Origin of the sequence: Sporofaciens musculi (assembly GCF_009830285.1) — a bacterium.
GTDB lineage: Bacteria > Bacillota > Clostridia > Lachnospirales > Lachnospiraceae > Sporofaciens > Sporofaciens musculi.
Map to the genome: position 1 here is coordinate 4515203 of NZ_WUQX01000001.1, position 57671 is coordinate 4572873.

Annotated in this window: 50 protein-coding genes (2 of these 50 running past the window's edge); 8 read left to right on the plus strand and 42 right to left on the minus strand. The window is 42.8% G+C overall.

Annotation, left to right across the window (positions count from 1 at the left end):
* Both GN277_RS22825 and GN277_RS22830 read right to left on the minus strand, forming a co-directional pair.
* On the minus strand, nucleotides 1–327 hold the start of the coding sequence (locus GN277_RS22825) for an MATE family efflux transporter (RefSeq protein WP_159754183.1). The gene continues 1029 nt to the left of window position 1, outside the view; only the first 327 of its 1356 coding nucleotides appear in the window; it begins with the start codon at nucleotides 325–327; its stop codon lies beyond the left edge, outside the window.
* 62 nt (nucleotides 328–389) lie between these two features.
* Nucleotides 390–3479 (minus strand): glycoside hydrolase family 2 TIM barrel-domain containing protein, encoded by a 3090-nt coding sequence (locus GN277_RS22830; protein WP_159754186.1) that lies wholly within the window; start codon nucleotides 3477–3479, stop codon nucleotides 390–392.
* Between the two features lie 441 nt (nucleotides 3480–3920).
* On the opposite strand from GN277_RS22830, the gene hydE reads away from it, so the two are divergent.
* The 4 genes from hydE (at nucleotide 3921) to GN277_RS22850 (ending at nucleotide 10818) form a co-directional block, all read left to right on the plus strand.
* Nucleotides 3921–5018 carry a [FeFe] hydrogenase H-cluster radical SAM maturase HydE gene (hydE, locus tag GN277_RS22835; protein WP_159757086.1) on the plus strand — a complete coding sequence of 366 codons (1098 nt, stop codon included), beginning with the start codon at nucleotides 3921–3923 and terminating at the stop codon, nucleotides 5016–5018.
* Nucleotides 5019–5085: 67 nt separating this feature from the next.
* Nucleotides 5086–6507 (plus strand): [FeFe] hydrogenase H-cluster radical SAM maturase HydG, encoded by a 1422-nt coding sequence (gene hydG, locus GN277_RS22840; RefSeq protein ID WP_159754189.1) that lies wholly within the window; start codon nucleotides 5086–5088, stop codon nucleotides 6505–6507.
* Between the two features lie 37 nt (nucleotides 6508–6544).
* Entirely contained in the window at nucleotides 6545–7741 is a 1197-nt protein-coding gene (hydF, locus tag GN277_RS22845) for a [FeFe] hydrogenase H-cluster maturation GTPase HydF (protein ID WP_159754192.1), read from the plus strand.
* A gap of 83 nt (nucleotides 7742–7824) precedes the next feature.
* Nucleotides 7825–10818, plus strand: coding sequence for an EAL domain-containing protein (locus tag GN277_RS22850; RefSeq protein ID WP_159754195.1), 2994 nt, complete (start codon nucleotides 7825–7827; stop codon nucleotides 10816–10818).
* Nucleotides 10819–10876: 58 nt separating this feature from the next.
* Here GN277_RS22850 and GN277_RS22855 read toward each other — a convergent pair whose 3' ends face one another.
* The 5 genes from GN277_RS22855 to GN277_RS22875 are packed head-to-tail and all read right to left on the minus strand — an operon-like array spanning nucleotide 10877 to nucleotide 16173.
* On the minus strand, nucleotides 10877–11794 hold the full coding sequence (locus GN277_RS22855; protein ID WP_159754198.1) for a radical SAM protein: 918 nt from the start codon (nucleotides 11792–11794) through the stop codon (nucleotides 10877–10879).
* Nucleotides 11795–11809: 15 nt separating this feature from the next.
* Nucleotides 11810–12580 carry a peroxide stress protein YaaA gene (gene yaaA / locus GN277_RS22860; RefSeq protein WP_159754201.1) on the minus strand — a complete coding sequence of 257 codons (771 nt, stop codon included), beginning with the start codon at nucleotides 12578–12580 and terminating at the stop codon, nucleotides 11810–11812.
* A 21-nt stretch (nucleotides 12581–12601) separates the two neighbouring features.
* Nucleotides 12602–12799, minus strand: coding sequence for a helix-turn-helix transcriptional regulator (locus GN277_RS22865; RefSeq protein ID WP_159754204.1), 198 nt, complete (start codon nucleotides 12797–12799; stop codon nucleotides 12602–12604).
* 9 nt (nucleotides 12800–12808) lie between these two features.
* Nucleotides 12809–13576: a 4Fe-4S dicluster domain-containing protein gene (locus GN277_RS22870; protein ID WP_159754207.1), complete on the minus strand. Its 768-nt coding sequence runs from the start codon at nucleotides 13574–13576 to the stop codon at nucleotides 12809–12811.
* 29 nt (nucleotides 13577–13605) lie between these two features.
* A complete protein-coding gene (locus GN277_RS22875; RefSeq protein WP_159754210.1) occupies nucleotides 13606–16173 on the minus strand; it encodes an MBL fold metallo-hydrolase in 2568 nt (855 codons plus the stop codon).
* Between the two features lie 260 nt (nucleotides 16174–16433).
* On the opposite strand from GN277_RS22875, the gene galE reads away from it, so the two are divergent.
* Nucleotides 16434–17450 (plus strand): UDP-glucose 4-epimerase GalE, encoded by a 1017-nt coding sequence (galE, locus tag GN277_RS22880; protein ID WP_159754213.1) that lies wholly within the window; start codon nucleotides 16434–16436, stop codon nucleotides 17448–17450.
* Between the two features lie 64 nt (nucleotides 17451–17514).
* Here the strand turns inward: galE and GN277_RS22885 are convergent, their stop codons facing one another.
* From GN277_RS22885 to GN277_RS23010, 27 genes are all read right to left on the minus strand, one after another.
* Complete coding sequence (locus tag GN277_RS22885) at nucleotides 17515–18807, minus strand: hypothetical protein (protein ID WP_159754216.1); 1293 nt, start codon at nucleotides 18805–18807, stop codon at nucleotides 17515–17517.
* A 24-nt stretch (nucleotides 18808–18831) separates the two neighbouring features.
* Complete coding sequence (locus GN277_RS22890; protein WP_159754219.1) at nucleotides 18832–19233, minus strand: hypothetical protein; 402 nt, start codon at nucleotides 19231–19233, stop codon at nucleotides 18832–18834.
* Between the two features lies 1 nt (nucleotide 19234).
* Nucleotides 19235–19936, minus strand: coding sequence for a WbqC family protein (locus GN277_RS22895; RefSeq protein WP_159754222.1), 702 nt, complete (start codon nucleotides 19934–19936; stop codon nucleotides 19235–19237).
* The gene (locus GN277_RS22900; protein ID WP_159754225.1) at nucleotides 19926–20885 is read right to left on the minus strand and encodes a glycosyltransferase; all 960 of its coding nucleotides are present in this window, start codon (nucleotides 20883–20885) and stop codon (nucleotides 19926–19928) included. The genes GN277_RS22895 and GN277_RS22900 overlap by 11 nt, the downstream gene beginning before the upstream one ends.
* Nucleotides 20886–20913: 28 nt before the next feature.
* Nucleotides 20914–21891 (minus strand): NAD-dependent 4,6-dehydratase LegB, encoded by a 978-nt coding sequence (locus GN277_RS22905; RefSeq protein WP_159754228.1) that lies wholly within the window; start codon nucleotides 21889–21891, stop codon nucleotides 20914–20916.
* A 42-nt stretch (nucleotides 21892–21933) separates the two neighbouring features.
* Nucleotides 21934–22944 carry an N-acetylneuraminate synthase family protein gene (locus tag GN277_RS22910; RefSeq protein ID WP_159754231.1) on the minus strand — a complete coding sequence of 337 codons (1011 nt, stop codon included), beginning with the start codon at nucleotides 22942–22944 and terminating at the stop codon, nucleotides 21934–21936.
* A 10-nt stretch (nucleotides 22945–22954) separates the two neighbouring features.
* A complete protein-coding gene (locus GN277_RS22915) occupies nucleotides 22955–23581 on the minus strand; it encodes a PIG-L deacetylase family protein (protein ID WP_159754234.1) in 627 nt (208 codons plus the stop codon).
* Between the two features lie 17 nt (nucleotides 23582–23598).
* Nucleotides 23599–24294 carry a cytidylyltransferase domain-containing protein gene (locus GN277_RS22920; RefSeq protein WP_159754237.1) on the minus strand — a complete coding sequence of 232 codons (696 nt, stop codon included), beginning with the start codon at nucleotides 24292–24294 and terminating at the stop codon, nucleotides 23599–23601.
* A 2-nt stretch (nucleotides 24295–24296) separates the two neighbouring features.
* Nucleotides 24297–25367 (minus strand): radical SAM/SPASM domain-containing protein, encoded by a 1071-nt coding sequence (locus GN277_RS22925; protein WP_159754240.1) that lies wholly within the window; start codon nucleotides 25365–25367, stop codon nucleotides 24297–24299.
* Nucleotides 25364–26221 carry an NAD-dependent epimerase/dehydratase family protein gene (locus tag GN277_RS22930; RefSeq protein WP_159754243.1) on the minus strand — a complete coding sequence of 286 codons (858 nt, stop codon included), beginning with the start codon at nucleotides 26219–26221 and terminating at the stop codon, nucleotides 25364–25366. The genes GN277_RS22925 and GN277_RS22930 overlap by 4 nt, the downstream gene beginning before the upstream one ends.
* 11 nt (nucleotides 26222–26232) lie before the next feature.
* Nucleotides 26233–26745, minus strand: a complete 513-nt coding sequence (locus tag GN277_RS31010; RefSeq protein ID WP_330587509.1) for a sugar phosphate nucleotidyltransferase — start codon at nucleotides 26743–26745, stop codon at nucleotides 26233–26235.
* Nucleotides 26745–27287, minus strand: a complete 543-nt coding sequence (locus tag GN277_RS31015; protein WP_330587417.1) for a sugar phosphate nucleotidyltransferase — start codon at nucleotides 27285–27287, stop codon at nucleotides 26745–26747. The genes GN277_RS31010 and GN277_RS31015 overlap by 1 nt, the downstream gene beginning before the upstream one ends.
* Nucleotides 27288–27314: 27 nt before the next feature.
* A complete protein-coding gene (locus GN277_RS22940; RefSeq protein ID WP_159754246.1) occupies nucleotides 27315–28628 on the minus strand; it encodes a hypothetical protein in 1314 nt (437 codons plus the stop codon).
* A 37-nt stretch (nucleotides 28629–28665) separates the two neighbouring features.
* On the minus strand, nucleotides 28666–30039 hold the full coding sequence (locus GN277_RS22945; RefSeq protein ID WP_159754249.1) for a 6-hydroxymethylpterin diphosphokinase MptE-like protein: 1374 nt from the start codon (nucleotides 30037–30039) through the stop codon (nucleotides 28666–28668).
* Entirely contained in the window at nucleotides 30036–30662 is a 627-nt protein-coding gene (locus GN277_RS22950) for a hypothetical protein (RefSeq protein WP_159754252.1), read from the minus strand. The genes GN277_RS22945 and GN277_RS22950 overlap by 4 nt, the downstream gene beginning before the upstream one ends.
* Before the next feature lie 726 nt (nucleotides 30663–31388).
* On the minus strand, nucleotides 31389–32300 hold the full coding sequence (locus GN277_RS22955; RefSeq protein WP_159754255.1) for an NAD-dependent epimerase/dehydratase family protein: 912 nt from the start codon (nucleotides 32298–32300) through the stop codon (nucleotides 31389–31391).
* A 16-nt stretch (nucleotides 32301–32316) separates the two neighbouring features.
* Entirely contained in the window at nucleotides 32317–34122 is a 1806-nt protein-coding gene (locus tag GN277_RS22960; RefSeq protein ID WP_159754258.1) for a thiamine pyrophosphate-binding protein, read from the minus strand.
* A gap of 5 nt (nucleotides 34123–34127) precedes the next feature.
* Nucleotides 34128–35726 carry an aldolase catalytic domain-containing protein gene (locus GN277_RS22965; protein WP_159754261.1) on the minus strand — a complete coding sequence of 533 codons (1599 nt, stop codon included), beginning with the start codon at nucleotides 35724–35726 and terminating at the stop codon, nucleotides 34128–34130.
* 9 nt (nucleotides 35727–35735) lie between these two features.
* Nucleotides 35736–37085, minus strand: a complete 1350-nt coding sequence (rfbH, locus tag GN277_RS22970; protein WP_159754264.1) for a lipopolysaccharide biosynthesis protein RfbH — start codon at nucleotides 37083–37085, stop codon at nucleotides 35736–35738.
* A gap of 23 nt (nucleotides 37086–37108) precedes the next feature.
* The gene (gene rfbG / locus GN277_RS22975; RefSeq protein WP_159754267.1) at nucleotides 37109–38191 is read right to left on the minus strand and encodes a CDP-glucose 4,6-dehydratase; all 1083 of its coding nucleotides are present in this window, start codon (nucleotides 38189–38191) and stop codon (nucleotides 37109–37111) included.
* Between the two features lie 33 nt (nucleotides 38192–38224).
* Nucleotides 38225–39004: a glucose-1-phosphate cytidylyltransferase gene (gene rfbF, locus GN277_RS22980; protein ID WP_159754269.1), complete on the minus strand. Its 780-nt coding sequence runs from the start codon at nucleotides 39002–39004 to the stop codon at nucleotides 38225–38227.
* Nucleotides 39005–39014: 10 nt separating this feature from the next.
* Entirely contained in the window at nucleotides 39015–39419 is a 405-nt protein-coding gene (locus tag GN277_RS22985) for an LbetaH domain-containing protein (protein ID WP_159754272.1), read from the minus strand.
* 365 nt (nucleotides 39420–39784) lie between these two features.
* Nucleotides 39785–40267, minus strand: coding sequence for a glycosyltransferase (locus GN277_RS22990; RefSeq protein WP_159754275.1), 483 nt, complete (start codon nucleotides 40265–40267; stop codon nucleotides 39785–39787).
* 31 nt (nucleotides 40268–40298) lie between these two features.
* Nucleotides 40299–40886, minus strand: a complete 588-nt coding sequence (locus GN277_RS22995) for an SIS domain-containing protein (RefSeq protein WP_159754278.1) — start codon at nucleotides 40884–40886, stop codon at nucleotides 40299–40301.
* A complete protein-coding gene (locus GN277_RS23000; protein ID WP_159754281.1) occupies nucleotides 40883–42400 on the minus strand; it encodes a sugar phosphate nucleotidyltransferase in 1518 nt (505 codons plus the stop codon). The genes GN277_RS22995 and GN277_RS23000 overlap by 4 nt, the downstream gene beginning before the upstream one ends.
* Before the next feature lie 162 nt (nucleotides 42401–42562).
* Nucleotides 42563–42850: a hypothetical protein gene (locus tag GN277_RS23005; protein ID WP_159754284.1), complete on the minus strand. Its 288-nt coding sequence runs from the start codon at nucleotides 42848–42850 to the stop codon at nucleotides 42563–42565.
* 205 nt (nucleotides 42851–43055) lie between these two features.
* Nucleotides 43056–44399: a zinc ribbon domain-containing protein gene (locus GN277_RS23010; RefSeq protein ID WP_159754287.1), complete on the minus strand. Its 1344-nt coding sequence runs from the start codon at nucleotides 44397–44399 to the stop codon at nucleotides 43056–43058.
* 459 nt (nucleotides 44400–44858) lie between these two features.
* On the opposite strand from GN277_RS23010, the gene GN277_RS23015 reads away from it, so the two are divergent.
* Both GN277_RS23015 and GN277_RS23020 read left to right on the plus strand, forming a co-directional pair.
* A complete protein-coding gene (locus GN277_RS23015) occupies nucleotides 44859–46091 on the plus strand; it encodes an extracellular solute-binding protein (protein ID WP_159754290.1) in 1233 nt (410 codons plus the stop codon).
* A gap of 33 nt (nucleotides 46092–46124) precedes the next feature.
* Complete coding sequence (locus GN277_RS23020; protein ID WP_159754293.1) at nucleotides 46125–47711, plus strand: methyl-accepting chemotaxis protein; 1587 nt, start codon at nucleotides 46125–46127, stop codon at nucleotides 47709–47711.
* Between the two features lie 165 nt (nucleotides 47712–47876).
* Here the strand turns inward: GN277_RS23020 and GN277_RS23025 are convergent, their stop codons facing one another.
* Nucleotides 47877–48881 carry a 3-isopropylmalate dehydrogenase gene (locus tag GN277_RS23025; protein WP_159754296.1) on the minus strand — a complete coding sequence of 335 codons (1005 nt, stop codon included), beginning with the start codon at nucleotides 48879–48881 and terminating at the stop codon, nucleotides 47877–47879.
* 324 nt (nucleotides 48882–49205) lie between these two features.
* On the opposite strand from GN277_RS23025, the gene GN277_RS23030 reads away from it, so the two are divergent.
* A complete protein-coding gene (locus GN277_RS23030; RefSeq protein WP_244324855.1) occupies nucleotides 49206–49655 on the plus strand; it encodes a DUF3788 domain-containing protein in 450 nt (149 codons plus the stop codon).
* A 36-nt stretch (nucleotides 49656–49691) separates the two neighbouring features.
* Here GN277_RS23030 and GN277_RS23035 read toward each other — a convergent pair whose 3' ends face one another.
* The 7 genes from GN277_RS23035 to GN277_RS23065 form a co-directional block, all read right to left on the minus strand.
* Nucleotides 49692–52202 (minus strand): beta-mannosidase, encoded by a 2511-nt coding sequence (locus tag GN277_RS23035; protein ID WP_159754302.1) that lies wholly within the window; start codon nucleotides 52200–52202, stop codon nucleotides 49692–49694.
* A gap of 35 nt (nucleotides 52203–52237) precedes the next feature.
* Nucleotides 52238–52915 (minus strand): D-lyxose/D-mannose family sugar isomerase, encoded by a 678-nt coding sequence (locus GN277_RS23040; RefSeq protein WP_159754305.1) that lies wholly within the window; start codon nucleotides 52913–52915, stop codon nucleotides 52238–52240.
* Nucleotides 52916–52947: 32 nt separating this feature from the next.
* Nucleotides 52948–53997 carry an aldose 1-epimerase family protein gene (locus GN277_RS23045; RefSeq protein WP_159754308.1) on the minus strand — a complete coding sequence of 350 codons (1050 nt, stop codon included), beginning with the start codon at nucleotides 53995–53997 and terminating at the stop codon, nucleotides 52948–52950.
* A gap of 31 nt (nucleotides 53998–54028) precedes the next feature.
* Nucleotides 54029–54778: a copper homeostasis protein CutC gene (locus GN277_RS23050; protein ID WP_244324860.1), complete on the minus strand. Its 750-nt coding sequence runs from the start codon at nucleotides 54776–54778 to the stop codon at nucleotides 54029–54031.
* 171 nt (nucleotides 54779–54949) lie between these two features.
* Nucleotides 54950–56443 carry an ABC transporter substrate-binding protein gene (locus tag GN277_RS23055; protein ID WP_159754314.1) on the minus strand — a complete coding sequence of 498 codons (1494 nt, stop codon included), beginning with the start codon at nucleotides 56441–56443 and terminating at the stop codon, nucleotides 54950–54952.
* Between the two features lie 23 nt (nucleotides 56444–56466).
* Complete coding sequence (locus tag GN277_RS23060; protein ID WP_159757089.1) at nucleotides 56467–57399, minus strand: carbohydrate ABC transporter permease; 933 nt, start codon at nucleotides 57397–57399, stop codon at nucleotides 56467–56469.
* A gap of 45 nt (nucleotides 57400–57444) precedes the next feature.
* Nucleotides 57445–57671 carry the end of an ABC transporter permease gene (locus GN277_RS23065; RefSeq protein WP_244324994.1) on the minus strand. The gene runs 649 nt beyond the window's last position, so 227 of the gene's 876 nt are visible here — the last part of the coding sequence; the start codon falls outside the window, past its right edge — the gene reads right to left on this strand; the stop codon is at nucleotides 57445–57447.

Genomic DNA, 57671 nt, shown 5'->3' on the forward strand with positions numbered 1-57671 from the left:
GGCAAAGAGCATTCCGAACAACAAAGTAAGCTGAAGGGCCCCGCAGGCATACTCCCTCGCCTCGTCCCTCCTGCCACGGCCAAACGACTGCGCCACGTTGACCTGCGCCCCCATCCTAGTAAGGGACGACAAGCCTTGGGAAAGCCAGACGTACATACCCCCAACGCCCACTCCTGCCACCGCTTTTGAGCCAAGCAGCCCAATCCACGCCATATCCGTAATACTGTAAACCGTATTTAAAAAAGACGATGCCATAATCGGCATCGCCAGTGCAACCAATGACCTTAAAATCGGTCCCTCCGTTAAACATACCTGCCTGTTTTTCATCCACATCACTCTTTCTATTCATTCGTCCTGCCGTCCAGTATAACATATCATACGACATTAATCTACTGAACTTTATCGTGAATCAGGCTGTGAAATTCAAAACTCTTACGCTTGTGTCTGCTTTCCTCAATTATATCTTCATTCCTTACACACCGAAATACAAGCTGCATAGAATAATCATTGAGTTTTGTTTTATTCCCATAGGTCTGCTCCTGTCCGCAGGAATTGCTTCCCACACCAGAGTGCTTGGCATCCAGATGGACCACCGTTTCACCGCAGCGTTTAATTTCACCCACGTGACGGGCTCTCTCCAATGCTTTTATTGTATAATCATGTACGTCTATCCCCATTCCTTTTTCGGAACAGATTATAAGGCTATTCTCATCGTCGCCTGCTGCAAGCCAGCGTACCTCCTCCCGGTGCCCGTTCTCCTGGGGCTTGGCATACTCCACATGCATCTCCTCCACAGTTTTCCTATAAACGCCCATTCGTGCCGCGGACTTCATATCACAGTAATTTTCCTCCGGCCCAAGTCCATACCATACAATATTCCTCATTTCTGCTGGAAGATGGAGCTCAATCCCAATACGCGGAAGAAACTCCGGTATAAAACCACTGTAGTGAAATCCTTTCATATCCAGTGAAAGCGCAAGCTCCCCGTCTCCCCCAATCCGCCAAGTGTAACAAACCTTGAAGCCAAAGGCCATACTAAGAGGCGAGAAATGAGTGCGAATCTGCACAAGCACATCCTCCCCTGCTTTTTCAACCAGAAATTCCTCTAACTGCTCTTGCTGAAGATGAAGAAAATATTTCTCCTTCCAGTCCCCCACCTTGTACATATCATTGTCGATTGGCGCCCGCCACAGATTCATGGAGGGTCCCGCCGTAATCAATCTCTTTCCTCCCACCTCATATTTAAGAAGCCTGCCTGTCACTCTGTCAAAAACAACGCAGAAGCCATCTCCTGTAATCTTGGTCTTGACTGCCGTTTCCTTAACCTTAAGAGCTTTTTTACCCGACAAGCCAGGCATGAATCTCTCCTCTGCCTTTTGTACCTTTACACCGCAGTTTGGCAGAAGAAACTGCTCTGTTCCAATCTCTAAGCCCGCAGGACCATAGCTTGAAGCCTCTCGATACACAAATGACAGATTCAGATAATAGTCGCTTTCCGGCTCCATCTTTTCCAGAGAATAGGAAAGCTTCACCAACTCCTCTTTCCCTGCCTTTGCCTGCAGTTTTTCAATCCGTCCTGAAACGTCAACCGTCTCCTCATGGACAACCTGGTATTCCAGTGCAACACCGCTTAAATCCTTGAAATCAAATAGATTCTTAACCTTGACCTCTCCCTCGGACAATAAAACCGCCTCCGCCTTTACCGGAGCAATCACCTGTTTGTAATGCCAAAGCCCCGTAGAGGCAGCCCCATCCGGCCGAAGCAGTCCATCCATACAGAAGTTTAAGTTGTTTGGCTCGTCCCCAAAATCGCCGCCATACTGCCACGTCCTCCTTTTGCTTACGTCCATCTTCTCAATTCCATGATCGTACCACTCCCAGATAAAGCCTCCCTGGAGCCTATCGTATCTTCGGAATAATGCCTGGTACTCCTCCAAATTCCCAGGTCCGTTTCCCATGGCATGTCCGTACTCACACAGAATATGGGGCTTTCCATGGCCGTCGTTTCCCTCTCCAATCTGCAAAAGCCCCTCAAGCCTGGTATACATCGTGGAATAAACATCGGTAAGATCTGCCCCTGAATCACTCTCATAGTGAATCAGCCGCGAAGTATCTAAACTGCGTATGGCTTCTGCCGACGCGTTAAAATTCTTTCCCACCGAAGATTCATTTCCAAGGGACCACATCAGAATACAGGGATGGTTTTGGTGCTCCTTCACCATGCGCACAGCTCGGTCAATATAGGCGTTCCTCCAGCTTTCCTCATTATTCAGCCACTCGTATCTCTCGATCCATTCAAACCCATGGGTTTCTAAGTCCGCTTCATCAATGACATAAAAACCATATATATCGCACAGCCTGTAAAAATAGGGCATCTTCGGATAGTGTGCGCAGCGGATTGCATTTATATTATATCGCTTCATCATGCGCAAATGCTCCTCCACCGTTTCTTGGCTGACAACCGCGCCGCCCCTTGGACTAAAATCGTGCATATTGACTCCGTTAATCAGAATAGGCACACCGTTTACAAGAAAATTGGAGCCTCTCACCTCCACTCTCCTGAACCCTGTAAGCACCTGGGCCTCATCTAAGATCTCCTTAGAGCCCTCCTTTTTGTATAACGTAAGCCTTACCCTATAAAGGGCCGGAATCTCCGCACTCCAGGGACGAACCCTTCCTACATTTGTCCTGATTTCTCCACATCCACAGCTTAGCTTCTCCATACCTGCGGCAATCTCGACACCCTCTGCATCTTCAAGCCGCCACTTGGCCTCCTTCGCCTCCTTTGCCGCAGTAATCTTCTGAATCAAAATCCCTTCCCTGTAACTGTCGTCAAGCCCTGCCTCCACTACATAATCCTCGATTCCCGTCTTTGGTCTGGCAATCAGCGTCACGTCCCTGTAAATCCCGCCATACCACCACATATCCTGACACTCAAGATAGGTTCCGTCAGACCATTTATATACCCGAACCGTAATCTGATTCTCACCAGGCCAAATGAAATCTGTGACATTGAATTCCGATGAAAGACGGCTCCCCTTGGTATAGCCCACATGATGTCCGTTTACCCATACGTCAAAGGCGCTGCCTGCCCCCTCAAATCTCAGTATCTTACGCTTGTCTCTCCATTCCTCTGAAACCGTCACCCATCTTCTGTAAATCCCTGTCGGATTCTCGGAGGGCACAAAGGGAGGATTCACAGGAAACAGATACCAGACGTCCGTATAATGCATACTGCCGTATCCCTTCATCTCCCAACAGGAGGGCACCTCAATCCGCTCCCATCCGTCATCCTTAAAGTCCACAGCCGAAAAATTCTCAGGCGAATATTCCGGCGCCTTGATAAAAAGAAACTGCCAATTTCCGTTTAGGGAAATGCTGTTTTCATACTTCCATTCTCTCTTAAAATCTGTGTGGGGCGTACATCTTCCTATCTGTAAAAGCTGCTCGTCCTCCCAACGCTTCTTCACTCTTGCCACGTGTATACTCCTCCTGTTTTTCCCTTTGTTTTCTGAAAATATTATATCATAATTCCCCATTTTTGTGAAAACTTAAACTTTCATTGTGCATCATTTTCCTCTGTGATATAATGATTGAAAATGTACTGCTCACAAAGGTATCCTTGCAAATAGGGTATACTGCGTGAAAAGGCGCACAGCTTCCGAATAGATTATAGGGTAGGGATATCTTACCCTTTTTGAACTGTACCTACAGTTTCTCTGAACCTGACGTCTTTATGCGTCAGGTCTTTTTTATATGCGCAGGCTCGTGCAGAGGAAGTAAGCCGCTGAGGCGGCGCACGAGCCGCGCGGCGAGTAGGGAGCAAGTCTTCCCTACTCGATTCATCCAAGAACTGGCGTCCCAGAAACCATTTTCAAAAGGAGTGATTTATGCAGAAATATACAGACGATAACAAGAATATGCCAAAGCCCTCCTCACTGTACCGTCTCATTGACAGACTGAAGGAAAAACGCACGCTAACCAAAGACCAGTGGGTCCAGCTCATTTCCGGCCGCACCCCCGAACTTGCCGAATATCTATTCTCTCTGGCAAGGGAGGAACGACACCTTCATTACGGTCATGATGTCTATATACGAGGACTGATTGAATTCACCAATTACTGCAAAAACGACTGCCTCTACTGCGGGATACGAAAAAGCAACCGGCACGCCGCCCGATACCGGCTCTCAGAAGATGACATTCTCTTCTGCTGCCGCATGGGATATGAACTGGGTTTCCGCACCTTCGTCCTCCAGGGCGGCGAGGATGCTTACTACACGGATGATAAAATGCTCCATCTCATCCGCTCAATAAAGAAGCTGTATCCTGACTGTGCCCTTACCCTGTCAATCGGTGAGAAATCCTACGACAGTTACAAAAAATACTTTGAAGCCGGAGCTGATCGCTATCTTCTGCGTCACGAGACCTTCGACTCTCTGCACTATTCCAGGCTTCACCCGCCTTCCCTCACCGCTTTTGCAAGACAGGAGTGTCTGTGGAGTTTAAAAGAAATAGGCTACCAGGTAGGAACCGGCTTCATGGTTGGCTCTCCATACCAGACAGCCGAGCATCTGGCAGAAGATATGCTGTTTATCCGCAAGCTGAATCCCCAGATGGTGGGAATCGGACCATTTATCGTACACCATGACACACCCTTTGCGAATCAGACCTCCGGTACACTGGAGCTGACCTTGTTTATGTTGGGGCTTTTAAGGCTTATGCTTCCCAAGGTGCTGCTTCCTGCCACAACTGCTCTTGGAACCATCGACCCTAATGGGCGAAAGCTTGGGATTCTCTCCGGAGCAAACGTTGTAATGCCGAACCTGTCGCCCGCCCACGTCCGCAAGGATTACTCCCTGTATGACAATAAACTCTGTACAGGAATGGAGGCGGCCGAAGCCAGGCAATCTCTGGAAAGACTCATGGAGTCCATCGGATACCAAATTGTTACTGCACGAGGCGATTCCTTAAACCTGCCGTCCGGACATCCTGACGACAGTAAATATAGACCTTGTTGAAGCAAACAAACTCTACGTGACAGCTTCATGGGGCTGCCACACCACAAAATAAAAGGAGAAAACCATTATGTATGACGTTAATTCCAAAAAACCTGAAGACTTTATTAATCACGAGGAGATTATAAATACCCTCGCCTACGCTGACGAAAACAAGAACAATTCTAAGCTTATTGAAGCCCTGATTGAAAAAGCTGCCCTTCGCAAAGGTTTATCCCACAGAGAGGCCTCCCTCCTCCTTGCCTGCGAAGATGCGGAAATGAACCAGAAAATTTTCCGACTGGCAGAGCAGATTAAGAAGGACTTCTACGGCAACCGCATCGTACTCTTTGCGCCCCTGTACCTGTCCAACTACTGCATCAACGGCTGTACCTACTGTCCATACCACATGAAGAACAAGCACATTGCCAGAAAAAAACTGACCCAGGAGGAAATCCGACGGGAGGTCATTGCCCTGCAGGATATGGGACACAAACGGCTCGCACTGGAGGCAGGCGAAGATCCGGTTCACAACACCATGGACTATTACCTGGACTGTATCAATACCATTTACAGCATCAAACATAAAAACGGAGCCATCCGCCGTGTCAACATCAACATTGCTGCAACCACGGTTGACAACTACCGTCTGCTTAAGGAGGCCGGAATCGGCACCTATATTCTATTCCAGGAAACCTACCATAAGGAGAGCTATCTTGAGCTTCACCCCACTGGACCAAAGCATGACTATGACTACCATACCACAGCCATGGACCGTGCTATGGAAGGCGGAATCGATGACGTAGGCGTCGGTGTGCTCTTTGGACTGGATAAATACCGTTATGAATTTGCCGGCCTTTTGATGCACGCAGAGCACTTAGAGGCTGCCTTCGGAGTGGGGCCTCATACCATCAGTGTCCCAAGACTTCGCAACGCAGACGATATCGACGCAGACTCATTCACAAATGGCATTGATGACGATACATTTGCCAAGATTGTCGCCTGTATCAGAATTGCAGTTCCTTACACCGGCATGATTATTTCCACCCGTGAGAGTCAAAAGACCCGCGAACGCGTCCTTCATCTGGGCATTTCCCAGATTAGCGGCGGCTCAAAGACCAGCGTGGGCGGCTATTGTGAGCCTGAGCCTGAGGATGCCAAGTCTGAGCAGTTTGACGTAATCGACAATCGTACCCTGGATGAAGTTGTACGATGGCTGATGGAGATGGACTATCTTCCAAGCTTCTGCACCGCATGTTATCGGGAGGGAAGAACCGGAGACCGTTTCATGTCTCTGTGTAAGAGCGGGCAGATTCAGAACTGCTGCCATCCCAACGCACTGATGACTTTGGAGGAATATCTGATGGACTACGCTTCCGAAGCCACCAAGGCTATTGGAGACAAATTGATTGATAAAGAGGTCTTAAACGTACCGAATGAAAAAGCGCGGGCAGTTGTACTTGAGAATCTGAAGCTGATTCGTGAGAATAACCGAAGAGATTTCCGTTTTTAAGGTTCTAAATATAATAAAGTAAAGGAGAATTTGCATCATGAGTTTAAACAATACACCCTCCAGCGAACGTATACACATCGGCATTTTCGGAAAACGAAACGCCGGAAAATCAAGTCTCATTAACGCACTGACTGGACAGAACCTTGCCATTGTCTCCAACGTGAAAGGAACTACCACCGACCCTGTACCCAAGGCCATGGAGCTTCTGCCCCTTGGTCCTGTGGTCATGATTGATACTCCTGGCCTTGACGATGACGGAAAACTTGGCCCTCTTAGAATCCAAAAAGCGTACCAGATACTAAATAAGACGGACATCGCAGTTCTGGTGGTGGACGGTACGGTTGGCATGACGAAAGAGGATGAAGCAATCCTTGAAAAAATAAAGGATAAATCCATCTCCTGCGTCATTGTTATGAACAAAGCTGACCTAAAGGAGCACGTATCCACTGTCTCTCCCTCTGTCGATGCCGCCATTCCCGTGATTTGGGTCAGCGCAGCAGACTATACAAACATATCAGAACTAAAGGATTTGCTTGCCTCTCTTGCACCCGCCGAAGACGCAAAACACCGGCTTGTAGGCGACCTGCTTCATCCCTTGGACCTGGTCGTCCTTGTCATTCCCATTGACAAGGCGGCGCCTAAGGGACGCCTGATTCTGCCGCAGCAGCAGACCATTCGGGATATCCTGGAATCTGGGGCTGTTTCCGTTGTAACAGGAAATAATAAGCTTAAGGAAACCCTTGCCTCCCTTGGCAGGAAGCCCTCCCTTGTCATTACAGACAGCCAGGCCTTTGAACAGGTGGCCGCCGATGTGCCAGAAGATATTCCTCTGACTTCATTTTCCATACTTTTCGCAAGATATAAGGGGAATCTTGAGACGGTTGTAAACGGCGCAAAAGCTCTTTATTCCTTAAATGACGGGGATCGTGTGCTAATCTCTGAAGGCTGTACTCACCACAGACAATGCGGCGATATCGGAACGCAGAAGCTTCCGGCATGGATACAGAAGCACACAGGAAAAGAGCTGCATTTTGAATTCACCAGCGGAACGGAATTTCCGGCTGACTTAGGGAAATATCAGTTAATTATACACTGCGGCGGCTGCACGCTGAATGAACGTGAGATGAAGTACCGTCTGAAATGTGCCGGCGACGCCAGCGTGCCGATAACAAATTACGGGACAGTCATTGCCTATATGAAGAATATTCTTGAAAGAAGCGTCGCCATCTTTTGAATCTGATACTTGACTTGATTTTATTACCGGAACGTAGTACAATATTTCCATTAAATAATCCATTATCTGGGAGGTAACATTGCGTGGAAAAAGGTATCACGACTGGAACAGGAAATGCTGTCGGACAGGCAGCTTTCGATTTAAACCCTTTAACGGGGCTGCATTATATGCGAAGCTTTATGCAGGCAGCGAGGATTTATTTAGAAAATGTCCAGCCAGGCGCGTATGCCATGGCAGCAATCGATATTGAGCATTTTCGGATGATCAATACGTTTTGCGGCAGAGATAAGGGGGACGAGCTCCTTATTTTTATCTCAAATTGTCTGAAACGGAATATCAAGCAGTACGGCGGCGTCGCCGGACATTTTAACGGAGATGATTTCTGTATCATCATGCCTTTTCAGTTGGAGATTTTTCGGGCGCTATGGGATGAGATTGCGGTCAACATGGGACAGTTGAATGGTATTGCTCACTCTCTGCCTGCAATTGGTATCTATACATTGGACGACCTTATGCTTGAGCCGGAGATTATGTATGACAGAGCAACCATGGCCCTTTCTTATGCACTGGGAAGCCATATGAATCGAATTCGCATCTATGACCCCAATATGGAGAATTCACTGGAAAGAGAATGGCAGGTACTTTCAGACGTAAAGGCGGCTCTTGAAAATGATGAATTTACTTTCTACGCACAGCCTCAGTATGACATTACCACCAGAAAGATTGTAGGTGCGGAAGCCCTTGTGCGCTGGATTCATTACGGCAAACTCATATCCCCTGGGGTATTCATTCCCGTACTGGAAAAAAACGGCTCCATCACCCCTCTCGACCAGGTGGTGTGGACAAAGGTGGTGGAATGGCTAAAAAGTTGGATTACAAAAGGCTACCATCCCGTTCCGATTTCTATCAATATATCAAGACTGGATATTTTGACTATTGATGTGCCGAACTTTCTAATTAATCTGACCGATACCTACCAGGTACCAAGGAAATATCTCAAATGTGAGATCACAGAAAGCGCTTACGCAGAGGACGGCCAAAGGGTTATTGATACCGTAAAACGGCTGCAGGCAGCCGGATTTCAGCTTATGATGGATGATTTTGGAAGCGGTTATTCTTCTTTGAATACCCTTAAGAGTATGGATGTGGACGTTCTTAAGATTGATATGTGTTTTCTTGAAATGAGCGCCGAGGAGGAACAGAAAGGAATCGGAATTCTGGAGTCTGTGGTGAACATGGCAAGGCTTCTTGGCATACCCATTGTTTTAGAGGGCGTGGAGAACCAACACCATGAAAATTTTATGCGGAACATGGGCTGCCGCTACGCCCAGGGCTATTACTATTTCAAGCCTCTGCCCATCAATCAACTGGAAAACCTGCTGGCAGATGAGCGGAACCTGGATTTTGGCGGCATGTGCGTCAAACAGGTAGAAGCTCTCCATACAAGAGAATTCATAGACGGCAATCTGTTCACAGATACCATGGTCAACAATATTCTGGGAGCCGCGGCATTTTATGATATATATGAGAACCAAATCCAGATTACTCGTGTCAACGAGCAATATTTCCAGCTTGTAGGCGTGGGAACCAACGACCCTGAGAACTATAACAAAAAACTCTGGGATCACGTTAGAGACGACGACAGACCTAAGTTGTTCTCCCTTTTCGAGCAGGCATACGACAAACGGCCCGGCTGTGCCGACGGGTATATCCATCTACTGCGGCTGGACGGCAAAGTGCTGTGGGTGTACATGAAGATATTTTTCCTTCGGGAAAAGAACGGACACAAGATGTTCTACTGCTCTCTTGTGGATGTTACCTCTTTTCGGGAAAAGGAAGAAATAAAATGGGATATCGGCCACACAGCAGGAGAATTCACAGAACAGGAGCAGGACAAGCTGGAGCGCTATTATGGCAACATTCCCTGCGGATATGGCCTTGCCAAGATTATTCTTGACCCTTCCGGCGCCCCGAATGATTATGAGATTATCTATATTAACCATGAGATGGCTAAGACCTGCGGCGGTGATATCAAATTGCTGCGTCATCTGATTATGAAAGCCTTTAAAGACGACCAGAAGGATTTGTTTACCAAAGCGTATCAGGCTGCATATAGGGGAGAAACTCTAACCCATTACGCATACAGCTCTATTTCCAGTCACTATCTCCAGCTCACGCTCTATCAGCATGAGTATGGATATGTGGCCTGCCTGATGCGGGATGTCACCCATATGCAGATTCATGAGGGCGCGTTAAACAGTATGGTTCTTGCCTACCGGGAAGTCTATTTCCTCCATCTTCGAGACAACTACTGCCGAATGATTTATCCCGATGCCAACGGCCTGATGGAACGCGGGAATTATGCGGCAGTTGTAAACCGTCACTTTGGAACAGGAAAGATTCTAAAATATGATGAAGATAATGTCCGCAAATTTCTGTCTCTGGACAATTTAAGAACTGTACTTAAAACCCAGGATTCCACAGAGTACCGCTATCGCAGAAGCGCAAAGGACTATGGCATTGAGGACGAATGGTGCCTCACCAGCGTCACCATCAGTGAGCGTGAACGGGGCATTCCCAAAACTGCTGTCATCACCATCCGAAGTATTGACAATATTATCAAAGACGAGGAGGAAAAGCGCCATTTGCGTATGGCACAGTCTCTCGCCAATATGTCGGACGGTTTCTTTATCTATCGTGCCATAGACGATGAGCGAATCCTGTATGCAAATCCGGCTATTATGACGATATTTGGCTGTAATACCATGGATGAATTCATGACGCTGGTAAATGGCTCGTTTAAAGGATTGGTTCATCCTGATGACCTTAACCGAGTGGAATGGGAGATTCAAAACCAGATTCATCACTCTGAAGGAAATATGGATTATGTCCAATACCGGATTATCAGAAAAGACGGAGAGGTTCGCTGGCTGGATGACTGCGGCCATCTTGAAAATTCTGAATGGGGAGAAGAACACAGGCTGTTCTATGTATTTGTCAAGGATATTACAGACCAGATTACAGATATCCAGAAGGAAAAACTTTTGAACTCTAATCAGTTTTATCAGAAATCTTAATGATAAAGGGGGGGCGGTTCACTTCATATAACTATGCCCCCCCCCCCCCCCTAAGGAATCAATCACACTTCCAAACCTTTCCTCCGTCACACTTTTCCAAGGCAGGACACTCCCCCTGTACATAAGAATACACTTCTGTCTCTGACGTACGACTAATTGCCTCATCAAGCCGTAAAAGCATCTTCTCCTTATCCTTGGGAAGCTTCCCCCTCACCCGAAATCTGATAAAATCATGGAAGCCGTCGTACAAAATCTCTGTATCCAGAAGCTCAAGCAGGCAGCGTTCCTCTTCAAGATTCTCAAGCTCTGAGGACGGAATGAAGCTGCCCTCCAGAATATTCTGGTACAGCGGCACCTCTTTATGCAGAAACATGGAAAAATTCACCACATGGGCAGGCTGGGTCTGATTTAGGAATTCTGCCAATGCCCTGGCATTCTCCTTCCCTCTGCCTTTCCCCGCCACACCCGTCATAATATGAGCGTCAAAAATCATACCAGCTTTTTTAAGACGCTTAATTGCCTCGTAGGCCTGCGCCTGATTGTGATCCTTCTCCATGAATATGAGCACGTCGTCAAGCCCGCTCTCAATCCCCAGATAGAGATGCCGCACTCCCAAGCGACTAAAAGTATGAAGCTCATCATCCGACCTTCTCAAAATACTGGTCACGGTTGCATCCATATTGATTTCTTCACATTCTGGAAAATATTGCTGAACCATCTCAAGAATCTGCAAAAGCCGTTCGTTTTTCTGGGCAAATGCATTCCCGTCTCCCAGAAAAACCCGCTTCGGACTTCCTCCTACCCTCTTGACACGCGCCAGTTCCTCCTCAACCTGGGTAAGAGGCAGCTCTCGGTATTTTAAGTGCCGAAACAGATTGCAGAATTTACAACGATTGTAGGAACAACCTACCATGATTGGCAGCATAAATGAAGCTCGTTCCATAGGAGCCCGACAGATTTGTCCTTCGTATTCCATAATTCTCACCTTTCTTTAAAAGGACGGTTTCCCCGCCCACAACTCACTTTTGAGAAATACATATTCTTTCTCTGAGGACATTTCCTCCTCAAACTGATATCCCAGACGGTCAAAGCCGCGAACCTCTCCTACATCCACAATCCCCTCTTCCGCCATAAACCTTACCATCTCTCCCCTGGCCATCTTCGCCTGCGTCCCCTTTTGTATCACCTTCCCCTTTTTCCATTCCCCAAATATGCAAGTAATGTAAATATCCTCCGGTTTAAGATACTTTTCGATACATCTGGAATATTCTTTTGACGCAAGGTTTAAGATGATTCTGTCTCCTTCGCTCACCTCCTGATACAGCCTGTGTCCCCAGAATTCATACAGATTCTTAAATCCATTTACATGTGCTTTGGCCTGCATCTCCAACCGATACGCAATGACTCCGTCCAGAGGCTTCAGAACTCCATAGAAGCCTGAGAGGATTCGCAGATGCTCCTGCACATAATCCCATTCTTTTTTGGTAAATACTTTTGGCGCCATGTATTGATACTGGATTCCCTCATAGGACAGAAGCGCAGGAGTCAGTCTCCTGTTAAGGTTCATTTCCTGAAGCCGGCGGTAATTCAATTCTGCAATCTTATCATTACACTTCCACAGGTTCCTGGCTTCTTCCAAAGACAAGGTGCGAAGCCAGTCCTTAAGTACCTCCGCTTCCTTAAGGAAGACTGGAGGGACTGGCTGCGGGAACGTATCTGTGTCAGTATTCATTTTCTTTGCCGGAGAAATGATGATTCTCATAGTCCACTCCCTCTTTTGCCCTTAATCTTCCTCATAAATAAAAATTTCCTCAATGCTCATTCCAAAATACCTGGCAATCTTAAATGCCAGCCCGATTGACGGATTATACCTGCCATTCTCCAGCGAGCCTATGGTCTGGCGTGACACCTCAAGCGCCAGGGCCAGCTCCTCCTGCCGGATTCCCCGCTGCCTGCGCAGCTCCTCCAAACGATTCTTCATATATTATTCTCATCCCAAAAATAACTGATTCTTCTTTCTCTCTCTACACGTTTTCTTCAGCTTCTGCGCTCCTGCAGCGACCAGTACCTTGCTGATACTGCGGTTCTTCTGGGGACAGACAGCGATACAGCGCATACACGTGATACATTTATCATGCTCCGTACTCATAGGCATATCCGTTGGGATCGCACCCATGGGACATGCCTCGGCGCATACTCCGCACTTTGTACAGGATTTGCCTGACCTTGGCTTCATAGGTACACCGCTAAAGGAGCGATATGGCCTGTTTCCCGGAACCGCAGGCGTATCTCTAAGACTTCCATTTTGGATTCCTCTCTTAATCTTGTCCGTAAAATCTACTAACTCCCTTCTGTCCTCCTCGTCCGGACGGCCTGCGGCAAACTGATGCATAATCGAATGCTCCGCCACAGCCGCTATCGCCGCAACCGGACAAAAGCCGGCTTCTATGAGAACGTCATTGAGCTCTAGCATCGTATCATCATATGCCCGGTTTCCATACACTGTAACCGGAACTGCCTTCGCCTTATTTCCTTTCATCTCCTTCAATCTCTCTGCCACTATATCGGGAATCCTTCCCCCATAGGAGGGCACCGCCACAATACAGACATCCTCCTCTCCAAATGTAAATGCCTTGAAATCCAGAAACCTGTCTGTCAAGTCTATCAATGAACTTTCCCAACGAAATCTGTCCGCAATAATATCCGCAACCTTCTTCGTTCCCCCTGTAGGGCTGAATACGATTTCATATAATTTCATAATATTATCCTCCCCAATATCTATTCCCACTAAACTGTGAGCATTTCACACCCACATCCCGTCTGCTTTTGAAACTCCTTTGCAACCAAATCCAAGATCTCCGGCTCTAAAGACCTGCGCACCTTCACCTGTACCGTCTTTCTCTCAGGAAGATAGGACGGATTCTTCACAGGCGTAATCCCGCGCTTCATACACAACACCTGGATATTTTTAAATAATGTATTCTGGTTTACCTTGTCTGCAATACGAATCCGCCACCCAGTCTGATTCGCAAGGGTCTGTATGACCTTCTGATACCGTCTCCCTATCATGGGGGAAATGAAACTAAGCTCCAAATATTTTCCCTTAGAATCCTGCTTTAAACTCTTCTTATCTGGTCTGTGAGATAAGCTTGCGAACGCCAAGTCAATCTGTAAAAAAGCCTGATTCTGCTCAACCACTTTCACTGAAACATCCTCAGGTACAAACAGATATGTTTCTCTTATATTCTCATCATCCAAATATACCCCCACACCTGCATTTCCATGAACCAGCGGATTCCATCCCGTCTCTGCACGTCCGTTAATCAGAAGCCTCCATCCCGTCTCTGCCTCAAAACGCCTTGACGCCTCCCTGTCAGCTTTCTTGTTATCCTTCCCTGAGAGTGTGATGGAATAACATTTTCTATCCTGAAAATAAGAAGTCTTCAAAAGCCTCTCTCCAAAAAGCAGTGAAAGCAAAATTCCCGCCGCACTGTGGTTCGTGGCTGGATTGATTCGTATATTCCAACCGGTTTCCGAAGCGAAAATTCTGGCCTTTTCCTGAAAATTCTCCATATCCTGGCTGTCCGGATAGTCAAATTGCAGCAATGCCTCTTTCCGGTCAAAATGATAGCCGATCTTCCTATAAGGATACTCCTGAAATATATTCAGAATCTTAAGCTCTAATTCCTGCATTGTCAGTTCCTTCGGCGCAAGAGCCTCTGCTACCGCTTCCCGTGTATTGGCTTCAAATAAGAACAGTCTGCGTACATTGGCAGAAAAATAGTTACTGTGCCGGAAAATATCCTGCATTCTCGCAAGGGCGGCTTCATCAGAATCACACGCCCTGCCATACCAAATCCAGGCAATCTGGGATATGGACAATGCTTTTCCCAAATAGTGCTCCTGCCAGTAATCCCACAACAATTTTTCATCCTCCGGCATAAATTCCCGTTCCATCTGCATGGTATAAACCGGATAAAACGCCGTCTGTTTGCGTTTCCTGCGAAGCTCAATCCTATACTCCTGACCGCACTCCGGCAAATAGACCTGCCGGCGGTAATCCTCGGCCGCCAGTTCATTTCCCAGTTCTTCAATTGCCTCCCTGTTCCCATGAACTAAGAAGATCCGCCGTGAAGACAGTCTTTCCAGAAGCGACATAATCTCCGACTTATCCCCATGGGCAGACAGCCCCACCTGCTCGATACGGCATTTCACGGGAACAGTCCTGCCGCCTATCGTCAGGCTTCCCCCCTCCGGTGATTCCAACAGCTTCAAAAGCTGCCGTCCTGGAGACTCCTCGTCCTGATATCCTGTAATAATGATGCTTGCATCTTTCGAGGACGCCAAAAGCTTTGCATACTGGGCGCTGGGTCCCCCCGTCAGCATACCGGAGCTGGATATTATAACCACAGGCTCTGTTTTGGCCAGCAGTTCCTCCCGCTCCTGGGTATTGGCCACCGGCCGGATTTCCTTTGTATAGAAGGGCTCGTTTCCATTAAAAATACGTTTTCCTAATGCATTTTTCAAATAAATGGGGTTCCTGACATACATCTGATTAATGTCCCGAACCATGCCGTCCACAAACACATGCACAGCCGGAAGCTCTTGATTCAGAAATGCCATACGCAGAATCAAGAGGACCTCCTGCGCCCTCCCCAGGGCAAATGTGGGAATCAGAATCTTTTTCTTCTGCAAAATACATTCCCTGACCAACTCCACCAGACGCTTTTCCTCCACCATCCGGTTGGCATGGAGACGGTTCCCATAGGTCGTCTCCACAATGGCAACATCCGGACGAAGCTTGGGAATCCGAATGCCTTCAATGGTACGCTGTGAAAATGCAGAGAAATCACCAGAGTAGAACAGGCTTCCGTCCTCCGTAACCAGATATATGCATGCCGCCCCCGCAATATGTCCCGCGGGATAGAATGTTAGGGTAAACCTGTCAAATATGGGAAAGGGCGTCTGATAACCTATGGGATGAATCCGCCCCAACATGGCCAGCACATCTTGCTCTGAATAGTGAGGAATCTCGTCCTCCCGATACTTCATAATCTTTAAGCTGTCATATAACAATACCCTGGTAAGGTCCTCTGTCATGGCAGTCATGTAAATACGGGCAGAAGGATACGCCTTACTGATAATTGGAAGTGTTCCGATATGGTCCATATGGGCGTGGCTCACGATAATTGCATCCACGCCGCCCCTTTCCTGTATTGTCCGAAAATCTGGAATCGGGTCCTTAAATACAGACTGGCGGATGCCGGAATCCAAAAGGATTCCCCTGCCTGCAATTCTGATGTAGATACAACTGCCGCCAATCTCCATGGCGCCGCCGAGAAAATGTAGATTCATGTAATTTCATTCCTTATCTTAATAAAAGTTCTATATTCAGTTTAACCAGCACCTCCCCGAAAATCAATCCCTTTTTTGGATAAATAACAGATTGCTAAATGTCATTGTTTACATTCAGAACCTCATATATTATTGCAGTTCGCAATATTTTTATAATTTTATCCCATATGCTTATTGCTTTTCCCGCTTTTATGCAATATGATAATAATTAGTAAATAAAGTTCTAAAATATTTACAACAGAACAGGAGGAATAATAATTATGGCGAATATCTTAATTACCGGAGGCGCCGGTTATATTGGCAGCCACACAGCTTTAGAGTTACTGAATAAGGGGTATGAGGTAACTGTATATGACAATCTTTCCAACTCTTCCAAGGAATCATTAAAAAGAGTTGAGGAGCTAACCGGAAAGAAGGTCACCTTCTACGAAGGCGATGTGTGTGATGCAGACAATCTTAGGACATTGTTTGGAAAAGAGTCCATCGATGCAGTTATTCACTGTGCTGCATTGAAGGCTGTTGGTGAATCTGTCCAGAAGCCCCTTGAATATTACCGCAATAACATTACTGGCACATTGACACTGATGGATGTGATGAGAGAAGCTGGCGTAAAGCGGATTGTATTCAGTTCTTCCGCTACTGTTTACGGAAATCCTGAGCTAATACCAATCACAGAGGACTGCCCCAAGGGTCAGTGCACCAATCCTTATGGATGGACAAAGTCTATGATGGAGCAGATTATGACCGATTTGCAGAAATCAGATCCAGAATGGAACGTTATCCTGCTTCGCTACTTTAACCCAGTGGGCGCCCACAAGAGCGGACGTATCGGAGAGGACCCAAAGGGCATCCCCAACAATCTCATGCCATATATTTCCCAGGTTGCCGTTGGCAAGCTTGATAAACTCGGTGTATTCGGTGACGACTACGATACTCCGGACGGCACAGGCGTACGCGACTATATTCATGTTGTGGACCTTGCTGTTGGACACGTGAAGGCCATTGACTATATCATGACCAATCCTGGACTGGATGTGATTAACTTAGGAACAGGGACAGGCTATTCTGTTCTGGATATGGTAAAGGCATTCGGGAAGGCTTGCGGCAAGGAGATTCCTTATGAGATTAAGCCGAGAAGAGAAGGAGATATTGCTATGTGCTATGCCGAGCCAGCTAAGGCTTTGAAGGTGCTTGGATGGAAGGCAGAACGAGGACTGGATGAGATGTGCGAAGATACGTGGAGATGGCAGTCTCAGAATCCCAATGGATATCGGTAGGAACGATTTATAGCGTTAAAGAGGGAGGCGCTGTCGGGCAATGGAGTATTTACCGACAGCGTCTCTATAACCCTTTCTCCCACTGAAGCACATCCCTTACAACTATATTTTCCCATCCCTCTAAAGGATACATGTCAATAGCCTTCCATCTGGTATCGCTGTAATGATAGTCTGGATACAATGCTATTTTCTTACATTCTGAATATTTCAGCACATCACACAAACCACTCCTGATGCCTATAAACGTACCTGCATACTCTGCAGCAGACTGTAACTGGCAGATGGCTGGACTGATTCTTAAAGTTCCCTCCAATGCCTGTTCCGTTCCGACTACATTTGTAAAGCACTGATATCCCTTGTCTTTGTAATGTCTTACAATCTGTCCCCACAAGCTCTTTGGCAATGTTGGAACCGATTTTGCATAAGGTGAGAGAATCACGGCTTTCCCTTTAGAAATGTCCTGTAAGCCAGAATATGGCTTTAACCTCTCTGCTCTTGGCCGCACAGGTTCTATGTTGGCTGGAAGCCCAAATACGCCGCAGCAGTAAATCTGCTCCAGAGAAATACATTTCATATATAATGCTTTATGCAAATTAACCACATAAGGTCTGTCCTGATGGGCAATAAACGAATTTCTATCCTTGGTATAAATACAGGCTTGTACCAATTCGTCCATATTCTTCTGAGAAAAAGCCTCTATATAAACCTGCTTCTGATTAGACAAACTTTCTTTGTGCAGTCCTGAAATATCTGGCTGAAATAATTCTGCCACCTGTGCGCATACATTTCCAACAACTCCAATCACACATCTGCACACATTTCTTTTTTCTAAAAAATACGGCAAATAGGACATAGCTAAAAAAATGTCCCCCAATGCTGCAAACGGACATAACACCTTAAAACAGTCCGGATATTTCCCTTCCAGATGCTGTTTAAGCAAAATACCTTCTTTCACTCGTTCCTGCCTGCGCATGATTGTATCCTCTGACAGCGAATACTCTGCATAGCTATTGTAATCTACCAGTTTATATACTTCGCCTTGATACCCAATTTTTCTTAACTGTTCCTTCATTGCCTCAAAAGCCCTCGCCGCTATACATACGACCGTATGTTCCTGGGGCTCGTAAAGAATCATCTTTGGCGGCGCAATAGGGATTCCATAGCATGTGCTTCCCTGCTTTTCTGCATTATTATCCAATACCGCCCTGACCATATAGCCTTTCTTCAAAATCAGGCTAGCCAACTCCTCTGAAGCGTTGCAATGTCCGAACAAGTATATTATTTTGTTTTGAATTGCATGGGTGCTTGTCAGCCTATCCAGATTTGATACCATCTCCTCATAATGAGCTCTATCCATATAATATCCCCGCCCTTTTCTTTATCACAATAGAAGCGCCCCAAAAGCTTCTTCCTCTGTCAACAGACCGCCTGATATATAATTACTCAAACTGCCGTACTGGATATGATCAGCCAGCAAATGTATACGGTCAGAGAATTCATACGTATAATACAGCTTTTCTATATTACAGTATTCTTCATATGAAATTTCCTGAATCTCTACATTGTACTTTTGCAGTATATCTGCTCTCGGTTTGGTAACAAGAAACAGAGAACTTTTCACATTTTGACGCGATGCAGTCTGGAAAAATTTTTCTCCTGTCCAAATCCCCTCCTTAAGTACGAACACACTGTCATATTCTCTTATATAGCATCTGAGCTTTTCTATCGTTTCTCTCTTATTATCCATATCTATTTCTTTCGCAAAATAAAGCAGAATTTTCATTCTAATTTTTTCCCCTCAGTATCTTCCTCGATTTTTCTATTCCGCAGTTAAACAGCAAGTCTATACTGCTCAGATATGGGATAAATTCCCCAAATTGCTGTGGATAGACCGGATGCTTGAACTCCTGCCAGATCACTTCGATTCCAGCCCTTTCATATGGATCGGATATAAAATAATCTTTTGCCCCTATACCGGATAAATAACGGCTGCATCCCAGCTCCTTCATAATACTTACAATTAATTCGTTACTCTTTCCTTCTGCCTTGAGGCTGCTTGCCATAACCATTTCAATCTGAATATCAAAAAGTTTCATTAACATCCTGATTGAACTCATATTAAAATCCACCATTTTCTCACAGGGTATAGAATATAAATCCATGATATATGGCAGAATTTCCTGATAGTATTCTGTCTTTCTATAATTTTCCTGTATAAGATTCAAATGATGAGTTCTCCACTCAGAATCCTGCCGCAGCATCACCTCGTTAATTGCCGCTCCATATACAGCCTTTTTTATACCGACGGAAATCCATTTTTCACCTTTTGACGTTTTAATCTTATCTCTTGACGTCCAAGCCCTGCTTCCCCTCACATACTGCACATTATCAAACACCACATACAACTCTGCCTTTAAAAGCCGGTCAAAGAAACCTAAATACGGCATAAAATCCGGCTGATGAATCACTACAATCTTATCCTGCATAATGCTTTCTATACCCTTCTATCACATGATAAATATTCTTCATTCCATTTAGTGAAAATGCCGCCAATGCCGCCATACTCATTCTCTTTATATTTATATTCCTGATATCTATGCTGTCTTGGCAAATATCCTTATAATATCCTGCGAACTTTGCCCCGCCATAGCCTGCTATGTATCTCGCATTTTCTATTTCATGTACCTCATTCGCTATAATAATACATGGAAGTCCCGATGCATTTGCCTCAAAACAAGTGACTCCCCCGCCTGTAATTGCCAAATCATATTCAAAAAATTTTTCTATCAGAGATGGTACTGCAGTATATACTTTAAATTCTGTACCTGCTTCCCTCTTCAATTCATCGCTATGTTGGAAATCTGGCCCTGTAACAATATCCGCTTTCAATCCCTTTTCTTTTAGTATTTTTACCACCTTGACCGTCACTCCGTATGTATCGCTTCCTCCCAGAGTGACCAGAATTTTATTCAGTGCAGTCCGACGCCTTCTATACCTTGCAATTTCCGGATTTAAAATCATATATTCTTTTCCTGAATAGATATGCCTTCCCCGCAGATTATGAAAAAGCATGGCACAGAAATGCAGATCCACATAATCAGCTCCCTCTCCACAGTCATCTATTGCAGCCAGAAGCACTCCCTCATTTTTCACATGCCGTGCTAATTCTACCCCTGTGGAAAACTTATCCGACAGCCAGACATCTGCCCCATGCTTGCGGATAATCGTCTTTTCCCAATTAGTTGTAATATCTGAATAATCAACGATTTCATAAATGACTGAAATACTTTCCAGTATTTGAACAGCCCTTTTATCATCATTTAGGACAATGACTGCGCCTTCACCTGCTGCGCCCAAATACTGCCTTATATTAAGGGCCCTGTAAAAATGTCCCATTCCTCTTTTGTGAGAGCACTCTATGCTAATTACGATCATCCGGAATCCGTCTTCCTTCCTCTTTGTACTACAGATTATAAATATCCGTCTTATATTTGTCTAAGTTTTGCCGTAAAAATTCGATTGTATGACTTAGTCCCGCTTCCAGAGAATACCGCACCTTCCAATCTGTCAGCCGCAAAATCTTCTCATTGCATCCAAGCAGCCTGTTCACCTCACTGTTTTCAGGACGAAGCCTCTCGGTATCACAGACAACTCTTGCTTTCGGATTGATCTGTCTAATTAGTTCTTCTGCAAGCTGTCCTATTGAAACCTCTCTCTGTGAAGCGATATTAATCTCCTCTCCAATTGTTTGACTGGATTCGTAGATGGATATAAAACCATTTACAGTATCCTTCACAAAATTAAAATCTCTTGTGGGAGTTAATGCTCCTAGCTTTATCTGCGTTTTTCCTGCAAGAAGCTGCGTAATAATCGTAGGAATGACCGCTCTCGCCGATTGTCTTGGCCCATAAGTGTTAAATGGCCTTACAATTGTCACCGGAAGCTTGAATGAACGGTAAAAACTTTCTGCAAGACGATCAGAGCCTATCTTCGTCGCGGAGTATGGCGACTGCCCCTGAAAGGGATGTTTTTCATCTATCGGTACATATTGTGCCGTACCATACACCTCTGACGTAGATGTAACAAGCACACGCTTTGTCTCCAGTTTTCTTGCTGACTGCAGTATATTTAATGTCCCCTTTATATTGGTGTCTACATATGTATCCGGAGAGTGATAGCTAAAAGGGATTCCTATCAAGGCTGCCAAATGAAAGACCGCGCTTATGCCTTTCATGGCCTCCTGCACTCCATTGGGATCGCGGATATCACCTTGAAAAATATCTACATTTCTCATAATATCTTTTGGAAGCGTATCAAGCCATCCCCAGTTGTTGAAGGAGTTATAAAATACAAACGCCTTAACCTGATACCCCTTTTTTACCAATTCCTCTGTCAAATGACTTCCGATAAACCCATCGGAGCCTGTTACCAGCACTTTCATCGCAGGCCACCCCCCTACTCTTTCCATCCATCATGTTTCTGTCTATTTAACATCTGACCAGCAGATTATAGAATCTTCCTCAATATCTCTGGCAGCCCTCCTTCCAATGACTGCCTCCCTATATTTAGGCGGTATTCCAAATCCCGGACGCTTGATATCTATATCATTCTCTGTTATAATACCACCCTCTTTTATACCTTTTGTACATACAATACTTTTTCTGTTATTCTTACGGTTCTTCACCTCATCACCCATTGGACGCTTAATTCCATCGCCCCGCATCTGTTCATAAAGCCTTATTTTATTTACCAGCGTTGTCATCTCATCCTTTGTGGCAGACAGTCTATGATCCGGTCCATCTGCATTTTTATCATATGTAAAATGCTTCTCTATCACCTTTGCCCCCATGACAGCCGCAAAAATACAAGAATCAACACCAAGCGTATGGTCTGAATAGCCTATTGTAAACTGCGGAAATTCTCTCTGCAATGTTCTGACTGACTCCAGATTTACATAAGATGGCTCTGTTGGATACAGACTTACAACATGCATAATAACTATATTTTTATTTCCTTCTTCTGTAATTGCATTGACCGCCTCTTTGATTTCCTCCAAAGTACACATTCCTGTGGATAACATAATTGGTTTCTGTAATCTGGCAACCGTTTTCAAAAACGGAATATTTACGGCATCATCTGCTCCAATCTTGTATAAATCCATATCAAGCTTTTCCAAAAGTTCTACATCTGTAATATGAGACGGGGTTGAAAAAATATCCAGTCCTTTTTCCTTCGCATACTGAAATAATTTTTGATGCATTTTCTCACTTAACTCATATTTTTTAAACAGTTCTGTCTGCGATATTATTCCGGTATTTTCCATATCAAATACCGCCTGTCTGCTGGTAATCGTATCGGCACGATAAGTCTGCAGTTTTACAGCATCCACACCACATTCCTTAGCCTGATCGATTAGTACAGCTCCCTTATCAAAATCAATAAAATTTCCGCCTATTTCAGCTACTATATATGTCCTATCACTATTATGAAACATAACATCCTCCTTATATGAACCATCTTACATTCTGAAATGCCTCGGCATACTTTACCCCTATTTTCAAACCATTATTTACAGCCTCATTTTTAAAATAAGAACACCATAACTCCCCTGTTCTCGCCATCTCTGACTCATATGCCTTAATTGCTCTCTCCTTAATATCCCACGTATCCGATATATCCACATAAAAGTTCTCATGAAAGTTTTGATCTGAAATATACCAATTACTTTTGTACATCAAAAGCCGGTTGACATGCCTTGCCACATGCAGCGTACATAACGCAAGATTTCTATGGTCGTGATGCACATCATGAGACCAATGGGTATAAATAAGCTCTATACAGTTTTCTTCGATAATTTTTAACAGCATGGCGTGCATATCTTCCCCATATTCCAAATAAAATGTAGGGATCTTCCCCTGCAAAAGCTGATATCCGATAATTCTGCTGGCATTTTGAGCCTCTTTTAATGCATCCTTGTCTCTCCTTAAAACATCTCCGTCAACGCTATTAAACCCTGAACTAGTGGCGATAAAACCTATTACCTTGTCGCCGTTTTTTACATGCTTCGCCAGCGCTCCCCCACATCCTAATTCTATGTCATCAAAATGTGCTCCGATTGCCAAAACATTCATTCTAAACATCTCCTATGCTAAATACGTGATTGTCTGTCTCGTTCATAATCATCACTCAATTCAATGGCTCGCTGGGTAGTTACATATGCTGCACATGCATGCTGCAGAATATAACAAGCCTTTTCATAATCCTCACCAGTGTCAACAGTCAAGCTTACATCCGGCCTGTTCTTTTCAGACGCAACCGATGATATTCCATGTTTATACTGCGTTAAATGGTCAAGTATATACTCGTCCGGATGTTCAAAATGTTTGGGCAGCCATGCGTTTTCAAAACTTTGCTGTAATACAGGATATGACATAATTTCCATCCCAACCCCAATGGGAAGTACTGAAAAATTTTCTGAAAAATCTAATTTTTCTTCCAGATGGAATGAAATCATCCTGTCAAGCTCATCTATATCAGGAAATGGATTATCCCCTGTCATCCTCACGATTGTATCAAACTGATATTTTGACGCACAATCGAAATACCGTTTCAATACATTCCTCTCATCTCCCCGAAAACAACATATGTTTTGTTCTCTGCAGAAGCTCTCCACCACATCATCCTGTTTTAAATTACTGGTGGCAATCACAATTTTCACCGGATGGTCAAGTCTGTCAAGTCTGTCTAATATATGATTCAGTAATGTTTTTCCCTCAAAATCCATTAATATTTTCCCCGGCAGTCTATGTGACCCCATTCTTGCCTGTATGATAATTCCTACCATTTTTATTTCCCTATCGTCTGATTTCTATTGATGTAATTCTTTATAATAATCTCCCTGCCATTTACAAAAGCACGTTCATCGTCTTGCGTTGCGCGGGGAAGATAACATTTCCTACACACTTCCATTTCTTTGAAGCTTCCCATTGCATGCAGTTTGCGAGCCCTATTCATCCTCTCCCCATGCCAGATATCATAGATGCTTTCATTATTTGCATCACCTAGAATATAATTACCCTCCTCATCATTAGAGCAAAGCAAAGCTTTTCCGTCAGACCCAATTACCAGGCGCTGGTATAACTGGGGACAAATAAAATCTTCATCATACACAATATCTTCATCTTTATCCAAATAATCAATCAAAGGATTAAATGCAACCAAATCCACATATGGTGCAAATGTATTATAATATTCTGATGGATTATCACGGATTGCAGGCCAGATTCCCTGCACCTTGATTACCGGCTTATTCCATTTATTTTTCTTTTTAATACTGTAAATATCTTTTATTTTTTTCAAGGTGTCTTCAAATTTTAAGGGTTTTCGGATATCCTCGTACTGCTTTCCAACGCCGTCTATAGATATAGTAATCCAATCCGCTCCAGCTTCTGCTGCCTGTATAAAATATTCTCTGTTAAGCTTTGCAGAATTCGTAAGAAAAGAGACCTCCCTGATTCCCTTATCTTTACAATAACGAATACACGATATAAAATCAGGGTGAAGCGTTGCCTCGCCTCTCAGGCTCAAACGGACAGCGGATACTTTCCCTGCCATCTCGTCTGCCAATTTCTGAAACAATTTTGTATCCATCAACTGTGTACAAACTTTCTTCTTGAATTCTTCTGTGATGGTATAACACATGGGACATTTCAGATTACAGAGTGAAGACAGCTCAATATCCACCAATATTGGATAATCTGACACATACTGCTGCCTTGGATATTTACTCCAATTTTCCCTATACTTTCTGTAATCTTCTTCCCAACCTTCTGCCCTATTAAATTCAAACTGCTCTATTCTCTCATCTGTATCCATGTCATAGTTGCCTTTATTGATTGGAATATATCCTCCGTTCATCTTGCATCCTCCACACACCGGAGCAGTCCTGCTTCTATTGTAATTTGCGGCTCCCACCCCCATGTCTCCTGAATTGAGCTTATATCTGCAATAACGTCATTTAATTCATTCCTTCTTACTTTATTTACAGAACTGACACTCTTTTTTGTCCCTGCTGCTTTTTGCACCTTCTCTATAATTTCACGAACTGAATAGGAGCCTCCTGAACCTATATTAAACAGATGATATCCCTTTGTTTTTTGTACAGACAATTCGATTGCCCTGCACACGTCGTCAATATATACATAATCTCTCTTTGGTTCCAAGTCTTGTACTGTAATCCTGTCTCTTTCTCCCAGAGCCTGACTTACAATAAGGGGAATTAAAAAACGTTCACTCTGTCGTGCTCCATAAACATTGAACAGACGCAGTACTGTAATATCCATGCCAAAATATTTACCGAAAAACTCACATATCTCCTCTGCCATATATTTTGACTTCGCATATGGATTATTGGGATGAACTGCCGCTGTTTCAGGTACTGGATTATATGTAGGCTGTCCATAAATATAAGCGCTGATATAGGTCATTCCAATCTTTTGGTTTTTACAAAAACTAACTGCATTCAGAGTCCCTATTCCATTCGTTTCAAAAAACTGTTCCGGGTTTTCCCAACTGTCTGGAATGAATGTTTTCCCTGCAAGATGAAGAACATGGCACACATTCTTTCCTTTCCATTTTCCCCAATTATCTTGCTTCGTTACATTCAGCTCGCCAGACGACGGAGCTATTACATCATAACCACATTCCTTCAAATATCTTGTGATATGGCTTCCAATAAAACCTTTTCCGCCCGTTATCAATATTTTTTTCATTTTCTCTCCTGCTACATATCCTGAATCGTATCTATCATCCTTCGCATTGCGCTAAGTTCTCCCATGTCCTGCCAACTTTTCGACATAACAGGATAAGCGCCGACCTTTCTTTTTTCTGCCAGCAATTTGTTCATCAAATCTGTCATATGAAACATCTGATTTTGCGGAATACTGTTTATTACAGACGGCTCCATAACGTAAATACCAGTACTCATATTGTAGTTTAAAGACGGCTTCTCTGATAATTTCAAGATTTTCCCGCCCTCCTCCAGTTCAATAACGCCATATGGTATCTGTACATGCTTTAACGATGTTACAACCGTAATTTCATTTTGATTTATCTGATGAAAACGCAGCAGCTCAAAATAATCAATGTCCAGCAGCACATCGCAATTACTGACAAAAAAAGTATGCTTTAGCTGCTCCTTCATTAACCGGATTCCCCCACATGTTCCGCAAAACTTATCTTCTTCCACATATTGAACCTGATACGGCTTTTCTTTTTCATCTAAATATGCCTTTATTAGATTTTTTTATAATTTAAAATAAGCCAAAAGTCTTTACATCCGTTTTTTCTGAAAGAATCTATAATTCTTTCTAAAATTGTGACAGGCCCTATTGGCATTAGTGGTTTTGGCAGAATATTCGTATATGGATACAGTCTTGTCCCTTTTCCTCCCGCCATTATGATAACCGGCACATTAATCTGTTCATACCTCCTCTGCTCAGGGGCAATCATATCTCTTAAAAATATAATATCTATTGGTATATTGTTATCATCTACAATGGGAATTGCTTCTAAATGAAGCTTTAGCATCATCTGTTTTGCTTTTTCGGCTTCCCCTTTCCTGACTATACGCGGATTCGTATTCATTAACTTATTGACGTCTTCTTCAAAAGAGCCGTTCCTCAATACCCATCTCCTTACATCGCCGTCCGTTATAATACCTGTCAGCCTTTGATTTCTGGTAACTAACAATATTTTTTCTCCGGCTTCATCCAATTTTTTGATACTCTCAGATATTGTAATGCCTTCTTCAACACAAATCTTTTGGAGATTATTCATTTTCTTATCACACCCTTAAAATGCTCATCAGTCAAGCAGCTTTTGTTTCACAAGATGATAGATCCGACAGTCGCCATTTCCAACTGCTATATTCCTGTTTCCAGCACAGCGCTCATATGTTTTTAAACTTACAAGCGCATTTATAAATCTGGTCAGCGGAACATGTTCTTCACTAAACCAGCAACGGCTTCTTCGTATTAAATCCGCCAAAAACTGTTCAGCAATGATATTCTCAATATCCTTTGGTGGTTTTAATCGGATACGCTGCAAATCTTCGTCTTTTCCATATACAACAAGGTCCTTACTCCGATTCCCCAAAAGATATAGCTTATTATCAGAAACCCTGCTTAAGTTCAAATAAACAGTCCCCTTATAGGGAATTGAACACTCACCGGATAATGCATCCACCGAAAGAGCCTCTAAAGTGATTGTATCTACTTTTACCGCAACATTGGCATTTGCTGGTATTAAATATAGCCATTCTCCCAAAACAGCCATATTCAAAAAAGAGTACTCTAAACCGCAAGGCTGAAGCTCTGGAACCTGAGCGGCAATATGACATTCTAAGTATTTCCCGGATTCCATTTCCCATTTTACTAACGTGTCGGTGCTTGCTTCATATAAATATACTTGACTTCCATCACACTCAACCAATGAAAAAGTACTCTTTTTGCTGCCAATCGCCTGCTCTTTAAAGCCTCCTGTTTCAAGATTGTAAATAATCAAAATATTCCGATTACAATGCAGATGGAATACAATCTGTGATTCACTCAATCGTTTTGCAAACCAGCAAAGATAAAACTGCGCATCCGGTGAAGTGGTATAATGACGGTACTTTTCATAAAAATATTCAAATAAATCTGTTTTAAACGTCACCTCTCCCGTGACAATGTCATAGATAATGATACAATCATAGCAGCATGGGATTAAAATAAGAGAGTTATTATATATAAAGCCTGACACAAACTTTTTTGCATATTTTATTTTGAGAAGGTCGTTATCATCTCTTGATATCCCTATGCTTCCTTTTTCAAAGCATTCATTTTTCATATCATATATGCCGATTTCGTGGGCGGTACAAGGAGTAAAATATAACTTACCGTTACATTCATTAACAGACGTATAGAGCCTGCCCCCATATGCCTCCTCATCCGGAAAGCTTCCTACGTAATCAACGTCAAATGTGCGTTTACTCATTTTGAACAGGGCGTTATATTCTAAAGATGTGAACCATAAATTTTCCCCATCATCAAACATATCAAAAATCCCAATATGCTCCCATCTGCTTTCATGAGCCAGATTCTTTATATCTTTACTCTGATTTACTGCTTCCTCATTCATTAATTCCTATTTCTGTACTCCTTTCCAACCAGCTTAATTAGTCTTCAAAAAGGCTGTCAAAAGCTACTCTTTCAAAAACCTCTAGCTTACCGCCCCGTGTGGCATTATAGATTCTAAATCCGTGTTTTCTTGAATATAGTTCCGCTGCTTCATAGGCTTTCAGCGCTTTATCTGCTTCAAATGGTATAACTCTTTCTTTATTTCTTTCCTCATATCGTTTCTTTTCTTCCTGAGAATAATAATTTTTAATAAAATGGTTTTCTTCCGCTGTTGAATTATTCAAATAACTATGATCTACTCCTAATAAATATATTTCTTTTGCCCCAAGATAGGCTGCTAATTGTAAGCCGTTATATGTAATTGTTCCACCGCGATAAAGCCCTTTGGAAAGATCATTGGAAAATTTGGGATAATTAGGCAAAAAGTGAGTAAATAAGTCGTGATAGTATTGAATTCCCTTTATAGGGCGGTTCGGTCTTTCCACATGATATCCGTCTCCTATCAATAAATTTCCTGGAATATTGCTTAAGTCTTCCTGAGAATCGTCGATTCCATCCTGATCACACATGATATAAAAATCAGCTCGAAAATCAGTTTGGTCATATGCTCTATACATCATATTACTAACGATACAGATCTCCCGATGCCGATGTAAGGTGCTCAAATCCTTAATTGTTAAGCTTGGACCGTTTCCAATAACAAAAATCCTCTTTCCTTTATACAAATCTTTGTACTTTTGTAATTCAGGATGGTAAAAAGAAGGCTCCACAAAATCCGCATCATAAATATCAATAATATCAAAATCTCCCTCTGCATTTTCATATATCTCTAAATTATCTATTAGCTGCCGCTTTTCATTAACAATCAGACAGTCAAAATCCTTGTCTGCTTCTTTCCATGTCACCACGGGGATTCCCATACATTGTCTGACATCTGTATCTGTATGCGAAATAACCTCCACAATATTTTTATAATTGTTCTGTATGGCTATCTCCGAAAGTAAATATGGGATGTAATGATTGATTCCCAAAACTGCAATTTTATGATATTTTGATACATTTCCGCAGCTTAAAATTCTGTTATAAGACACTCTTTCTATACGCTTATTAAGTGCATATATGGGCAATACCTCTATATCTATACGCAGGTCATAATCATGAAATATGAAATATTTTGTCATATGATTGGCAATGAGCTGAGCTTCCATCTCCTTAGAATAATTCCCGCTGGCCACGACAATAATAAGCTCATCCAAGCTCAGCTCCTTTAATTCGCCAAAACTAATTATCTTTTTTCCACGCAGTTCTTTCCCATATGCATAATTATCCGCAAAACACAGCACCCTTAAATATCCCAGGAAATCCAACGCCAGTTCGCCATAACTGCCAGCTCCAAAAATCACATATTTCACACTTTCTTCCTCCTAGTATCCCTTCGGTTTAATTCGCTGTCCATAATTCCGAATAATTCTTCATCAAAGTATAGATTGTCTGATAACCCGTATGTATTTAAAGTGTCAATTACTTCTTCTGCATAGTCACCCCGCATACAGATTAAGATTCCATTTGAATGTAATTCTTCTTTTACCTGCGCCAGTTCTTTCACTGGATGCCCCATGTATTCTTTTTTCCTATCGTCCAAGTGAGTCACGCAAAAATATTCATACCTTATTTTTCGCATGTCGCAATAAGAAGCCACAATATGAGCCATATGTCCTGCTCCATATATAACGAATCCAGAATGACCTTTTATAAAGGCAATACATTTTGATATCTTTTCTTTTCTTTTTTTCTTTTCTCTATTTTGATATACATTAATAGGCGTAAGCGATATAAGAAGAAGTCTGTTCACAGGGACGCTGCATATCTTTTTCCACTCCCTAATATACCTTAAGAACACTGTGAAGCCAAAAATCCTCTCTATTTTCAAATTTTCAAACGCTGCCTCATCTTTAAAAAAGGTATATATCCCGTGTTTTAATATAGCCTCCTTCTTGTCTGTATAAGCTTCAGGAAGCCTTTCTATGGTATTCACCCAGCTCTCACAAAAAATAAAAAATGTATCATTATGCCATCCAGGATATTTCTTATACATTGAGCTTTTGAATTCTTTACTTTCAACAGGAATGTGCAGCGCCTTGAAGCGCTCCATCTCCGCTATACGGTTGAAATATAGACTTACATGAGAAAAATTAATCATCTCTTTTTTTAAAAATTTTTTCTCATATACACTCCACTCAACTCCATTCAACATTGTATGGACATTTACAAGGGCCGCTCCATACAAAGTCAGCTTCCATGCACAATCTCTTAAATATAAATTAGGAGTATCATATGACCTTAAACCCAAATGCTCCACATCATCAGGGTCCATCTCGATTATGTCATAAGAATTATCGATATATGAGTATAATATATCCAGCGCATGTTCGGAAAACCGTATGGCATCATTGCATATCCATATAAAATCATAATCTTTTTCCAATCCATACTGTTGAAAAATCCTATATACTTTTGCATTTGAATGTATCTCTGCCGGCATCCGTACATAATATATATCCGGTACATTTTTACAAAATTTGCTAATAACAGAATATGTCTTATCATCAGGACTTGAATCATAATAATAAATATCCATGCCATGCTTTTGATAATATTCTGAATACTCGTACAAGAATTCATATACACATTCATGTCTTTGATATGTTGGTATACACAACGCTATACGGACCATTTTCTACCTCCACTGCCAAGCAGGATATTACATTTGTAAACTCTTTATAATCGTCCTGATTCCGTCGTTAAAATCTGTCTCTGGATGCCAGCCTGTGTCTCTTTTTAATTCTGATGTATCCGCACACAGATACATGGTCTGATTCTTTCCATATGGTATTGTCCCAAAACTTAGATTTCTTCCAGGCGCAGCAATATCTCTTATTTTTTGGATATAATCCTTCAACGGCCTTGTCGTTCCGCTGCCCAAAACATATATTTTTCGGTCAATACCCATTTTGCCCAGAAGATACAAAGCCTTTGCAGCATCATCACTATAAAGATAATCCCACATCTGCTCTCCCTTTGTCAGTTTGGGCTCCATCCCCTGACGCAGCTTGTCAATTGTGTACATGATCATACTCCCTGCGCTGTCATTTGGACCATATACACTCAATATCCGAACCCATATATGCTTTAACTCTAGCTGAGCTGCATATTCTCTTGTCATCTGGCCTGCACATAATTTCGCATATCCATACCCCATATTGGGAAATACAGGAGTATCACATTGTAATGGAACTTCACAATTCCCATACTCTGCCTGTGAACCTGCGCCTATAAAAGTCTGACACCCAAATTTTTTTGCCGCTCTGACCGCATCCAAGGCATATTTTACATTTTGATTCTGTATGTACATATCATTTCTTTCCGGGCCGGATGCTCCCCTCCACGCCAAATGATAAAAGATATCATAAACTTTTCCAGTATCATTCTCTACGTCGGCTAACTGCTCTAAAGAACAAAACTTTATGTGTACAAGAGGATGGCATGGAATATTTTGATTTCTCTGTGAATCCACTCTTAAAAACACAAGAACTTCAATTTTTTTATCAATCAGTTTTCTCACTAATGCAGTACCAATCGCTCCCGTTGCTCCTGTTATAATAACGCGTTTCATATTACCTCGTCGTTCCTCATCTCGTATAACTCATTTTTACTTCCATATATTCATCTTTCCCTAAAAAAGGCGCCATGTCGTCAATTGAGGGGGAAACAATCCTTCCGTCAGGAAGCACTTTGGATGATGCTTTTGGTGCAAAGCTTTGTCCTTCATCTACAAAAACTTCGCATATTACAACCCCTTCCTCTTTTAAGACTTTCCGAATTGCTTCCTCTGCATGCTTCTGTTTCATAATCTGATAATACGGTATCCCAAATGCCTCTGCTAACTTCTTATAATTAGGAATTGCAACGCCGCTTTCACAATTTACCCCTACAAGCGGCTCACCAAAATTATTTTTTTGAGTCTGCCGTATCGAATGATAGCCATTATTATTATAAATAAATATCTTTACGTTCAAATCATAGTATTTCACAGTCGGCAATTCCTGAATATTCATCATAATGCTGCCGTCGCCTTCCAAGCAGATTACTCTCTTTCCTTCCAAAGCAACAGCCGCTCCAAGAGCCGCCGGCAAGCCATATCCCATTGCTGCACACCCTGAATTACAGAAAAGCCTTTGCCCCTGTTTAATCTCACTTACCTGAATCGGTATCACACAAGAGCTCCCGTTACTACAGACAATCGTATCCTCGCAATTTAATTCACTATACAAATAATGAGTAAATACATAGGGATTAATATTTTTCTCATTTCCAAAATATGTATTTAAAACAACTGGATATTTTACCCTAATCTCCTGGCACCATTTCAGCCATTTATCATGAACCTTGGGCCTTTCATACGCACATTTAAGCAATTTATGAAGCACATCACAAACGTCTGCACATATTGCCAAATCCGGCTGATAAGTGGGCTTATGAAGCTCAGCCTCATCAATATCTACCATTATCTTATATGCCTTTCGGGCAAAATCTCCTCTGGTATATCCAACCATTCTCACATTCATACGGCATCCAAGTGAAATTAGACAATCACTCTGCTGAACAGCAAAATTTCCCGCTCTGCATCCCAAAGTACCTGGCACGCCTACAAAGTATTCACTGGAATATGGCAATATATCATTTGCTGCCCATGCCGTCACAACAGGAATTTTTAGTCTTTCAAGTAACTGCAAAAACTGCTTTTCTGATTTGCTGTATCTGATACCATTTCCGGCCAAAATAAGGGGCGCCTTTGCCTGTGTTATTTTTTGCAATATAAATTCAGCCTGTGTGAGTGAAAACCTATCCCTATCTTCATGTATTTCCTGCTCAGGACAAAAATGGACTAAATCTTTCGTTTCAATCTTGTCTCCTTGAATATCCAACGGAATATCAATCCAGCACGGTCCTCCTTTTCCCTGTTTACACAAATACAATGCTTTTTCCAAATGATATGCTATTTCATTTTTATCTGTAACCATGACACTATATTTCGTAAAATTTTTAACCACACTGATTATGTCAAATTCCTGATCGCCCAACTGTCGCAGATTGAGCTCTCGGCAACTGGACACTGTCATTTCTCTCTTGACTTGTCCGGATAAAATAAGCATCGGAATTGAATCCAGCCAGCCTCCTACAACGCCTGTAATCGCATTTGTTCCTCCTGGTCCGCTTGTCACGCATACGCTCGCAATCTTTCCTGTTAATCTTGCATAGGCCTCTGCAGCTATTGCACTTGCCTGCTCATGATGATTATAAATACACACAAGCCCCTCTTTATGCCCGAACGCGTCATTTAAGTGCATCGCCCCGCCGCCTGTGACTGTGAAATTGTGTTTTATATCATTATTAACCAGAAAATCAGCAATATATTTTGCTACCTTCAACTCCATGCCTTCTACCTTTCCCTGTCATATTTTGATGATGTAAGAAAATTTACCGTTAATATCTCAGCAATACTTTGCAAAAATGTACTTGTATAACTATTCAAATATTCTGCTTTTTGTTTTACAAAATCGTATTCCATATTTTGATTATAATAATTCGATTCTTCGCTTGAATAACCATCAAACCCTGCTAATGTCACTTCTTTACAGCCCACATGAATAAGGACTTTCAGAAACATTACAAGAGAGTTATCAATAATCTCTGCCTCTTCATCCATTAATCCGCTAAAATTTAATACCATTTCAAACACTTCATCTCTGGTACCTGTCACATTCGACGTTGCAATAATTGAATAATTCTCCTGGCTTAATTTTGTTGCTAATTGTGTATACCTCTTAGAGTTGCTCAAAAAAATGTAATCCAGCCTAAAACCGTCGGGAATGTAGTTAATTGCAATCACAAACGGGTGCTTCTCTTGTATGTATCGAACGATAATTTTTCTCTCTGTATTTACTGTAACACCAGGTCCAATCAGAAGAAGCTTTTTCCCGCTAAGCTTATCTTCTAATTTTTTCCAGGAAATCTCGTCATTAATTTCATTTTTTTGATATTCTGCATACAATTTTTCTATATACTTTTTATCATATAAAAGCTTCTTTTCACCTTGCAGTTTTGACAGGACCTCGTTTACTGACTTAACAGATAATGTTTTCTTGTTAAGTAAATATGTTACATAATTGGGATGACAATTATTAGAGGCTGCCAGGTAATAAAACATATTGTACCCCCATCTTACAGGAGGATGAAACTGTGTGATATTCACATCAATTGCCTCAAGGAGCTGACTGATGTGATATTTTTTACCAAACCCATGATTCATATGCATCGCAATAAGTTCAATGGGAACATTGCCCGCTCCCTTTCCCATACCATAAAGGCTTCCGTCTACCATCAGAGCCCTTTCAGTTTTGTTAGAAAGCATGGCAATACAATTCGCATATCCCATTTGAAAATTATTGTGACCATGATATCCAAGCATAATCTCAGGATTTAAATGTTCATTCAAAAGCCTGAAATAGTGAAGCAGATGGTCTTGGTGCATCAGCCCATAGGTATCCACCATTGATACAGCCCAAGGCTCTACCTGATTTGCCAGGCTTATCAATGACATCATTTCTTCATCGCTGTAGCTTGTCACTGACACAAGCTGTACAAAAACTTTATATCCTTTCTCTTTCAAGCTTTTACAGAATCGTAACGCTGGCTCACGCAAATGCTTTTTAAAAATCACGCGAATTCCGTCAAGATAGCTTTTGTCGCATGGACGAATATTTTCGAGCCCACAGGTTCCAAAATCAATCATGCCAACTACCATCGTCTGCTTTCTCTCCAGCTTGCCGTATATTTTCCCGACGCAGTCCGTATTTGGCATGATACTTCTATTCAAATCAAATTCACGGCGTTCGTCTAAAAATCCTATTTCAACCATTTCTATGCCTGCGCCGACAATTCTTTCAAAAATACTAACCAAATTGTCATGGCCAAAATTCCAGTCGTTTATATATCCGCCGTCACGCAATGTACAATCCAATAGATGTATGCTTCCCATGTCCCCTCCCTATTGACCGACTGCCTCCACAATCACTTTTGCCATGTAATCAATCTTCTCATCTGTCATTCCTGGATAAACACCCACCCAAAAAGAGTTGTACATAACAAAATCTGTTATTTTCAGTTCTCCTGCCACACGATATGCGTCTGTTCCTCTTATTTGGTCAAAGCATGGATGCTTAATCAAATTCCCGCTAAACAGTAACCTTGTCTGAATATTATGTGCTTCAAGATACCTGATAATCTCATCCCGTTTCAGTCCGACACCTTCTCTAACGCTAAGTAAAAATCCAAACCAAGATGGCTCGCTGTTTTCTGCTGCTTCAGGAAGAATAACCTTGTCTGAAATCGTCTCTAATTTTTTGCGCAGCCGTTTCCAGTTCCTCTTTCTGGCTTCCATAAATGTTGGAAATTTTTTTAACTGCTCCACGCCTATTGCTGCCTGCATATCCGTGACCTTCAGATTATATCCGAAATGGCTGTACACGTATTTGTGATCATACCCCTTCGGCAATTCTCCAAACTGTCTGTCAAAGCGCTGTCCGCAAACATTATCCATCCCTGACGGACATACACAGTCACGTCCCCAGTCACGAAAACTTTTTATTAGCTTATTCAGCACTGGATTATTCGTATAGGCGCAGCCGCCTTCTCCCATCGTCATATGATGCGGAGGATAAAAACTGCTTGTACCAATATCCCCCCACGTTCCGGTAAACCTGGTCTCTCCATCAATCGTATACCGGGTTCCAAGTGCATCACAGTTGTCCTCCACAAGCCACAGATTATACTTGTCACAAAATACCTTAACCTCCTTCAAATCAAAAGGATTTCCCAAAGTATGCGCAATCATAACCGCCTTTGTCTTAGAGGTATAAGCTTCCTCAAGCCTTGTCACATCAATATTATATTGGGGTACCGTAACATCCACAAATACCGGAACCGCACCGTATTGAAGTATTGGCGCAACTGTCGTTGGGAATCCACAGGCAACAGTAATTACCTCATCCCCTTGTCTAACCTGCCTGTCTCCAAGCTCTGGCGCCGTTAACGCCATAAATGCAACCAGATTTGCCGATGAGCCGCTATTAACCAGATTCGCATAGCGCACCCCAATCCACTGTGCAAAATATTTTTCAAATTCCTCTGAGAAACGTCCTGTAGTCAGCCAAAAATCCAATGCTGCATCTACCAGACTGCACATTTCCTTTTCATCATAAATACGGGATGCATAAGAAATTCTCTCCCCCGGCGTAAACTCTTTTTCCAGTTCTGGTTTTTTAAATTCTCTATAATAATCTGTTACTAATTCTTTAATCTGATTTCTAGCTTCGATTTCATTCTTCCAAGTTGTCATGTTTTTCACCTTTTTACTGTAATCTACTCTGCCCTCTCCTGTTGTGAACACAGGAACTCCTCAATCTGAATATCCATACATGCCCGCACATCCCCTCCTGAAGCCCAACATTTCGTCCACTCAACCGTTTTTTCAACCGCCTTCTCTATGTTCCATCGGGGAGCCCATCCTAAATTTGCCTTTAATTTTGAACAGTCCAATTTCAAACACCCTGCTTCATGCGGACCGCCGCTATACTCATTCACCCGTTTTAAGCCGCCTCCCCAATGTTTTATAAACAAATCCGCCAACGTCTTTGTACAAACACAATCCTGCATTTCCGGCCCGACATTATAACAGCCTGAAAATTTTTTATCTGTATACTGCATTGCAGCGATTAAAAGATACGCATATACCGGTTCCAATACATGCTGATAAGGTCTCGTAGAATATGGGTTTCTTATGAAAATATTTCTTCCTTCTACAGCGGCACGTACACAATCTGGAATAATTCGGTCTTTGGCAAAATCTCCGCCGCCGATTACATTCCCTGCCCGTGCGGTAGATATTGAAACACTTTCATTATCCCCAGAAAAAAATGAATTTCTATAACAGTGTGTGACTAACTCTGAACAGGACTTTGAATTGGAATATGGATCATATCCATTCAATTCCTCATTCTCCCGATATCCCCATTCCCATTCTTTATTCAGATAAACCTTATCTGTTGTTACATTCAAAAAGGATTTTACACAGGTTTTGCTTCGGACACATTCCAAAATATTTACCGTTCCCATCACGTTTGTTTCGTATGTATAGACCGGATTCTTATAACTCTCCCGAACAATGGGCTGGGCTGCCAGATGTATCACAATATCCGGCTGGGCTTCTTTAAAAACAGTCTTTAACTGCTCCAACTTCCGTATATCTCCAATATTTGAATTGATGTCTTTTTCTAACCCGCTCATCTCAAAGAGTGCCGGCTGCGTCGGCGGCTGCAAAGCATACCCTGTAACCTCTGCACCAAGATAAGACAGAGTCTTGCACAGCCACGAGCCCTTAAAACCGGTATGTCCGGTTATGAATACTCTTTTATCCTTATAAAAATCTAATATTTTATCCTGCATTTTGCCTTTTCCCTTTTATTTTTCGCCTATGTGTCAGTCAGCCCAGGTCTTCCATGGCGCATTTTTGCCGTCCCACAACCTTTCCAACAAATCCCTCTCTCTTTTCGTATCCATGCATTGCCAAAATCCCTTGTGGTAAAATCCTTTTAATTCACCTTTTTGAGCCAGCTTTTTCATGGGTTCCTGTTCTAAAACAGTACCATCATCATGCAAATAATCGAATATCTCAGGATTGCAGACCATGAAGCCTCCATTTACAACCGCCCCGTCGCTCTCCTCTTTTTCACGGAATGATACGATCGTACTGTCCTTATTTATATCAAGAACCCCTTTTTGCTGCGCAATATTTACAGTTGTGAGGGTCACCGTCTTTCCATGACCTTTATGGAATTCCAATAGCCGGTTAATGTCTACATCAGCAACTGCATCACCGTACGTCAAGAAAAACGGCTCATTATTTACATAATTCTGTATCCGTTTTATTCTTCCGCCAGTCATTGTATTCAAACCAGTATCTGCAATCGTAACCCTCCAGGGCTCTGATTCACTCTTGTGAACAATTAGTTTATTATTCTCCCTAAAATCAAAGGTTACGTCACTCGTATGTAAATAATAGTTTGAAAACCATTCTTTTATTACATCCTGTCTATATCCTGCACAAATAACAAATTCCTGAAAACCATAAGCAGAATAGTGCTTCATGATATGCCACAAAATAGGCATTGCTCCTATTTCCACCATAGGTTTAGGTTTAAACATGGATTCTTCTGCAATCCTTGTTCCATACCCTCCTGCTAAAATCACTGTTTTCATTCTTATACCCTTATTCAAAAACCACACAATCCAACATATTGTTTTTGCTTTTTATTTTCTCAATATATTTCTCAACTTCTTTGACTCCGCTGGTCAAAACTGCAATAATAACCAGAGTGTTCTCGCTTTCTAAAAACGCTTGTGCCTCCTGCACCGGATATCCTAACAAGGAATCTGGGTTTCCCTGCTTTCTCGTCACTACAAAACCATCAAAATCCATCTCTATATCCTTCAATAGCTCTGCACACTCCACTGCATGCCGTCCAGCTCCGTAAATCATTATTTTCCATCCCAAATAACGCGCCTTATTAATTCTTCTCACGATCCTGTGGCAGCATATATATTTTGATACCCCAAAGGGCAACAGCGCAATCATTGTATCTGTCCAATACGCCTCCGGGCATATGACTTTCATCCATTTTCTATACCTTAAAAAGCTCCTGATCCCGTATTGACCGCTCTTTTTATACATAAGCAGTTTATATTTTGTCAGAAACCATCTATCCTGGGTTCTTAGCGCCTGATATTTCGTATGATACATATCAGGCAGCATTAAAATATTGCTCCCCCAACATTCTGTACAAATACGAATTGTATCCTTATCCCAACTTGTTTTTTGGTACCTTAAAAAGTCCAGAAAGCATTCCCTCAAAAGCTCTAATTTACAAATTTTTATATTTTCAATCTGTGCTGCACGTTCAAAATAAAAACCAACATGAGCATAATTTAAAGTCTTCTCTTGTAAATATTTATCCGAAATAACTTTCCAATCTGTTCCTTTTAAAAAGTTTTTACTTTTACTATTGATGCTCCAAAGCTATTAAGCGGCCAGGCGCCCAGCACCAGAAATTCATCCAGATTTTGTATCTGTGTTATCCGATATGAATTACTTTGCATATTAAGCAAATAGAAGTCATATTCTTTTTCTAATGCATACAAAATGTAAGACAGCGCGGCCGTCTCCATACATACCGTATGATCGTGAAGCAGCCATATATAATCATATTCTGTAAGCTCTGCATCCCTAAAAATCTGATAAGCCTTTCTGTTTGGATGAACAGCATAATCTATTTGTTCATAAAATAGATTTTCGTACCCCTTATTTTGGTACTCTAATACAAGGGATTTTGTGTCATCTTCATTACTTGAATCATAGATTCGGATATCTATATTCAGTTTTTTCAGCATCTCTATCTCCGTGCTTAATACCCTTGCTATACACTTACTGCGGTTACATGTAGGCATACAAATACAAAGCTTCATATCCATTTTTTTCTCACTATTAAAATAACTATTAAAATTGTACTCTCAGTTTTTTACCAATTTGACCGCCAGGATGATTGCGCTTAAACTGTCCAATATCTAATTTCATCTTATTTGCTATCATCATAGCCAATCCCTGCAGCATAATCAGATTGATTGTAGTTGAATTATTCGGCATTACATTCCACAAATCTCCCTCATGCCGCAGGTCCATCACAATAACATTATCTATCTCTTTTGTGAGCGTACTTTCTTTCTCAAAGGTAAGCAACCATATATTCACTCTCCGCTGTTTTAACAGCCTTACAAGATTTACAGATTCTTCCGTTTCGCCGCTTTTCGTCAGTAAGATTACCATATCTCCATCTTTTACGACCCCCATATCTCCATGAACAGCAGAATTTGTATGAAGAAAACATGCTTCATATCCCATAGAAATCATGGACCCTACAAATTTCTCACAGATTGGAACATTTTTGCCAAGCCCTGATGCAATAATCTTATGTCCTTTTTCTAAAGCTTCCGTCGCATCTTCCACCCATCTCTCAAATATATTCTCATCCAGAGAATGTATGGAATAGTTAAGTTCCTCCATCTGCTTCTCAAAATAACGAATCATAATACTTCCTCCAGATAATACAAACCATTATAAAATGCCCCGCAAATTGAATCGTAATCATGCCACGCATATGTGGTCAAGGAAAGCCATATCACTGCATGAAGAAGCTTAATTTCTTCCGGTTTTGTCCCTGTCATTTCAAAAAAATCTGACTCCATATCTTCCCATTGATTTGACTGAACAGTAAGACAGACTTCATTCTCTCCTATCTCCAGCTCAAATTCCCTTCTGTTAAAACGGTCATAATTCCCTACAATGGAATAATAAAGCTTTGCCCAGTCATAACGGGGATCACCGTATAGCTCGGTATATCCAAAATATCCTCTTGGATCAATCAGAACCGGACTTTTATCTCTGCGCAGCATCATGTTGGAAAACGTACAGTCTCCATGAATAAAACAAAAAACTTCACAGGTAAGCTGCTCCAGCCTTTGTTCTAATTCTCTCTTGTAATAAAATACATTTCTGCACTTTCGTCCATTTACCGTAATATACCGTTGATTTGCAAAAGGCACCAAATCTCTGATATTCCCTATACGTCCAAAAGTTTTATTGAAATAAATCTCCTTACAACTAAAGCTGTCTGCTTGAATCTGCTCTGCTTTATGAAGCGTCTGCAAAGATATTATCAGCTTTCTTAATATTTCTTTTTTCTCTGTATAAGAAAACGAGTCTTCATAAATATTCTTACCTTCTATTCGTTCTATTTCCAGTGGATTAAACCCATAAATCTCAGGAAGATTCTTTATTCCTATTTTTTTCGCCTTATCATACCATGCACATTCTCTTTCAACTAATTTTTTTCCATGTGCATCCCTGCCTTCTTTGACCACTTTATCTTCTTTTATGATGATCTTATTAAACGGGCGGCATTTTTCCATTTCCATTTGGCTATATTCTTCAAATACACCAAATTCTTTTGTTCCTGCCAATCCGATTTCTCTGTACGTCATTTTGTTTTCCTGCATCCAGCGCACCAGCTCGCCTCTTGGGGCCACTGTCTTTATCTTTTCTTTTTCTGTAAAAAGAAAAAAACCCGCCACGCCATGTTCACAGGAGCTTTCCTCCAAAAATTTGCCCTCCTTATAGGACCACCTACATGAAAAAGTCTCAGAAATGCCTATATAGTCCTCTTTGGGATATACTTCCTTCGGAAAGTCTCTGTACCCTGTCGGCATCTCAAAATCGTCAGGTAAAATCAAATCTGACCATATTAATAAAAATGGCTCTTTCTCCGGTATCAGGCTGATTGCCTGCTTTACTCCTGCACAGGTTCCGTCTCCGTCCGCGTCAACAAGCTGATATTTCACATCTGCAAATACTTCCAAATATTCACGCATAACTTCTTTTTTATAATCTGCTATAATGATAAATCGCTTGTCGGGATACTTCCTGAAAAGATGAAAAAGCATCGGCAAATTTCCTACCGGTACGAGGGCTTTCGGTTTATTTCTGGTAAGATGTTTTAACCGTGTTCCCTTACCGCCTGCCTGCACAATGATATATTTCATCATAACTTTTCTCCTGTTTTAGATTATCCTTCTTCATATTGTCCTTTCTCTCTGATACAAATTTTCCACTGTTTATATCTTCATCAATCTGACATAATACATAGTGTTAGGCTGAAACGCATAACGCGCCCCAACCTAACACATCAGATTTATATAAATATTTATCTAATTTATATTTAAATAAGGCACATTGGTCATCATTATAGATGATGCAGATTCTTCTGCTTCGCTCCCTGCTACATCATGATTTGTCATCAACCGCAGGTTGATGACCTGCGTGCGCATTCGCGCACTTCCTTTTATATTTGTCACCAACCGCAGGTTGATGACCTGCGTGCGCATTCGCGCACTTCCTTTTATATTTGTCACCAACCGCAGGTTGATGACCTGCGTGCGCATTCGCGCACTTCCTCTTATATTTGTCACCAACCGCAGGTTGATGACCTTTTTCATGTTCGCAAGGTCTTGGCATACCCAATACTCAGATAATTTCCTTTGCATATATTATGGCACATACATGAAGGTGTATCTGACTTCTAATGCCGTCCATATTTTATATATCATGAACACTATTCTTAGTCCTTTCGGTAAAATTCTGATTCCTCATCAGCATTTATCTAAAACAGTTGTTCTTATGATCCATCTTCTGCTGCAACACTTAAAATCTGCATTGCTGAAAATATCCTTTAGGATTCAGTACTCCATCCCCCTGCCCCCTTTTCTTCACATTTCGGGCAGTATTCACTTTTTCTTCCTCCTGATATCCACATTTAAGACAGACAAATTTTCCTCTTTCCTTCTTTCCAATATGTCCGCACTCACTACATTCATTACTAATATCCTTACCGAATACTTCCACAAGCTCTACAGCCTGTTCTTGACACTTCTGCAAAATACGCTTCCGTATATATCCTCTCTGCCACTGTGCCACAGAATGATTAATCTTCTTATTCACACCTCCTGCACAGGGCTTCGGCAACTTCACAATATAGATAACCTGAGGCTTTTCTTCCCTAAGGAAACAGTTTAATTCCTGATTGATATAGCTGTGCAGCTTTTCTTCAAGACGCCTTTTCTTGGCATAATACTTTTTTCTGCCCGGATTCTCATTTCGATTCCGGTTATATCTTGCCGTTTGTTCACGAATCCAGTCTGCATACTCAATCTGGTATCTCCCCAGTTCTTCTCCGTAATGCTTCCCTGCATCCGTCGTCAGCATAGTATATACCCCCAGTGCCACTCCTACATGATTTTGATAATCCCTGTGGTCGTGAACCGTTACTTTAATCGGAACTTTAATCTCAATGTTATGTTTCTCTGGAAATAATTTAACATATAACTGACTCTTATACTGGTTATTATCTGTCAACGGAACAAAGACACGTTTTCGTTTTTCTTTTATGGAAATATATATACCGTGGTCTGCATATCGGTACGCCCTCTCTGCTATGGCAAAGCCGTCAGTACTCTCTGTATGGAGTTTCATATGATATTTCCGAACCTGTCTGCACAGATAACGGTTCAACCGGTCTGTATTCACCTGCGCAGAAACGTTTTCATACTGCTTCTGCAACGTTTTGGGAAGCTTTACAGTCTTTTGGTTCAATACTGCCTCGAATGCATTGTTCACCTTAAGCAAAAATCTAAGATAGTGTTTATCGTCCTCTGAAAACCCTTCTTTCTGATTCAGGAGCTTTAGAATCTTTGTCTTTGTACGTGTCCACTGGCATTTGATATCACCTAAAGCATCAAAGATTGCCAGATAAAAGTATACGGAAGGCATCCCAAAAGTTTCTCGAAGCCCGCTGCTTGTCATCTCGTTTTGAACCGTATAGCCAGGATAGAGTTTAGATAGGCTGGCTATGCCTCCGAAACGTGTATATACGTAGTTTTTCACTTTCTTATAATCCCTGGCAATCTCCAAAAGCTTCTGCATATCAGCCGCACTGACTGGTTCTCTATTGTACTGATGAATAGTTTTACATACCTTTTCTGACGGCATCTTTACTTCCCCCAGATTGGAAAACTTTGTGATTAACGAACAAGCATTTTTCTGGGCATACCGTAATGCATACCCTTCGGGTGGGTGGACTTTGTCCAACAATGTATACTTTTTCGTAATGGTTTTTTTGGAAAAATTTTTAGACAGATATTACAAAAAATGTGTGTTAAGTTTATTGACGAATTGTCGATAATATATTAGAATAGTTAAAAAATCAATGGAAATTACCATTACGAAAAAGTATACTTTTCCGTAATGTTTTAAGCTACTTTTACCGTAGGTTTCAACATTGGCCTTTCGGTAAAAGCTGTTTTTTTCTAATTCATCATATTTAAAATTGTCTTTTTTCATTCATATAAAATCATATAAAACTTCATATGTCCCATATTGCAAGGGACCCCCTTTCAATGGTATAATTTATCCACGAAAAAATTTAGGAGCATAAAGGACGGAACACAAATGAAGAAAAAAATATGCAGATTGTTTTTAGGCATTCTATTCATTATATCGCTTGCAGGATGCCGCACAGACAAAAAAACAGCCTCTGCAGATACAGAACCCCAAAAAGTTGAACTGGTAGTCTGGGGCGCGGAGGAAGACACGGAGCTGATGAACCAGATCATCCAGAAATTCAAGGTAAAGTATGGGAATCAGGCAGATTTCCAGATTACTTTCGAGGTTCAAGGAGAATCCAATTGTAAGGACGTATTGATTGGCGGGCTGGAAGAAGGCGCAGACGTATTTACATTTGCAGACGACCAGCTTCATGCCCTGGCAGCGGCAGGAGCCTTAGACCCCATTGAGAACGAAGATAAAATCAAAGCAGACAATCTTCCAAGCGCTGTGGAGGCAGCCTCAGTAAATGGCTCTCTGTATGCTTACCCACTCACGGCAGACAACGGATACTTCCTATATTACAACAAGCAGTATATTTCGGATGAACAGGCTAAGACAATGGATGGAATATTACAAGCGGCAGCGGCAAACGGCAAACTATTCTCAATGGACTGGTCTTCCGCATGGTATGTATATTCTTTCTTTGGAAATACAGGCTTGAAAGTCGGACTAAATGACGATGGAATCACTAATTACTGCACATGGAACCAGACGGATGGCTCCGTTCGGGGCATCGACGTAGCCCAGGCAATGCTGCGGATTGCAGGCAGTTCGGGATTCACCAACCGGACAGATGAAGGTTTTCTCGACGGAGTAAAAAACGGCTCCGTCGCTGCAGGCGTCAGTGGTGTCTGGAATGCGGTGGAAATTACAAAGGCATGGGGTGAGAATGTAGGGGCCTCCAAACTGCCCACCTATACCTGCAATGGCAGTCAGATACAGATGGCTTCTTTCTCCGGCTGTAAACTAATCGGCGTGAACGCTTACTCCGCCCACCCCAAATGGGCTGTTCTTCTTGCCGAATGGATTACCAATGAGGAAAACCAGCGGCTGCGTTTTGAAATGCGCGGACAAGGCCCCTCCAACATCAAGGTTGCAGCTTCTCAGGAGATTCAGCAATCTCCTGCAATTGCCGCACTCTTAGAGCAGTCAGAATTTTCACAGTTACAGTGGATTGGCGGAAAATTCTGGGATCCCGTTTCAAAATTTGCCGGAAGCATGGCGTTAGGGAACCCTTCCGGCCAGGATTTACAAGAACAGTTAGACGAGATGGCAGAAGGTGTTTCTGCAAGATAGATATAATATGTCGAAAGGATTTGTTAAAACATTATGAAGAAGAAACTCCGTATACAACAACGTCTGATACTTCCCATCATCCTTCTGGGAGTTGTGGCATTTATCTCAAACATCCTGTCTGTTTTCAGCATTAATAATGTGAATTCTAATGCTTCAAAAATTGTAGACAACTATATGGTGGGCTCTGAGACATTGCAGAATATTCGCCACTCTATTACGAAAATCCATGAGATTGCTCTGTCCCATATTGTGGCGGCAGACTACAATACGATGATCACCATTGTAAGCGAGATTAAGGAAGAAGAAAAAATACTGGAGGCTTTTTTAAAGGAGTACAAAAACTATATCACAGAAGATGAAAAGGAAATCTACACGCAGCTTCTGGAAAACTACGACTCTTTTAAGCATTCCCTGGTCTTTCTTGTATGTGCAAGCGCAGACAGCAAGACCAAGGACGCCTATGCATATGCTAATGGTGATGTAGCAAGCTTTGGGAAAGCTATGGAGAACAACGCTGAGGAGCTGTATAATGCTGTCAGCGCCCGTACTGCTGCGGCGCGAAAGCATCTTCTTGCCGTCTATATCATTTCTCTCATCATTACAGCGGCGTCCATCATAACCTGCCTGTTATTGGTGCTTGCCGCCGTACGAATCATACGGCAATATGTTATCACGCCTATTAAGGGTACGGTGGATACTCTGCAGGAAAGTTCAAAAACCCTTGATGAAGTAACAGGGGAAGTATTGAAGCATACCCGCACATCGAACAAAAGCGCAAAAGGGCTGTCCTCTCTTGCCGATTCTCTGTCCATGGCAATTCAGAAGGTGGCAAATAATGCAGCAAACATCAACCACAGTGCATCTGACATAAAAACAGATGTTCATGACATGGCAGAGGAATGCAGTGCAATTACAGAATACTCAACTGCAATGAAGATACGCGCAAACGACATGGAGGCTACGGCACAGACCAACACCGACGCCATTCAAAAGAAGGCGACAGACATTCTGGCAGTGCTTGGAGAAGCAATCGAAAACAGCAAAAGTGTAGACCAGATAAATAGTCTGACCAAGGATATTATGTCCATTTCGTCAACCACCAATCTAATTGCCCTTAACGCTTCGGTAGAGGCAATGCGAGCGGGTGAAGCCGGAAAAGGATTTGCGATTGTCGCAAACGAAATCAAAAGTCTGGCATCTTCCTGCGGCGAAACTGCCGAACGCATCCAAGAGGTTAATAAGGTCGTGACAGAAGCTGTACATAACTTATCGGGACATTCTAAGGATATGGCAGATTACCTAAGCGAAACCATCTTGACAGAGTTTCAGGAATTTGTTCGTTCCGGCAGACAGTATAAAGAAGATGCCGATTATGTAAAAGAAATGATTGACGCATTTAACAGCAGAGCTGACAGGCTTCGACATTCCATGACAGAGATTGCCGATTCCATTGGAAGCATTACCAAAGCCATTGATGAGGGCGCCGCAGGAATTACCGGTGTTGCCGGAAGCACCAAAAGCCTGGTGGAAGATATGGCAGATATTACAGGGCGTATGGATACCAACAGGGAGATTGTGGAAGACCTGAAAAAACAGATGGAAGTTTTTGCAAATTTATAATTATTTAAAGCAAAAAATATAGGAGGATGTAGCCTGCGTAAACTATACCCTCCTATATTTTTGTGCTTTTTTCCAGAAAACTGGCTTTCTAAACGCCTATCCTTTCCTCATTGGCATTATACCTTCCATGACTTATAAGAAAAATATATATCTGTTCATGTGTTATTACAGACCATACCTTTGATACATCTGTTCACGGTATGTCTTATCCATACTAATTTTTTTCAAATCGTCCAGAAGATTATTGTTAATAAGGAGTTGAATCAAAGTCTCCATACGGTTTTCCAGTCTTTTTAATTGTATCTCTTTCTTTTGCATCTGAGACTCCTTCTCATTTATCTGAGATTCCTTCTCATTTATCTGAGATTCCTTCTCATTTATCTGAGATTCCTTCTCATTTATCTGAGATTCTTTCTCCTGAAGCCTTAATTCCTTCTCTTGAAACTGAACTTCCTTCTCCTGAAACTTGAGCTCCTGCTTCTTCCACTCATCTGCAAAAATCTCTTTTATCGCATCACATACCATATTCCCCGCCTCCTCCATTGTCTTCTGATTCGCCCGCATAATCAAATCCATGGCCGCCTGGTATAGATTGGATTCCCTGTGCCCTTTGTACTCTCTCAATAACCGCTTTGTATTTATATCCATTGCCAGATCTCTTTTTAAGCTGCAAAGCCACACGTTTTCTTTGGGCGAGAGCTGTGTGTTCACTATGATCTGCATAGAAATCGGGTCATTTGTCAGTTGGTAAATTCCTTTTCCCTTTCGCACTACCCCAATACCCCTCTCTTTTTTCAACAATTTCAGCATTTTTCTTGGAAAGTGGCTGCATACAAAGGTTATTGTGATATCCTCCATAGAAATCCCATGTACTTTCTCCGTGTTTGATTGATACAGACAGGCATACCCATAGACCTTATAGAAATCATCAATACTCAGATAATCATCCGGACTCTTGTACTCTATTAAGTTGTGTTTACGGAAAATCTTTCCAATATTCTTTTGTATCGGCTTAGCATCTGACTCCTTAATCACCACAGTATCGATTCGCAGCGATTTCTTATATAGCTCATATTCCGAACAAAATCTCAGATGTGCAGATTCTCCCTGAAGCTCAATCTGGAGTGCCGCGTGAAAGCCATCATGCCATTGTAAAATCTCATCTGCCATTCACTACCTCCATTATAATCAATTTTAGATTCGTATGCAAGATTTATAAGTTAGTTAAATATATTAAACCATGGAGATCACCCACACTTTCTTCTCAGATATAAACTTCATAAACCGGATAAATTTCTGATGATTATCAGATATGAAAATAAGATTATATTGATAATAGGATTATATTTTACCATTTACTTGTAAATATCTCAACCATATTTATTCTTCTTTTTTCGACATTTCTAAAATTTCTCCAAAATATTCGTAAAAATCCACCTCTTATGGTATACTCGTACTGATATGCAGACACAAGAAACACCCCTGGCAATACACTTGACTGATGTAACCCTCTGTCAAAACATAAAATATATTCAAAGGGCACGCCATAATTACTGCCCTACATTAGATGAGCTTGGAGTATACACCCATAATCCTGTTTTTCAAAAATTTTGCTCGGAAATCAAGGAAACCTACAAATGCACGGAGAAGCTTGAGTATAGCTGCTGCAGTATGGAGCCAGGATGGAACGTAAAGTTTAAAAAATCAGGAAAATCTCTTTGTACCATATATCCCAGGGAAGCTTACTTTACCGTCATGGTCGTTGTTGGCAGAAAAGAAAAAGAAGCTGTTGACGCAATCCTGCCTGAATGTACTGCCCGACTCAGAGAGATTTACGAGGAGACAAAAGAAGGAAATGGGCAGAAATGGCTGATGATTGACTTAGAAGACCATGATTCCTTGTACCATGACGTACTCCGTCTCATCGAAATCCGCAAAGGCTAAAAGGGGCCTTAAAAGCCCCTTCTTCAACTCTCTGCTCTACCGGATATCGAACACGCTTCTTAACCGTATTCCTTTTGCCTCTCCAGAGATAATCTTTACCCGCTTTTCATCTCCGTTTAAGTCAAAATAATTATCCGACAGAATCAAGTCCTCCTCCTCATTGCGAATCTCCACACTCTTGGCATATGCCCTGGACGATACCACAAGCTCATCCCCCTCTACACGGCAGGAAAGCATAGGGTCCTCGTACCTGAAATATTTAGGATAAGAGAAAATAACCGTCCCGTCCGAGATAACCCTCCCATCCTTTTTCAGCTCATAGCTTACGTACTCTGAAAATACGTCGATTTTCGGCAAAAGCACCTTGTCAAGCCATACACTGGACAGGGCCGGCGCCTTCACCTCCTGCATACCGCCCTCCCTCAGAATCTCTGCCTTCCCATTGCGAACCGCCCATGAAACCTGTACGTACTGATCCTCCATTGTCTCATTAGCCACATTTAAGCGAATCGACTTCTCAAACTCAAAATGCTCTCGATTCATATCCGCCTCCTGGGTCATCATGCCTTCCTCCTGACAGGAGAGCAGAAGGGGTGCAAAGAATCTTTTCTCCGCATAATGCAAAGCCTTCCATCTTCCGCAATAATCCACGGACGACCATGAGATAACCGGCCAGCAGTCATTGAGCTGCCACACGATTGCCCCCATACAGCGTCCTCTGTTCCTCCGGAAATGCTCAACCCCATATCGAATCGCATCCGCCTGTAAAAGCTGAGACGCATAGATTAACGTATCAAAATCCGTGGGATACAGATAAGTCTGCTGCAAATAATTCATAATCTTCCCATTTGCGCCGTAGTTCCGCTGATGCTTTTCCATGACATAGGAAAAAATATTCATATCCTTCGGGTCGTCTGTGAATGTCTCAATCGTCCTTCTGCTGGGAAATGACTGAAATCCGAACTCAGAGGCATAGCGGAAGAAATATTTGCGATACTCAGAAAATGGCTTATTCCCATGCCACACCTCCCAGTAGTGCACATCCCCTCGATTGGGACTGTTGGGCTCATCAAAGGCGCCGCCGGACGATGGGCTTGCAGGCCAGTAGAAGGTCTGAGGGTCGTACTTTGCCAGCACCTCAGGAATCAACTGCTCATACATGATGACATAGTCCCGAACCTCCGTCTTTTTTGTAACCCAGTGATGCCCCTCCTCCACGAACATCTCCATCTCATTATTGCCGCACCATAATCCCAAGGACGCATGATGGCGGAGACGCTTTACATTGTCAATGAATTCCTGGCGGATATTCGCCTTGAATTCCGGCGTTAATTCATACACGGCACAGGCAAACATAAAGTCCTGCCAGACAATTAAGCCTAGCTCGTCGCAGATATCATAAAACCAGTCCTCTGGATAATAGCCGCCGCCCCACACACGGATAGCGTTATAATTCGCCGCCACACATTGTTCAAGAAGCCTTCGGGTAGTTTTTGGCGTAATTCTTCCAAGCAGATGGTCTTCTGGAATATAATCTGCACCCATGGCAAAAATAGCAACGCCATTTACCTCATGGGCAAAGCTCTCTCCCCACTGGTCCCTTTTACGCTGCATGGTCATTGTCCGAAGCCCAATGCGCCTCTCCCAGACATCTACAGGCTCGCCATCCCCATAGAGAGTAACCTTTACGTTATAAAGGGGCTGGCTGCCGTAGCCGTTAGGCCACCAAAGCTTAGGATGCTCAATCAGGATTTCCTTTGGGGAAGCCTGATACCTTCGGATTGTCCGATCTGGTTCTTCTATTTCTACCACATAGAAAGTATCTGCCACATTCGGGATATTTTCCGTACTGCAGACTGCTTCCATATCACACACTTCTCCCTTATCAGAGCAGCTTATCATATTAGGAAAACGTTCCTCTGTGACCTCCAAATGCAGCACAACATTTCCGTCTGCATGCTCCTGCCTGATGTAAACACTGTCAAGCCTTGCCATCTTCACTCCCAGCAGAACGACAGAACGGAAGATCCCTGCATCCGGCAGATGCGCTCCCCAGTCCCATCCGAACATACAGTGAGCTTTTCGCATATGGACGAAGCCATCCATCGCATCCTCTGACCCCAGAGTCCGGCATTTAGCGAATTCTTCTCTTATGAACCGCAATGGCGAGTGCAGCACAATCCGAAGCACATTTTCCTTTTTCCTGAGAAGCTCTGTCACATCAAACTCCCAGACACGGTGCATATTATTTGCCCTTCCAATCCATTCCTGATTCACATAGACATCAGCAATCGTATCCAATCCGTCAAAATGCAGCAGAATCCTATCCTGCGCCATCAATTCCTCGCTTATGTCAAAGCACACCTCATACTCATAGTCATTTTCCATTAAGGGAAGGGCACGAAGCTCATTGTCCTTCCAGAACGGGTCCTCCATCCTGCCGTTTCGCAGTAAATCTGTATAAACCGTCCCCGGAACAACGGCAGGCTGCTCAGGCTCACCCTGACAGCGTAATTTCCAGTTTTTGTCTAAAAATTGTTTTATCATATTCCCTCCCAACCTTTATACCCTGCGGCTATTCATCAATACCGCGGATACTCATTGCACAGCAAACGGTAGGGTTCTTCATCCTCCTCAATCTCTGGGAAACGCCCGATTGGCTCATAAAACCGGTTATCATGTTCATCGTCATTGCACATGGACACTTCCCCAAGAAGTACGTCGCCGCTTCCCTCCTCCACATGAAAATCATGGTACATATACGGATAAATGGTAATACTCTCCCCTGGCGTCAGCCTCACCTTCGTTCCTGCCGGCACAGTAAATTCCCGCCCGTCACAGTTCACAGTAACATCTGTATCGTCAAATTCTCCGTCCTTAGTGGAATTATAAACCGTAATCAGCACATTTCCGCCGCCCCTGTTAATAATATCCTCCATCTTCTTCCAGTGAAAATGCATGGGCGCCATCTGCCCCTCTTTCACAAGGAGAAGCTTCTCTGCATAAGTCTTTGTGTATTTATCTATTTTTAGATTTCCATTACGAATGGTAATCAGGGAGAAGCCTACCTCATCAAATCTTCCAAGTCCATAATCTGTAATATCCCATCCAAGCATATTGTCTCGAATTTCATCATATTCCGCCCCCTTTGTCTTCCACTCGTTTGCAGACCATTTGCAAAAGGGTGGAATCTCAAATCCGTGGGCCTTTATCATCTCCTCCATATGTCTAATCTCTGCATTTATTTTTGAACGCTTCATTTTTGTCTCCTTCCAAGTGGTTTTATACCTGCCTATTTCAGAAATTCTTCTGCCCTACGCCTGGCCTCATCAAGCTCTGCGCCTGAAAGGAACGTAAGCACAAGCCTCTTTTTTTCCGTGGCAAACGGCTCTATCTGATGCAGGCTGTTCTCTTTTATATGATAAGGTTTCCCGTAAACACTGGAATTCGCCGGCTCAAGGCCGATTACATAGTCGCCGGACGCAATAGACTTCCACTGCATGAAATACGGAAGCTCCTTCACACTATATTCTACCTTAAGTCCAATCCCAAGGTTCTTATTCATCACCAGGGCAAACGTATTTCCCTCCTGGTCTGCCGCCATGTCGTGAAGAAATACATACTCCGGCTCATTGTCTTTAGGCGCCTCCATGCGATTCCAATATTCTGCGTTGGATGCCGCCGCCTCATCCCTTGGGGTCACCCTCTTTGTGGGAATCACAATCTCAGAATCCTCACACAGAAGAGGATATCCCACATTAATATGATATAACAGCATCATCGGCTCCCTTCGGAACCCTTCGTTCGTAATTTCATCCTCAATACAGATACGGTTCTCCCCATAGCAGGTCGTAATCCTTCTGCGCAGCGTCAGGTTCTCCCCGAAAAGCTCTGCCTCACGCATAGTCCCCGATATGCTCACAATATAGTCATCCCCCACCCAGCAGGCATCTGCGCCCACATGCTCGGCAGGCGTCGTGCGTATCCGCCCATGCATGGGAAAATCCTTGCCGTCAATCTTACAAGGCGCACAGATATTTTCAAGTCCGCAGGTAAAAAGCATTCCACCCATAATACTGCGCTGGGCCTCCGCTCCATTGGTGTCATAATGATTCCGTCCCATTAAACCAGGTTTTGTAAGGAAGCTCATGTTATGTCCGCAAAAAGAAACATCCGTAAGATCTAGGCATTTATCAGCCATCACGCTGAATTTCAGAGGCCCGTTCTTCACCTCATATGCTTTCATTCCCCTTGCTCTTCCTTCCTCAAATGTAACCGGACGCACATACATAAGCTGCTGCATGCTGCCCACCCGCTGTAATAATTCTTTCTTATCCGCCACAGACCATTCCTCCATTTCTATTTTTTCGCTTCTATTGGCTGCTTAAAACCATTCTGGCTCTCCTAATCTCATCCCCGTCTGTACGGAAAATCTCGAATTCACTGAGTCCGAGAAGTCCCATATTGACACGCTCGTTTCGGTAAACCATACCACTATCCACTATCCGTTTTCCGGACATATGAAAACTACTTGCGTGGATTTCCTCCTTCATCTGCCGGATTACGTCTGCATTTACCCCGCTTCCCACCAGAATCTCAATCCGTCCGTCTGCCAGAGCAAGCAGCTTTTTCAATACCTCCTTGCCTGCCATACAATCGGACGCCTGACCCGAAGTGAGAATCGTATTCACCCCCAGCGAAACCGACTCCTCCAATGCCTGATAAGGGTCCAGACACACATCAAAGGCCCGATGAAGGGTAAATATTAGCCCCTCGGCACACTTGCGAAGCTCCTTCATCTGAACGCAATCCAGATTTCCATCCGAACGCAGACAGCCGACAACAATACCGTCCGCCCCCAGCTTCTGAAACATCTGGATATCCTCTCTTATCATACGAAACTCTGCATCCGAGTACAAAAAATCTCCGGCTCTTGGACGAATAAGGACATTCAACTTAATATCACATACTTCCCGTATCTGCTTAAACTGGCTCACACCAGGGGTCGTCCCGCCTATGAGCAGATTGGAACAGACTTCAAGGCAATCTGCGCCTGCCTTTTGCGCAATGATTGCAGACTCCACAGAATCGACACATACTTCCAGTTTTGATTTTCTATTCATATCCATATTTTCTTCAATTTCCTTATTATTTTTAAGAGAGGCAGCCCTTTCTCTAACACATTCTACGGGGCTGCCCTCTCTCCTATTCTACTTCCTGGTCATCTAATCGTCAATCTGTTTTAGTCATCATTTCCATTACTAATTACGATTGCCTTGTCAATTCCTGGTAAACTACTTCTTAGCCTTCCAATCGTCAATCTGCTTCTGCATCTCCTCGATTACCTTGTCAATTCCTGTGGCCTCCAGCTTCTCTTGAAGCTTCGGCAGATATTCATCCGGATCTACGCTTCCTGTATAAAGGGATTTTCCGAATTCATCCATCACGTTTCCGAAGCCTGCCACCTCCGTACTTACCGGCTCTAAGTCAAAGTCAAACCCAAAGGACGGCGCCTCTACTGAGGAGGAATTGAATTCCTTGAAGGTTGCCCATTTGTCAACCGGCTCATTTTCCAGAACATAAGTGTTAAACAACCCTCCCTGTACCCAGTAGGAAACAGAATAATTCTTTCTTGTCTCCTCGTTCATCTTAATCTTGTTATCATATACATAAGGCTTCCCTTCTGCCTCTGCCGCTTCGTCTGCCGGAACCTCCACCTTATCCCAGTGCACACCCTCGATACCATAGTTTAACAGGTTTCTCAGATACTCGTCCGTATTAATCAGATTCAGAAGCTCAACCGCCTTTTCGGGATGATCTGTCTGTGCATTGATGGCAGTCAGTGCGCCGCGGGCGGAAATATTGGTCACATAGGTATCCATAATCGGAGTCGCTACCACCTCGTAGCCCAAGTCCTTGCCCCATACCAGCTCTGCGTATGGCTGTCCGTCGCCCTTTGTCACAAAACGCTTAATGGACTTGTCGTCAGAAGCCGTGGCCGCGTCCTTGTTGATGTAGCCGGCCTGATAATACTTCCTCATGGTTTTAAGCGTAGACTTCATCTTCTCTGTCTCAAATACATTCTTCACTGTCAGCGTGTCATCCCCATACTCAATTCCCACAGGATTCTGGATTAAATCCATATAAATCGGCGCTGAATAGCTGCTGGTTAAGTACATTGGGACAACGTCCGGTTCTTTTTCCTTGATCAGCTCAAGCCACGGCTCCAAATCCTCCAGACTGTGAATCTCATCTACTGGAATTTCGTATTTGTCAACGTATTCCTTCGTAAATACCCACATAGGCATGCTTCCAATCTCTTTCTCACTGGGAACGCCGTAAGTCTTGCCCTGAACCTTTGCCGCCTCCCAGAAACGCTCGTCTATGTTCTTGTACATCTCGGTATCCTTGATGTAATCATCAATCACAAGAAACGCGCCCTTGTTGGCGTTCTGGAGATAGTTATTGGCCCATGAGCAGGTAAAGCACATATCCCAGTCATCCCCTGTATTAATCACAACCTGCATCTTCTGGTCATAATCACCCCATCCTGCCGTGTTAATCTTAAGCTTCACGCCAATCTTTTCACCAATATATTCATTTACCTTCTCAAGAACAGCCTCCTGGTCCTTCTGGGCATCCCCGATCTGCCACCAGGTCAACTCCACGATTTCTTCACCGCTAGAATTAGTCTCCGCCTTCTTCTTGCCGCAGCCTGCCAAAAGCCCTGCCGCCATCACAACAGCCAGCCCCGCCGCCGCGAATCTTTTTAATATCTGCCTTTTCATTCTCATTTTCCTCCTTTTTCATCTTACTCTTTTACCGCGCCCACCGTCAATCCATTTACAAAGTATCTCTGGAAGAAGGGATAGGCAAATATAATCGGCAGCGTGGAAATTACCACAATCGCCATCTTAATCGTCTCCTTCGGCATATTTGCCGCTGCTGTAATCCCGTCAACACCCATGGTTGCCTTGTTGTTTGCAAGCCAGTCAATCGAGCTTTCAATCTGGATTAACAGGTATTGCAATGGGATTAAATCCTTGTTATCCATATACATCATGGCATTGAACCAGTCGTTCCAATAGCCAAGCGTCAGGAAAAGTCCAATCGTCGCAAGCCCAGGCAGCGCCATGGGAATGACTATCTGAAAAAACAGCCTCCACTCAGACGCCCCGTCAATCTTCGCCGACTCCACAACCGCATCCGGAATACTGGTCTTAAAAAATGTCCGAAGTACAATTATATTAAATGAGTTCAGACACAGAGGCAGTATAAGCGCCCAGATTGAATCCTTTAACATAAGTACCTTAGTCACAATCAGGTAATTGGCAATCATACCGCCGCTAAACAGCATAGGTATGGTGATTACGGTTGTAAAAAATTTGCGGTAGGCGTAGGTTTTTCTGGACAGCGCATAGGCATAGGTGCCGGTCAGCAGAAGTCCGATGATGGTTCCCACCACAGTGATAAAAATAGTTACTCCATAGCTTCTTAAGATATTTTCTCCTGCGCTGACGATATATTCGTAAGCGTAGAAGCTTAATTTCTCCGGAATAAACCGGTATCCGTTCATTGCCAGCGAAGCCTCATCCGTAAATGAGATGATCACGACAAAGATAAACGGAATGACGCAGACAAGGGACAGGATTGTCAGGATAATGTTAAATCCAATGTTGGTAGACGTCTTAATCTGATTGTATTTGCACTCGTCTGCCTCTAGTTTTTTAATTCTTTTCTCCATTTTTCGCCTGGATATTTCAGCCACACTCTCTCCTCCTTCCCATCACTAAAACAGTGCATTTTCACTGTCAATCTTAGATACGATTTTATTTGCAACCATAATCAATATGAATCCTACCGTTGACTGGAACAGCGCCGCGGCTGAGCTCATTCCAATCTCACCGCTTGTCTTTAAGGCTCGGAAAATATATGTATCCAATACATTTGTCACCGGATACAACGGCCCTGAGTTCCTGGGAAGCTGGTAAAACAGACCAAAATCTGCCTTGAAGA

Coding starts and splice junctions, on each gene's coding strand:
- GN277_RS23050 (WP_244324860.1), bottom strand. CDS start 54,778: ATGAATAGAAAATCAAAACTGGAAGTATGTGTCGATTCTGTGGAGTCT.
- GN277_RS22895 (WP_159754222.1), bottom strand. CDS start 19,936: ATGCAGGATAAGATTGTAGTGATTCATCAGCCGGATTTTATGCCGTAT.
- GN277_RS23055 (WP_159754314.1), bottom strand. CDS start 56,443: ATGAAAAGGCAGATATTAAAAAGATTCGCGGCGGCGGGGCTGGCTGTT.
- GN277_RS22905 (WP_159754228.1), bottom strand. CDS start 21,891: ATGAAAGTGCTGGTAACAGGCTCCGATGGGTTTATCGGAAGTCATTTG.
- GN277_RS23040 (WP_159754305.1), bottom strand. CDS start 52,915: ATGAAGCGTTCAAAAATAAATGCAGAGATTAGACATATGGAGGAGATG.
- GN277_RS22890 (WP_159754219.1), bottom strand. CDS start 19,233: ATGAAAATTCTGCTTTATTTTGCGAAAGAAATAGATATGGATAATAAG.
- rfbH (WP_159754264.1), bottom strand. CDS start 37,085: ATGACAACTTGGAAGAATGAAATCGAAGCTAGAAATCAGATTAAAGAA.
- yaaA (WP_159754201.1), bottom strand. CDS start 12,580: ATGAGAATCATCATTTCTCCGGCAAAGAAAATGAATACTGACACAGAT.
- GN277_RS22870 (WP_159754207.1), bottom strand. CDS start 13,576: ATGAAATTATATGAAATCGTATTCAGCCCTACAGGGGGAACGAAGAAG.
- GN277_RS22990 (WP_159754275.1), bottom strand. CDS start 40,267: ATGAAGCTTTGTATTTGTATGCCTACATGTAACCGCAGTAAGTGTATA.
- GN277_RS22955 (WP_159754255.1), bottom strand. CDS start 32,300: ATGAAACGCGTTATTATAACAGGAGCAACGGGAGCGATTGGTACTGCA.
- hydG (WP_159754189.1), top strand. CDS start 5,086: ATGTATGACGTTAATTCCAAAAAACCTGAAGACTTTATTAATCACGAG.
- GN277_RS22855 (WP_159754198.1), bottom strand. CDS start 11,794: ATGGAATACGAAGGACAAATCTGTCGGGCTCCTATGGAACGAGCTTCA.
- GN277_RS22965 (WP_159754261.1), bottom strand. CDS start 35,726: ATGGGAAGCATACATCTATTGGATTGTACATTGCGTGACGGCGGATAT.
- GN277_RS31015 (WP_330587417.1), bottom strand. CDS start 27,287: ATGAATAATCTCCAAAAGATTTGTGTTGAAGAAGGCATTACAATATCT.
- GN277_RS23015 (WP_159754290.1), top strand. CDS start 44,859: ATGAAGAAAAAAATATGCAGATTGTTTTTAGGCATTCTATTCATTATA.
- GN277_RS23060 (WP_159757089.1), bottom strand. CDS start 57,399: ATGGAGAAAAGAATTAAAAAACTAGAGGCAGACGAGTGCAAATACAAT.
- GN277_RS22915 (WP_159754234.1), bottom strand. CDS start 23,581: ATGAATGTTTTGGCAATCGGAGCACATTTTGATGACATAGAATTAGGA.
- GN277_RS22875 (WP_159754210.1), bottom strand. CDS start 16,173: ATGAATCTACATTTTCTCGGCGGCGCCATGGAGATTGGCGGCAGTTGT.
- rfbG (WP_159754267.1), bottom strand. CDS start 38,191: ATGCAGGATAAAATATTAGATTTTTATAAGGATAAAAGAGTATTCATA.
- galE (WP_159754213.1), top strand. CDS start 16,434: ATGGCGAATATCTTAATTACCGGAGGCGCCGGTTATATTGGCAGCCAC.
- GN277_RS22900 (WP_159754225.1), bottom strand. CDS start 20,885: ATGATCGTAATTAGCATAGAGTGCTCTCACAAAAGAGGAATGGGACAT.
- GN277_RS23005 (WP_159754284.1), bottom strand. CDS start 42,850: ATGAAAAAGGTCATCAACCTGCGGTTGGTGACAAATATAAGAGGAAGT.
- GN277_RS22910 (WP_159754231.1), bottom strand. CDS start 22,944: ATGTTTCATAATAGTGATAGGACATATATAGTAGCTGAAATAGGCGGA.
- GN277_RS22960 (WP_159754258.1), bottom strand. CDS start 34,122: ATGGAGTTGAAGGTAGCAAAATATATTGCTGATTTTCTGGTTAATAAT.
- GN277_RS22930 (WP_159754243.1), bottom strand. CDS start 26,221: ATGAAAAAAATATTGATAACGGGCGGAAAAGGTTTTATTGGAAGCCAT.
- rfbF (WP_159754269.1), bottom strand. CDS start 39,004: ATGAAAACAGTGATTTTAGCAGGAGGGTATGGAACAAGGATTGCAGAA.
- GN277_RS22985 (WP_159754272.1), bottom strand. CDS start 39,419: ATGAAAGTCATATGCCCGGAGGCGTATTGGACAGATACAATGATTGCG.
- GN277_RS22925 (WP_159754240.1), bottom strand. CDS start 25,367: ATGAACGGAGGATATATTCCAATCAATAAAGGCAACTATGACATGGAT.
- GN277_RS22885 (WP_159754216.1), bottom strand. CDS start 18,807: ATGGATAGAGCTCATTATGAGGAGATGGTATCAAATCTGGATAGGCTG.
- GN277_RS23020 (WP_159754293.1), top strand. CDS start 46,125: ATGAAGAAGAAACTCCGTATACAACAACGTCTGATACTTCCCATCATC.
- hydE (WP_159757086.1), top strand. CDS start 3,921: ATGCCAAAGCCCTCCTCACTGTACCGTCTCATTGACAGACTGAAGGAA.
- GN277_RS23035 (WP_159754302.1), bottom strand. CDS start 52,202: ATGATAAAACAATTTTTAGACAAAAACTGGAAATTACGCTGTCAGGGT.
- GN277_RS23010 (WP_159754287.1), bottom strand. CDS start 44,399: ATGCCGTCAGAAAAGGTATGTAAAACTATTCATCAGTACAATAGAGAA.
- GN277_RS22995 (WP_159754278.1), bottom strand. CDS start 40,886: ATGATTCGTTATTTTGAGAAGCAGATGGAGGAACTTAACTATTCCATA.
- GN277_RS22865 (WP_159754204.1), bottom strand. CDS start 12,799: ATGAAGAATCGTTTGGAGGAGCTGCGCAGGCAGCGGGGAATCCGGCAG.
- GN277_RS22940 (WP_159754246.1), bottom strand. CDS start 28,628: ATGAATGAGGAAGCAGTAAATCAGAGTAAAGATATAAAGAATCTGGCT.
- GN277_RS23025 (WP_159754296.1), bottom strand. CDS start 48,881: ATGGCAGATGAGATTTTACAATGGCATGATGGCTTTCACGCGGCACTC.
- GN277_RS22920 (WP_159754237.1), bottom strand. CDS start 24,294: ATGGTAGGAATTATCATACAGGCAAGAATGGGGTCACATAGACTGCCG.
- hydF (WP_159754192.1), top strand. CDS start 6,545: ATGAGTTTAAACAATACACCCTCCAGCGAACGTATACACATCGGCATT.
- GN277_RS23000 (WP_159754281.1), bottom strand. CDS start 42,400: ATGATGAAATATATCATTGTGCAGGCAGGCGGTAAGGGAACACGGTTA.